We start from the raw sequence: 54,106 nt of genomic DNA, 5'->3' as shown, positions 1-54,106 counted from the left end.
ACCGAGCGCGGCGCGCATCCACTCGGCCCGCTCTCTGTGACCACGAGCGATCCGTTCGGTCTCGCCCGCCGTGCCACGACCGTCGGCGGGCCGACGCGCGTCATCGTCGCCCCCGCCATCGTCGAGCTGCCTCCACTGTGGGATCCGGCGGGCGAGGCCGGAGGGACCACGCTCACGACCACGACCCAGCTCGGCCAGGGCGCCGACAACCTCGTCGCCCGGCCCTATGTCTCGGGCGACTCGATGCGCCGCATCCACTGGCGTGCCACCGCGCACCGCGACACGCTGATGGTCCGCCAGGAGGAGCAGGAGTCGACCCCGCAGGCGACGGTCATCCTCGAACGCGCCGCCGGCGCCTGGGGTCCGGGCGCGCAGCGGCGCCCCGGCGCCGATCCCGCCTTCGAGCTCGCGGTCACGGCCGTCGTCTCGGTCGTCGCACGGCTCGTGCGGGACGGCTATCACGTGGCGATCCGGGATGCCGACGGCACCGAGCTGTGGGATCCGATCGCCGGCGGCGACGGCGACGAGGTCTCGGCTCTCGCGACGCACTTCGCGACCCTGACCGCACGCGTGGACGACGGACGGCGTTCGCCGCTGGAGACCGCCGCCGCGATGGTCACCGGAAGCGGACCGACGGTCCTCGTCACGGGGCCGACGGGACGCGCGACGATGCACGCACCGATCGGAAGCCCCGCGCTGCTCGTGGCCGTGGGGCCGGATGCGGATGGATTCGAGGATGCCGCGGCCACCGGCTGGCGCATCGTGCTGCTGCCGCCGGGCGACGATCTGGTCGAGTCGTGGATCGCCGCGTACCGGAGGGTGGGCCGTGTCCACGCCTGAGCCGACCCGCGTCCGCGGCATCTCCCAGTGGCGCCCGCGCCCGGGAGACCTCGCCCTTGCGGGCGGCACGCTCGCCGCGCTCTTCGCCGCGATGGTCCCCCTCGCCCGGGTCATCACCCTGTCGTGGTGGGTGCTGGCAGCGCTGGTGGTGGCGACTCTCGTCTTCGCGACAGGCGTCCTGATGCGCGGGCTCCGCGTGCCGGCGGTCGGCGTGACCGTGGCGGAGGCGGTGGTCTGGGTCGCCGCGGTCACCGCGCAGTTCTTCGCGGGAACGGCGATCCTGTTCATCATTCCGACGCGCACCACCGTCGACGCCGCCTTCACGGCCGTGCAGTCGGCGCTGGACGACGTCCAGTACGGGAGCGCGCCGCTCGAACCGCGCATGGGTCTCTCCGTCGTGATCGCTGCTCTCGCCGGGCTGCTCGCGATCGTCTTCGACCACGTCGTGCTCACGGCGCGGATGCCGCTGCTGGCCTCCGTGGGCCTCATCGCGCTGTCGCTCGCGCCGGCGATCGCCGTCCCGGGCGACTTCGACCCGGCGGCTTTCGTGCTGCTGGCGATCTGCATCCTGTTCCTCATCCGCACGGACACGCAGTTGCGACGAGAACAGACGGATGCCGGCATCCCCAAGCGCGCCCTGCCTGTCACGCCCGCCCGCGCCGACCCCCGCGGCGGGCCCCCGCCGGCAAGGTCGAGCACGACGGCGATGGCCGCCAGCATCGGGGCGATCGCGCTGGTGGTCGCGCTCATCGTCACGCCGCTGCTGCCGCAACCTGCCGCCCGGGCGGGGCTCGGCGGTGCCTCGGTCTCGATCGATCCGTCACTGCGGCTCGGAAACGATCTGCGCCGCCCCATCGACACCGAGGTGCTGCAGGTCCACACATCCGGTGGATCTGCCCCCTATCTGCGAGTGGCGACCCTCTCCGACTTCTCCGGCGCCGACTGGCAGCCCGACAAGGGGCAGGCATCGCCGGTGATCCGCACGTCGAGCTTCCCGAAGGTTGACGTCGACCGCGGTGTCGCCCTCACGAAGACGACGACGCGCGTCGACATCATCAACCTGACGTCACGGTGGCTCCCGGTGCCCTACCCCGTCACAGGCGTCGCGAACCTCGGAGCCGAGTGGGCGGTGATACGCGACAACCGCACGATCGTGGGGACCGTCGACACGTCGGCAGGGCAGACGTACGGGATCACCACCCAGGTGCCGTCGCCGACGTCGGAGCAGATCCGTGCCTCCTCCGCGACGATCGTGAACGCCTCCGCGGCCGGTTCGCCCTTGACCGCCTCCGTGCCCCGCGCGGTGCCCGCGGACATCGCGAAGCTCGCCCATGACGTCACGTCGGGTGCCGCGACGGACTACGACGCCCTCCTCGATCTGCAGAACTGGTTCCGGGGTCCCGACTTCACGTACTCGCTGCTCGCGCCGCGCGCCGGCGGGTTCGACGACTCCGGGGTGAAGTCGATCGAGGCGTTCCTCCAGAAGAAGGAGGGCTACTGCATCCACTTCGCGTCGGCCTTCGCCCTGATGGCGCGCCTGCTCGGCATGCACTCCCGTGTGGTCGTCGGATACCTGCCCGGCACCGCCTCATCGCAGGTGGGTGCCGACCCCAACCTGTACACGGTCATGAGCTCGGAGCTGCACGCGTGGCCCGAGGTCTTCTTCCAGGGCATCGGCTGGGTGCAATTCGATCCGACCAAGGGTCTCGGTGTGCCGACGGCGTTCGCGGCGGCCGCCGCGCCGGGCTCCCCGGTGACGAGCACGAGCGCGCCGACCACGAACGCTCGCACGCCTACGCCGGCGCGCAATGAGGCCGGAAACAAGCTGGATGTGACGAACGGCAACTCCGCCGCCGCCGCCGCAGCTGCCGCCGTCGCCAACCCCGTGCCGTGGATCGCCGCCCTGGTCGGGCTGATGATGGCTGCAGCGATTCCGAGCGTGATCGGCGTCCTCCGGCGCCGCCGCCTGCTCACCGCCGCGCGCGAGGAGAACGCGGCCGCGGCCTGGACCTATGTGCAGGAGGCAGCGATCGACATCGGGCTCTCCGTGCCCGCGGCGGAGTCGCCCCGGTCCTTCGCCGGAAGGCTGGCGGCGCAGCATCCGGTGCCGCTCGATTCAGTCGGATTGCTGTTGGCCGCGATCGAGCGCGCCTCGTACGGACGCGGCGGTCTGCGCGGGTACTGGCAGGGCGACTCGCTGCCGGATGCGGCGGCATCCGTCCGCGTCGCACTGCTGGCCTCCGTGCCTGCGCGCACCCGCTGGCGGGCCGTGCTCCTCCCCCGGTCGCTGTTCATCCGGCCCGGCTCGGTGTACGCCGGAGCCTCCGGTTCGTCGGGTGCGCTCGCCGCAAGGTAGGATGGTCGGCGGCCCTCCGGGGCTCCCAGGAGGATTCGCCTAGTGGCCTATGGCGCACGCTTGGAAAGCGTGTTGGGTGCAAGCCCTCGGGGGTTCGAATCCCCCATCCTCCGCTCTTGTTCTGCCTAGAAAACACTGGGATCGCGACCCCTGTGAAAGTCGCGTGGCACACGTACTGGCACAGTATGGATCGCATTGCGTGCGGCGCCGCCCCAGTCCGACCGCCTGAGCCCGAGGCTACTCTGCGACAGCGAGCGCTGGAACAGGTCGCGCGGAGGTCACGGCGGTCATCGGGCGTGGGGTTGCAGCTTGGGAACGTGCGAGTCGCGATGTCCTGTTGTGGCGGGTCAAGACCGCGAGCGGCTTCAACGTGGACAGTGGGCCTGTCACGCCTGGACAGACGCTGGTCATCACCGCACGAGTCCTCGGCATCCGAATCAGCGAACCAGTGCAGGTTGTCGCCGTCGTCGCTAAGGAAGACCGGGTCGGCTTCGCTTACCAGACGCGGCTGGGCCACCCGGTCGACGGTGAGGAAGCTTTCATCGTGCATCGTGACGGCGACATCGTTTCCCTCACCGTGCGATCACTGACTAGACCGGCACTCCAGCAACCCTGGCGACTGCTCTATCCAGCACTCCGCGTCGCACAGACGATTGCAAAGAAGCGCTACCTCCGCGCCCTCCAATAAACCGGAACCAGCCACCCGCCGGCCGATCCGCTCCCGGGCATTGCTTGGTGGAGGCGCTCCCGTACGGATCCTGGCGCGCTCGTTCGCCGTCCATTACCGAGCACCGTTGGCCCCTCCATCGGCGGGCGCCTGTCGTCAGAAATCGCTGGGCGCGGGCAGGCCTTTCGATACTCGCCCCGTGACTGCGCCGCCGTCCGGGGACGGTGACTGTTGCCGCGGCGCTGTGAGCGACGGTTTGATACCGTCATGACGACCGCAGCAGAATCGCATTCCGGAGGTGCCACCTCCCTCCCCTCTCTCGCTGTCACCGGGGTGACCGGAACGGTTGGCCGGCTCACTGCGGAGGCATTGGCCGACGCGGGAGTCCCCTTCCGGATGCTTGCCCGAGACCCGGTCCGAGCACCGCGACTGCCGGGCAGCGCCGTGCTTCAGGCCGCATACGCCGACGCCGATGCGGCGCGCTCGGGCCTCGAGGGCGTAGCGGTGCTCTTCATGGTCTCAGCCGCCGAGAACGAGAATCGGCTGGCTGAGCAGGTGACGTTCGTCGACGCCGCCGCAGCGGCAGGCGTCAGGCACATCGTCTACACATCGTTCTTCCGCGCGGCACCGGATGCCACCTTCATCATGGCTCGAGACGATTACGCGACCGAGCAGAGAATCCGAGAGACGGGGATGACGTTCACGTTCCTCCGCGACAACCTCTACCTCGACTTCGTGGACGGGATGGTCGGTCAGGATGACGTCATCCGCGGTCCTGCGGGCGAAGGCCGCGCCGCGATGGTCGCGCGAGCCGATGTCGCCCGCGTCGCCGCGCGAGTGCTGCAGGACACGGACTCTCACGCCGATGTCACCTACGATCTGACAGGTCCGGAGGAATTGACGATGGCGGAAGTCGCAGAGGTGCTCTCCAGCCGGCTCGGCCGCGCCATCTCATTCCACGATGAGACCCTCCCCGAAGCTTACGAGTCACGCAAGCACTGGAAGGCGCAGCAGTGGCAGTACGACGCCTGGATCTCCAACTACGCGGCCATCGCGGCAGGCGAGCTCGCCGGAGTGACCGACGACGTCCAGCGCGTGACCGGGCGACAGCCTCTGTCGCTCTCCCAGTTCCTGGAGTCGCGTTAACGATATTGGGAGTCTCGCAGGCGACGGTTGACTGGACACCGCCAACTTCGTCAGACCCGCTCGGCTCATTTGACGCCGCCGGGTGGGGGTCGGTTTACGCGACGCCGTTCCTGTCTAGCCACAGTTCAAGGTCGGTCAGTTCGTCCCTGATCTTCAGTCGCTCGTGTGGCGTGAAGCGTCTCACCTGGAGGGAAAGGACGGCGTCAGCTGCGATCGGGCTGAGCTCGAGCGCCCTCTGCACCGCACGTCGAAGCTCCTGAGTGTCGCCTTCGACTTCCGAGCAAACCTGGACAAGCTCTCCGAGGCCATCCAGCACCTTGACGTAAGCCGCGAGGATCTCGCGGCGAGCGAGCGTTCCGGATCGCGACCTGTTCCGCAACGGCCCTCACGCTGGGGATGAATGTCCGCACAGCAGATGAACGACCATCGATGCGCGGTGCCCCAGCGATGCTCCCCGTTCAGCGATCGGCGCGGTGCTTCGTCAGCGCGACATTCCAACCCGCGGTACTGAGGGCATCGGCGACGCTGCCTCCCGCGAGAAAGCCGGCGGCGAGACCGCTGAACTGTGCCGAGCAGTCATCGCACAGAACACGCGTGGATGTCTTGTGTCCCGCTCCGCGCAGCCGTGCGCGGCATTGATCGCAACGACCGTTCATGCTCGCAGTCTCGCGGCCCCGGCCCACCGCGTCAATATGCTTCAGTCCGTGCGTTGAGTCCTCGGCGACCGGACATCGGCGGGTTCACGGGCTGTCCTCGCCGAGCCGTCGGTCAATGTCGGCCAGCGCGTCCCGGATCTTCTGTCGCTCGCCTGGCGTGAACCGTCTCACCTGGAGGGACAGGACCGCATCGGCCGCGAACGGGCTCAGCCCGAACTTCTCCTGCACTGCCTGTCGCAGCTGCGCACCGTCACCCTCGACCGCGGCGCACACCTCGACGAGCTCACCGAGTCGGTCCAGCACCTCGAGATACGCAGTGTGAATCTCGCGATTCATCAGCTCGTTCTCACGATCGGCAGCCATCCTCTCACGCTACCGGTACCCTTCGACCGCAGATGGAACTCGCTTGCCGATGCAGTCTCGGCTCCTCAGGCGCCGATGGTGGTGACGGTGCTGTAACGGTCGGGGCAGTCCCGGACAATACAGGTTGTGAACGATCCGGACCGGTCGGAGCGGGCGCGGTGGGAGCGCGCGCGTGCGGAAGATGGCGACTCGTTTGGTCGTATCTTCGATCTGCAGTTGCGGCGCCCGCGACCGCTTGATGCGCGCGTATCGGAGAACAGCCGCAGAGCGTCGGCTGGAGGATCGCCTATTCGGCAGCATCCAGACTTTCCCGCGGAGAGGACGAGGCCTCGGTGAGGGCAGCCAGCCGGATCTGCCCGACGGGATCCTCGGGCTGCATCGGCACGATCGCCAGACGCGATGCGTGGGAGCCCACTCGGGCGATGGGGTCCAGCTCGTTCCGCGCGCGCGTCCGCAGAAACGGCGAGCGCGGCTTAGCGGCGGCAAGGGAGTTGTTGACGACCCACGCCCACGGCTGGATGCCGGCGCGGCGAAGGTCGTCCGCGAGCTCTTCGGCTTCCAGCACCGGCGTGGTCTCCGCGTTGGTGATGAGGATCACCTTCGTGAGGCTCTGATCGCGCAGCCGCATGAGCGGTGTGATGAGGGACATCCCGTCGCCCATCTGCCGGGTGATCTCCTGGTGGTAGGAGCCCGTGGCATCCAGAAGCAGGAGCGTGTGCCCTGTGGGCGCGGTGTCGAGGACGACGAAGGTGCGCCGGGCCTGCGAGATCGCGCGCGAGAACTCGTGGAACACGGCGATCTCGTCATTGCACGGTGACATGAGGTCCTCTGCCAGCGCGGCTCGCGCATCCTCGTCGAGGTCTTTTCCTTTGGACGCCATCACCCGGGACCGATAGGCCTGGATCGCTGCTTCCGGATCGATCCGCGAGACGGTCAGGTTGTCGACAGCGGAGTTGTCCAAGGTCTGCGCGAGATGCGCAGCCGGGTCGGTGGTGGTCAGCAGCACCGGATGCCCTCGTTCGGCGAGGCGGACGGCGATGGCCGATGCGATGGTCGTCTTGCCGACGCCGCCCTTCCCCATGCACATCACCAGCCCATGGCCGTCCCGGTCGATCTCGTCGACCAGCGCCGACAGAGGTGCTTCCGGGATCAGCAGGTCGGGCCCGGCATCCGCTGTCGGTGAGAGCGGCGGCGCGGGGCTGAAGAGGGCGCGTACGCGTCCACCCCGATCACGTTGTCGGGCTTGAGATCGATCACGTCCCTGGGGAGCGCGGCGACGCGCGCCGGCATATCGGCGAGTGCGGCGGACTCGCGCTGATGAACCGCGAGGGTCAGAGCATCGTCATCCGCCGTCTTCGGCATGACGCCGTTGACGACGACATGACCGCCGAGAATGCCGATCTCGTGGAGTTCCCGGAACGTGCGATCGAGCTCGGACAAGGCAGAACGCTGCGCACGCGTAACGAGCACGAGCCGGGTGCGCTGCGCATCGGCCAGCACTCGGACCGCGTTGGCATACGCCGACTTGTGCCGCTCGAGTCCGGACAGCGGTCCGAGGCAGGTCGCCTCGCCTCCGGCGGTGAGGAACTCGCTCCAGGAGCCCGGGAGCTGGAGCAGCCGGATGGTGTGGCCGGTCGGGGCGGTATCGAAGATCACGTGATCGTAGGAGGCGGATTCCTCGTTCTCGGAGAGCAGGTCGGTGAACTCGTCGAACGAGGCGATCTCGGTGGTGCACGATCCCGACAGGCTCTCGCGCACGCCGTCCAGTTCGGCATCCGGGAGACTGCCGCGCAGGGGGCCGATGATCCGCTCCCGGTAGGCCTCCGCCGCGGCCGCCGGATCGATCTCCAGCGCCGACAGCCCCGGAACGGCCGTGACCGGGGTGATGCTGTTGCCGATAGTCAGGCCGAAGACCTGGCCGATGTTGGAGGCCGGATCGGTGCTGACCAGGAGCACCGCTTTGCCCCGATCCGCCAGTGTGACGGCGCTCGCGCAGGCCACCGACGTCTTGCCCACGCCCCCCTTGCCAGTGAAGAACAGGAATCGCGGCACATCTTCGAGGAACTTCATGGCACTCCCATCCTCAGCGGTGCTCCCCGCATTCTCCCCGGACGAAAGTGTGCTGTCAGCCCTCGGCGTGTACAGCCAGTTCATCGCGCAAGTCGCGACGCATCGTTCAGATGATCACTTGCCTGATTTCTCGCTGATGTGGTGCGGTGGGTCCGGCGTCTCCGGCGAAATCCCGCCGAACTGCTGATCGCGGCGATCGCAGGCGTGGTCACGCTCATGATTCTTGGCTGCAGACCCACGCGCACGCGAGGTCCCACCGGTTAGCCGACTCTGGACTCAAGCCCGGGGTACGCTCGCGGCATGAGCGTCCGCACGATTCTCGCGAGCCTTCGCCTGGAGTCTGGCGGGGAACCAGGCTGTAGTGGTTGCCGTGATTGGCAAGGCGTGGCGGTGGTGGGCGACCCTCGTGCGCTGATCGGACCGACTCGCGAGGTGAGTGCGTGAACGCGATCGGTCAGCGCTCGCGAGCGTGGTGGATGTTCTTAGTGGTCTGCTGTGTCGGAATCGTTCTCTACCAGGTGGCGGCGAGCGGTGTGGTGGGCGATCTGGTCTACGTCGGTGTGGGGCTGGCCAGTGCAGGCGCGATCGTGGCCGGTGTGCATCGGAACCATCCGTCTGTGCCTTCGGCGTGGTACCTGATGGCGGGGGGTCTCTTCTTATCCTCGGTGGCCGACGGGATATTCAGCTGGATCGCCCGCGTGCAGGGCCAGGACCCTTTTCCGAGTGTCGCTGACGTCTTCTATTTGGCGGCATACCCGTTCTTTGCCGCGGGCTTGGTTCTCTTGATCCGCGCTCGTCGGCCTCTCCGTGATCTTGCAGGGTTCCTCGACAGCGCGATCCTCACGGTCGGGTTGGGGCTGCTGGTGTGGGTGCTGCTGGCGGCGCCGACGATCGCGATCCACCAGGAGTCGTGGCTGGCTGCCGCGGTATCGGCGGCCTACCCGATTGCAGACATCGTTCTCCTCGGGATGCTGATCGGTCTGATCACGGTTCCCGGTAGCCGGAGTGCCTCGCTGACGCTCTTGGTGCTTGCCGTCGTCATGCTTATCGTGGTGGACCTTGCCGCTGTGCGGTTGAATCTGCTGAGCGCGCCCCGCACCAGCCTCGACGCCTTGTGGCTCGCATCCTACGCGCTGTGGGGCGCGGCAGCGCTGCATCCCTCGATGCGTACCCTGTCGGAGCGGGCCGTTGAGGTGGGCATCGAGTTCACCGGTGGGCGATTGGCGGCGCTCGCACTTGCGACTTTCGTCGCGCCCGTGGTTCTCATCATTGAGCACCTGTCCGGCGTGCCCATTGACGGCTGGCCGATCGGCATTGCAGCGCTGGTCATGTTCGCCCTGCTGATCGCGCGCATGAAGGTTGCGATCGATCAGATCGCGGACGCAAATCGGGAACGAATCAAGGCGCAGGGCGCGCTGGCCTATCAAGCGGCCCATGATGCGCTCACCGGCCTGCCGAACCGTGCGCAGGCGTTGCAGTTGATCACCGCAGCCCTGAGCGGGGCGTCGCGTGCGGGCGACAGGGTCGCGCTGCTGTTCCTCGACCTGGACGGTTTCAAGCGGGTCAACGACACGTTGGGCCACGGGGCCGGCGACGAATTGCTCCGGCTGGTGGCCAGGCGCCTGCGCGGGAACATCCGCGCCGGCGATGTCGCCTGCCGGCTGGGCGGGGACGAGTTCGTGATTCTGCTGGCTCCGTTGACCCAAGAGGCGGACGCCGTCGCCGTCGCGGACCGGCTTGTACCGATCCTGTCCGCACCCGTTACGGTCGCGGACGGGGAGACGGTCGCCATCGGTGCCTGTATCGGCGTGGCGTTCAGCCAAGGCCACGACACGGATGCTGATGCGCTGTTGAAGGAGGCGGACGCGGCGCTGTATCGGGCGAAGCGATCCGGGCGTGGCCGGGTCGCGGTCTTCGACGCCGAGATGCGGCGGGAGTCGCACGCCCGGACGGCGATGGAGCGTGATCTGTCACGCGCCATCGAGGCGGATCAGCTGGTCGTGCAGTACCAACCGATCATCCACTTGGCCTCGGGGGGTGTGCAGGGTTTCGAGGCGCTTGTCCGCTGGCCTCGGGACGGGAGGCTGCTGCCGCCGTCAGAGTTCATACCGATCGCCGAGCAGTCCGAGCTCGTCTGCGATCTGGGGGCGTGGGTGCTTCGCCGAGCCACGCGACAGCTCGCCCAGTGGAACGAGCACTCGGACTCGCCTTGGCTCGCGGTAGCGGTAAACATCTCCGGGCGTCACATCTCCAGGCCACGGGTGTTGGCGGAGGTGCGTGAGGCGGTGGGCGCCGCCGGGATTGAGCCGGCTCAACTCATCCTGGAGATCACTGAGACCGTGTTGATCGACGATTCCATCGCCGTGAAGCACCTCGATGAGTTACGCCGGGACGGAATCGCGATCGGCATCGACGACTTCGGCACCGGATACAGCTCGATTGCACGGCTCGAGGAGTTCCCGATAGACATCCTGAAGGTCGACCGGCGCTTCACGGACACCACCACGTCTGCGCAAAGGCTGCTACGGATGATCGTCGAGACGGGGGACGCATTGGGTCTTCGCGTGGTAGCCGAAGGGGTCGAAACGGAGGATCAGGTGGCGCTGCTGCGGTCGGTCGGCTGTGAGTCGGCGCAGGGCTTTCTGCTGGGCCGTCCGCTGGATCCTGACGGGATCGCTGTGCCCGAGCAGCGAAATGCGCCCCGTCTTGCGAGGGCTGGCAGACAGTAGGAGCTACCCCGTGCTGCCCGATATATTTTGCTCACAGCATCCTGCGACGGCCAGGAGAGACGGAAAATGAGAAGGTTCGAGCATTTCGTCGGCGTTGCTCTCATCGGTCTTGCGCTCCTCGGTGCAGCGCTGGTCGGCCTGGCCGCCTTCGCCACCATGCAGAATCCCGCGGGGTGGGACACGCCGACGACGGTGTACATCTTGGGCATGTGGGAGGTGATGTACTCCCCCTCGCGACCGCCAACCAGTGTGATCGTGGCGGGAGCCGGTTTTGCGCTGCTCGTCGCCGCTGTCGTCGCGTTGATCGAGCGCCGGGTCACCACACGCGCCCGCACGAGTGACGACTGGGAGGGGATGCCGCTCGCGCCCAAGCGGGTGATGGCGGAGACCCGCGGAATCTACGCCGGCCCGGTGACAGTGACGGTGCTGATCCCGGCCCACAACGAAGCCGGCTGCATTGCGGACACCATCGCCTCGTTGTACACACAGTCTCACCCGCCCGCGCGCATCATCGTCGTCGCCGACAACTGCACCGATGACACCGTCTCGCTCGCCCGGGCAGCGGGAGTCGAGGTGTTCGAGACCATCGCGAACACAAAGAAGAAGGCCGGGGCGCTCAACCAGGCGTTGCCGGCCGTGCTAGCCGGCCTCGGCGCCAACGACACGGTCATGGTGATGGACGCGGACACGACCCTGGACCAGGGGTTCCTGGCCGCAGCCATCCAGCGGCTCACCGATGATCGGGCACTGATGGCTGTCGGTGGATTGTTCTACGGCGAAGAGGGCGCAGGCCTCCTCGGCCAGTTCCAGCGCAACGAGTACACCCGCTACGCCCGCGAGATTCGCCGCAGGCGGGGACGGGTCTTCGTGCTCACAGGCACCGCGTCGATCTTCCGCCCCCGGGCGCTGCAAGCGGTTGCCGACGCACGTGGCACTTCTATCCCCGGAGTGCGGGGAGATGTGTACGACACCCTCGTTCTCACCGAGGACAACGAGATCACCCTGGCCATCAAGTCGCTGGGTGGGCTGATGATCTCACCCGCACATTGCACGGTCGTCACCGAGGTGATGCCGACCTGGCGTGCGCTGTGGGTGCAACGGCTGCGCTGGCAGCGCGGAGCAGTCGAGAACCTCGGCAGCTACGGATATCGTCCCCCCGTGGTTCGCTACTGGGCCCAGCAGCTCGGCATCGGCTACGGAGTTGTCGCAATCGCGGGCTACCTGCTGCTTCTACTGCTCATGATCCTCGCGCTGGACAACTGGATCTGGTTCCCGTTCTGGATCATCGTCGGACTGATCTTCGTCCTGGAACGGCTCGTCACTGTATGGCGGGGAGGCTGGCGTGCCCGACTCCTCGCCGCGACCCTCTTTCCCGAGCTGACCTACGCGATCTTCCTCAACCTCGTCTACGTCAAGGGCATCCTCGACATCGCCATAGGCCGAAAAGCGAGTTGGGGAAACGTCGCACAGCAGCCACTGGCCAAGGCAGAGGACGACCGATGATCGCAACGATTGGCGCAGTTCCGGGAGGTGTGCTGCTGCCCGTGGAGCTGCTCACGACTCCCGCCTTCCAGTTTCTCGCCGCGTTCGTCGCAATCAACACGATCATGTACGCAGCACTCGCCGTGGCGAAGATGCTGCCCAAGCTGTATCTCAGCGACCTCGTACCCCGACGCGGTCGTCGCCGAGAGTCCCGGAGTATCAACCCGAATGAGCCGCTTGAGCCATGAGCAAAGGAAGCGTGCACGCTGGCACTTTCGCGGGCGCGCACAGCTGGCTGTGCGCGGCCGAACTCTCGTGAAGGGCGCCATATCGGCGGCCGCCCGGCGTACGCTGAGGCTGCCGGTGTGGCCGGCTTACGGGAGGGATGGGGACGATGGACATCACTGACAACGGCCCTGAGCCGAACATCTTCGACATCGATCTGGCAACACGCGAGAACGGCAACTACCGCACTGTGGCGTGGAGTGGGAAGTACCTGCAGGTGACACTCATGTCGATTCCGGTTGGCGAGTCGATCGGCCTCGAGGCGCATCCCGAGACCGACCAGTTCCTGCGGATCGAAGCGGGGAGGGGCCGGGTCCTGATGGGGTCGGCCGCCGAGAATCTGGCCGTTCGGAAGGACGTGTCGGAGGGCTGGAGCATCCAGGTCCCCGCAGGCACATGGCATGACGTCCTCAACACGGGCGATGAGCCGCTGCGTCTCTACACGGTGTATGCGCCCGTGCACCATGCTGCCGGCGTCGTTCAGGCGACCAGCGCAGATGCGGAACGCGACGAGGAGTCGGGCGCCGACAAGCCCCCGGTGTGGAGTGCCGAGCCCGACACCACCGCGGCTGACAAGCACGCCTGAGGCGACCCGGCACACCACTGCGCCTCGGTGTCGCACGTGGGTCGCGCTCGGGGCGGGAGCAACTCTCCTGGCGGTGGTGCTAACCGGATGCGCGGCGCCGGGCGTCTGGTTTCATCCGTCGAAGCCACGATCTCGATCGCCGCATCGCGCACGTGTCCGCCTCGCTCGTGGCGCATTCCAAGCCACGAACCTCTCGTTCTTCAACCGGTTCCAGAACACCTTCACACGCGTGGCACCGTCGGCCTCGAGCGGGCTCGATGCGATGCCTCGTCCGGTTCCGCCGGATCCGCGAAGCAGTCTCGCTCCGGCGACATATACTTCAGCGCGTGAACCGGGTGACGATGCGACTCCTCGGCAACCTGAGTCGATTCAACGCGGCCCACCCCTGGTCACACAACGAGGCGTATTCAGCGTGGATAATCCGCCATGGAAAGGCAGTGCATCGACAAGGTGGTCATCGGGCGCTTGACGTCGGTTGCGGAACAGGGCGTTTGCTCAAGCAGCTCGCCGAGGTCCTGCCCGACGTCGTCGGGTTAGAGCCCGACGACGCGACCGCCGCCCGTGCGCGCACCACAGTCGCGGAGGTGAACAACGCCACTGTGCTCAACGCACCGTTCGATCCTTCTGTGTTCGACCGAGGGAGCTTCGACCTCGTGACATTCGTGGCCGTGCTTCACCATCTGCCGCTCGCTCGGACGCTGGAGGCAGCGCGAAACCTGCTGAAGCCCGGTGGTCGTCTGGTCATTGTCGGGCTTGCTCGCGATGCCCCGCCCGATCTTCCCTGGGCTGTGACATCAACGCTTCTCAACCCGGTGGTGGGGCTGATCCGTCACCCGCATCGCGCGATCACTGTCCCGGAGAGCATGACAGCGCCCACCTCGGAACCGGCGGAGACGTTCGATCAGATCGCAACCATCGCCCGCGAGGCCCTCCCAGGAGTCGAGATGCGTCGAGGCATGTTCTGGCGTTACACAGCTGTCTGGGTCAACGGAGTCGACTGACGGAAGCGGCGGAAGTTCGGACGGGATCACGCCCTCTCGCCGCACGATTGGTGTCGCGCCGTTGCGGGTGCTCCGAGGGGTGGCCAGCCGCTCGAGCACGTCGACGTGGGAGAACATCGAGAACGCCATCCCTTTCATCGAATCGCTCGACAGGATCAAGGTCGTGTCCACCTCTCTCCACGCAAAGAAGGGGCGCGCGTCCCTCTGGAAGCTCTGGCCAGACATCGCCCGGGGGCTGGTCAAGGACTCACCCGATCGAACGCACGCAGGAGGATGCTGGTCCCGTCGGGGGGTCTGTCGAGATACTTGCGTGTGGGGGTCGGCGTCATCGGCACAGCGTGAGCTGAGCAGGAAGACGAGTCGCGATTCTCGGCGTGCGGAAACACCGCGTGTAACCGAATGGCCTCTTGGGCTGCGGCGCAATAGCGTGGTGCAACCCAGATGAACTCACGAAGGCGGCGACGTGACGAGAGCGTTCATCACAGATCCTGCATTGCTCGATTCGCTCGACGGCCAGCAGTACCTCGTTCTTCGGCCGCAGAGTGAAGTCGAGTCATTCTGGGACGCCAGAACCGTCGAGTTGCGGGAATCGATCCCGCACGCGGTCGGCCACCCCAACGCGGGACATGTCACGTTGCGTGGCTTCTTCGAGCCCGACCGTGTTGAGGAACTCAAGGAGACACTCGCGGCGTGGGCTCGCAGCCAGCCTCCGATCGAACTGCAGGTGGATGCTGTCGACGGGTTCCCTTCTCCATTCCAGATCGTCATCGCGCGGCTGAGCCGGACCCCATCACTCGTCAACGCATACGAGAGCCTGACATCGCTGCTGGATTCGACAACGTTTCAGCGCATTGGTGAACTGCCGCTCGACGAGTGGGTCTTCCATATGTCGCTCATCTATGCCGGTGGTCTCGACGAGGAAAGCTGGACCGATCTCCACGACCGCAACCGGTACGCCGTCGCACCGCAGCCGACAGAGGCCATCAACAGCGCCGACTTCGTCTGGTACGCAGACGGAATCGAGCATGTCGAGACACTCACGTTCGCCGTCGATTGAACGAGCGATCCTCGACCGGTCGATCGTCGTCGACCTGCTAGTGATCGCTCGCGGAGGCCGGACCGCCGACAGCGGTCTGCACGCGGAGTCCGTCCCGTGCGGCTGACCGGCGCTCCGCCATCGCCAGCCACACCCAGGCGACTGCGATGGCAGCGACCCACGCGATCACGACCCAGATGCGGGTGACCCATTCCGAGCGAGCTGTTCTGAACCTCCGCGCGAGGATCTCCCTGCTCCAGCCATCCAGGATGTAGAGCGGCATACGGTCATGGTACCGCCGCGATCGAACAGATCTCTTGCCGATGTCGAGGTATTATCTGCGTATGACTGCAGATAAGCAGGGATGCGGATACTCCACCGACAGCCCGTATGTCGAACTGGCCGTGGAGGTCTTCGCGATGCTCGCCGACGCCACTCGCGTACGCATCATCCTGGCGCTCACGGACTCCGGTGAGCTCTCGGTGAACCACCTCGCCGACATGGTCGACAAGTCGCCCGCCGCCGTGTCCCAGCATCTCGCGAAGCTCCGCCTCGCTCGCATCGTCTCCACACGTCAGGAAGGCCAACGGGTCTTCTACCGGCTCGAGAACGAGCACGCCTCGCGCCTGGTCGCCGATGCGATCTACCAGGCCGAGCACTCGCTCGGCGGAACCCCGCGCCACCACCATGCGAATCGGGAGACCGTATGAGCCGCATCCACGAACACGGCGTTGACCATGACGACGACCACTCGCACGACCACGCCCACTCGGACAGCGGGCACTCGCACAGCGCGCACTCGGACAGCGGGCACTCGCACAGCGCGCACTCGCACGGCGACCACGACCACGAGCACGAGCACGAGCACGAGCATCCGAGCGGGTTCACGGGATTCCTGTACGGCCTGTTCGTGCCGCACACGCATGACGCGGCGGACTCGATCGATGACGCGATGGAGGCGAGCCGGGCCGGCATCCGCGCCCTGATTGTCAGCTTCGCCGTCCTGCTCGTCACGACCATGCTGCAGGCGGCCGTGTTCTTCCTCAGTGGATCGGTCGCGCTCTTGGCCGATACGATCCACAACTTCTCCGACGCGCTGACGGCCGTGCCCTTGTGGGTCGCGTTCGTCCTCGGCCGCCGGGCGGCGACCCGTCGCTACACCTACGGATACGGTCGGGCGGAGGACCTCGCGGGCCTGTTCATCGTCGCGGTCGTCGCGCTCTCGGCCATCCTGGCGGCCTGGCAGTCCATCGATCGCCTCCTGCATCCGCAGCAGTTGCACAACGTCGGCTGGGTCATCGTGGCGGGCTTCATCGGCTTCGCAGGCAACGAGGCGGTTGCGATCTACCGCGTCCGCGTCGGCCGCCGCATCGGCTCCGCTGCCCTCGTCGCCGACGGCGTGCACGCGCGCACCGACGGATTCACCTCGCTCGCAGTCGTCATCGGCGGGGTCGGGGTGCTGCTCGGCTTCCCCCTCGCCGACCCGATCGCCGGCCTCGTCATCTCGGCGACGATCTTCGTACTGCTGATCGGCACCGTTCGCTCGATCGGCCGCCGGCTCATGGACGGCATCGAGCCCGACCTCCTCCGCCGCGTCGAGCACGCGCTGGCGCACGTCGACGGCATCCACCGCGTCGGGCGCGTGCGGCTGCGCTGGGTCGGCCACTGTCTCGAGGGCGACGCCCTGGTCTTCTCGACAGAGGACGCGACGCGCATCGCCGTCCGAGCCGACCAGAGCGTGCGCGCGCACGTCAAGAACATCGACGAGTTCCTCGTCGGCGTGCGGCGCGACCCGGACTCGCCCGCATCCTGATGATGACGATGGATGCGGCGCGCCTGCGCCGTGCGGGCATCGGCCTCGAGATCGCCACGCTGGCGTGGAACGTGGTGGGCGTCGCGCTGCTCGCGATCCTCGCGTGGCGCTCCGCATCCGTCGCCCTGCTCGGCTTCGGCCTGGACAGCTTGATCGAGATCGGGGCGAGCACCGTCGTCATCTGGGAGCTCACCGGAACCGACGAGCGGCGTCAGCACCGCGCCTTGCGCCTCATCGGATGGGCGTTCGCGCTTCTCGCGGTGTATCTGCTCTTCCAGTCCACGATCGCCCTTCTGACGGCGCACCACCCCACCCCGATGATCGGCGGCATCGTGTGGACGGCGCTCACCGCGCTCGCCATGTTCGCACTCGCGTGGGGCAAACGGGCGGTCGGACGTCGGCTCGGGAATCCGGTCCTCCTCACGGAGGCTCGGGTCACCATCATCGACGGGATCCTTGCGACGAGCGTGCTCGTCGGGATCGTTCTCGACTACGCGCTCGACTGGTGGTGGGCCGACTCCGCCGTCGGACTGATCATCGTGTTCTACGCCGCTCGCGAGGCGATCCAGATCTTCCGCGACTGAGGGCGCAGGAGGGGATGCCCGGCCTGCCTGGTGCGTCGCACGGGCATACAGCATCCATGTCGAGGAGTCAACCCTCCGAGCCGAATCCGGCTCCACCCATACGCTTATGAAGCAACAACAATCGACACGGTGGAGCCGGCGTTCGGGTCGCCGATAACGTTCCCGTGTCGACGAGATGACCTCGGCGAGGTGGGCCTCGCCGGGGTCATCCATCTCGTCGCCTGACGCCCCCGCCCGCGAAGACTGGGGATTTCCTCAGGCTGGCGAGAGGGCTCGTGGCGTCGACTGTCGGCCAGACGTGATAGATATCTCCTGAGACTTTACGAAGGAGACGGATGCCACCTGCGGCACAGCACGGGTCGATCCCCACGCCCGGGCGCACGAGCGGACGGGGGCCGCGATGACGACCGACCTCCAGCAGCCCGACGAGTTCTCGGATCTCATGGAGCTGATGCGCAACGAGCGGGAGTACTCCGATCGCCGCGAGGCACGGGATCCGCACGATCACCGCAGCGCCCGGCGGGCCCTGCTCATCACCGCCATCGTGATCGTTGCCCTGCTCCTCGCGAGCGGCGGCTACGTCACGTGGGCGCTCAACGCCCCCCTGCACCCACCGACCGGCACAGCCGCAGAACCCGATGTGGCACTGCCCGCAGCGGCGACCCTCGCCTTGCCGCCGGAAGGCGCAGCGGCGATCTCGATGACGGGGGCCGACCAGTACGTCGGCGCGGCCGCGAGCGGCGTCTGGGCGAAGAGCGGCGGCGATGCGCCGCGGCCCATCGCCAGCATCAGCAAGCTGATCACCGCACTGGTCGTCCTCCACGCGAAGCCGCTGAAGAGCGCGACCGATGCCGGGCCGACGCTCACGTTCACCAAGGCCGACCATGCGCTGTACGACAAGTACTACGTGATGGGCGCAGCGATCGCGGCCATGCCCACGGGCAGCACGATGTCCGAGCACGACGCACTCGCGATGCTGCTGCTGCCCTCCGCGGCGAACTACGCGGAGGCGGTGGCGAACTGGGCGTTCGGCTCGCCGGGCGGCTACGTGAGCGCGACGAAGAAGTGGCTCGCCGCGAACGGGCTCACGAGTACCACCATCGTGGAGCCGACCGGCATGAGCGCGCGCAACACGAGCACGACGACCGACCTCATCACGCTCGGCAAGCTCGCCGCCGCGAACCCGGCCGTCGCGGCGATCGCATCGACGAAGTCGATCTCGCTTCCCGGACCCGGCTCGCAGTCCAACACCAATGACCTGCTCGGCACGGAGGGGATCACAGGACTCAAGACGGGAAACCTCGGCGACGGCACCTACAACCTGCTGTACACCGCATCCTTCGTCGTCGGCGACACGCATCCCGTCAACGTCACCGGGGTGGTGCTCGGCGGCGCGACGCATCAGTCCGTGGATGACGACGTCACGCACCTGCTCGCGAGCATCCGGCAAGGATTCCACGATGTCGAGGTCGCCTCATCCGGCCAACGCATCGGCACGTACTCGACCGCGTGGGGGTCGACCGCCCAGATCGTCGTGGCGAAGAATGCGTCGATCTTCACGTGGTCGAACACCCCCATCACGACGACGTTGAAGATGACGACGCCATCCTCCTACGCGGACGGCGCGTTGGTCGGAAGCGTGACCTTCACGGCGGGCACGAACACCACGACCGTGCCGGTGACGGTATCAGGCGACATCCGCCCACCGACCGCGTGGTGGCGGCTCACGCATCCGCAGGAGCTCGGCGGTCTGTGACCGCGGGGTGAGCACGCCCGCGGGCGTGCGCCTCGCGCTTAGGCCCGCGACGGAAGCAGCTCCTCGACCAGAGCCTCGACGCGCGCCCGGATCTCGTCGCGGATCGGTCGCACGACCTCGATCGGCTGACCTGCCGGGTCGTCGAGATCCCAATCCTCGTAGCGCTTACCCGGGAAGATCGGGCAGGCGTCGCCGCATCCCATCGTGATGACCACGTCCGACTCCCTGACGGCATCCACCGTCAGGATCTTGGGCGCGTTCCCCGCGATGTCGATCCCCTCCTCAGCCATGGCCTGGATGGCGATCGGGTTGATCGCGTCCTTGGGCTCGGAGCCGGCCGAGAGCACCTCGACACGGTCGCCCGCGAGCCGGCGCAGGAATCCGGCGGCCATCTGCGAGCGCCCGGCGTTGTGCACGCAGACGAACAGGACAGTGGGCTTCTCACGCATTCCGTTTCCTTCCGCCGCCCTGACAGGCGATCCGAGTCTATGCACGTCCTCCGGCACGAGGCCGCTCTGGGGGCTGCGTCGCTCGATGAGCACGGTGTCGCGCCACTGGCCGGCGCGAGGCCCACGGTCGGAGCGGGCGATCCGCTCGCGTCGGCCGACCACGCGGAATCCAGCCGACTCGTGAAGGCGCAGGCTCGCCTCGTTCTCCGGGAAGATGCTCGACTGGATCGTCCAGACGCCGGCGTCGTCGGCGGCCGCGATGAACGCCTCGAGGAGGCGTCGGCCGATCGCCCGCCCACGGGCAGCGCGCTCGACGTAGACCGAATGCTCGATGACCCCGCTGTATGCGGGTCTGCTCGAGACGAGGGATGCCGCGGCCCACCCCACGACGGCACCCCCCTCGTCGACGGCGACGAGTCGGAGACCTCGGATCTTGCCGGCATCGAAGTCCGGCCACGTGGGAGTGGCGACCTCGAACGTGGCCTCCCCGTCCTCGATGCCCTGAGCGTAGATGCGCTCCACGGTCGGCCAGTCGGCCGCGGCCATCGCTCGAACCGTGATCATGCGCAGCATCCCGAACCGGCGTCCGTCGAGCAGACGCCCGTCGCCGGGAGCTCGAGCTCGACGTTCGATGCCGACGACAGGTCGCCCGCGAGCCACGCCGTCACCGATCGCACCTGCTCATATCCGGTCGCCAGCAGGAAGGTCGGCGCCCGGCCGTACGACTTCATCCCGACGATGAAGAATCCCTGCTCGGGGTGGGCGAGCTCGCGGAAGCCGTGCGGCTCGACGGTGCCGCACGAGTGGACGTTCGGGTCGATGAGCGGCGCCAGGCGCTTCGGGGCTTCCACGGTGTCGTCGAGTTCGAGGCGGATCTCGCGGAGCATGTCGAGGTCCGGGCGGAATCCCGTCGCGTTCACGACGACATCGGTCGTGTGTGTGGCCATCGCGCCGCCGCGATGGCCGATGAGCTCGACATGCCCGTCGACGCGGCGCGCGCGCATGATCTCGAAGCCGTCGACGACGTGGATGCGACCATCCTGCACCGCCTGCTCGACACGGGTCCCGAGCCGGGCCCGGTCGGCCAACTCGTCGTCGGCCGACAACGAGACCCGCACCGCCTTCGCATTGCGGATCAGCCAGGTGACCGCGGTACCCGGCTCCTGCCGTGCCAGCTCGGCGAGGGCCAGGAGCGTATTGGCGGCGGAGTGTCCCGCGCCGACGACGGTGGCCTGTCGTCCCGCGAACGTCGCGCGGTCGCGGCCGAGGACGTCCGGAAGCGCCGGCACCACCGCATCCGCGATCTCGTCGAACCCGAGCAGACCGAGACCGTTGGAGGACAGCGGGTTCGGGGACAGGTAGGTGCCCGATGCGTCAATCACCGCGCGGGCGGTGATCTCGTCGACGCGGCCGGCGGTGCGGCTCCGCAGGACGAACGGCGCCGTTGCCCGACCACGCGTGCGGGTTCGATCCATGCCCTCCCGCGCGACGCCGGTGACCTCGGCCCCGAGCCGGATCCGAGATGCGATCGGCTCGAGCCGCGACAGCGGCAGCAGGTAGTCGTCCACGAGCTCCGTGCCGGTGGGCGCCCGATCGGGATCCGGGAGCTGCCACCCCGTCGTCTCCAGCAACCGGCGCGACGCCGGGTCGACGAGGTGCTTCCACGGCGAGAAGAGGCGTGTGTGACCCCACGCGCGCACGCTCGCCGCGATGGATCCGCCCGCCTCGAGCACGATGAAGTCGATGCCCCGCTCCGCGAGATTGGCGGCGGCGGCGAGTCCGATGGGCCCAGCACCGATGATCGCGACGGGCAGCGTGTCCAGTTCGTCGCCGGCGGGAACGCGAGGCGTGAGGTCGAGCAGCGTCATGACGTCCTCCATATATCGATGATCTTCGATGAGTGAGTCTGGTCGCTCTATCGATGATTGTCAATATCGACTATGATCGATGGATGAGCGAGCTCGAGATCACCGACATCAGCGCGACGTGCTGCACGCCGCTCGTCCGCGACACGCTCTCCGCGGAGGACGCCGAGCAGCTCGCACACACGATGAAGGCGCTCGCCGATCCGGCCCGCCTTCGCCTGCTCTCGATCGTCGCCGCCTCCGCGGACGCAGAGGCCTGCGTATGCGACCTCATCGAGCCGGTGGGCCTCAGCCAGCCGACGGTCTCGCATCACCTCAAGGTGCTCACGGAGGCGGGCTTCCTCACCCGGAGCAAGCGAGGCACGTGGGCGTACTACGCCCTCGTGCCGGGTGCTCTGGACCGCGTCTCGCAGCTGTTCGTGAGCGCCTAGGAGCCTCAGTCGGTGCGTCCGGCGACACCGAGGAAGCGGACGAACACCGCGATCCAGCCGAAGATCAGCGCGAAGACGAGGATCTCGAACGCGGTCAGCGAGAAGTACCCGATCGCGGGAATGAAGAGGATGACGGAGGCGACCGTGGCGGCGAGGAACGCCCACGACGCGACGAAGTAGGTGCGCGGCATCCCTCGGAAGAATCTCGGCCCGCCGATCAGCATGATGAGATACATGACCGCCATGCCGGTGGCCGAGAGGTTGTGCACCGCGAGGTTGACATCGACCGGGAAGATGCCGACGAACGCGAGCATGATCCCCATGATGACGAAGAGCACCGGGATGACGCGCGGCCCGCGTGGATTCTCGAGGACGCCGGCGGCGGCAAGCTCGCGCATGTCGTTGGCGATGTAGACCGCGAAGGTCGTCACGAGGAGTCCACCGGCGATCAACGTGCCGTTGAACACCCAGCTCGAGAGTTCGTCGAAGGTGCCGAGTTGGCTGAAGTGCACCTTCCACCAGTCCGGGTCCGGAGTCGTCAGCATCGCGGTGAGCGTTCCGACCGCGATGAAGGCGAGGAGCAGAGTCGCCATGCGCTGAGTCGTCATGGCCGAGACGGACAGGAAGACGATCCACGTCGTGAGGCCGAGCGTGACCGCCATGAGGACGACCGCCCAGAACGTCACGATCGGCAAGCCGATGAATCCGGCGGCAAGCAGCCGGAACAGCGCGTACACGATCACGAACGAGAGAGCGGCGTGCACGATGACCACCGACGCCGTGTTGACGACGAACTTCCACGACGGCAACGACCGCCGCCACTCCTGACCCGGGCGATCGCGCGCACGCCAGTACTCGATCGTCGCGATGACGGCGGCCACGACCCCGGCTCCGCACGCCGCCCACACGGCGAACGAATCCGCATTGCCGCCCAGCTGGAGCTTCGGTGCGAAGATGCCGACGAGGAGGCCGTAGACAGCGCCGAGGGCGCCTGCGGCGAGGGCGGCGTAGACCGCCTCGGACTCGGCCCGACGGCCCGGTGTGGGACTGGCTGTCTCAGGTGTCGGCTGCATCTTCGCGGAGCTCACACAGTGAGGGTACGGCCTGCGCGCCATCCGGGGCATCATTCAGTCGGAGTCGTCGACCTCCGTGGCGCTGAGCCGGTCCAGGAAGCCGATGACCGTCTCGCGCTCGCGCGGCGACATCTCGGCCGCCACCTTCCACCGGTGCGCGTGGAGGCGGCCGACGCTGTCGCGTACCTGCTCGTGCGTCTGCTGCGTGATGTTGATCATCAGCGCGCGCCGATCCGTGGGGTGCGGGGAGCGCTCGATGTGGCCCGCGAGCGTCAGGCGATCGAGAAGCTTCGTCGTGGATGCCGTGGAGATGCCGAGGTGGTCGGCCAGCATCTTCGGCGTCGCGATCGTGTCCTGGTTCTTGAGCGCCACGAGGTAGCGCAGGGCAGCCATGTCGGTCTCGCCGAGCTTCATGTCTGTGCGCGACCGGAATCGGACCTGCTGCTCGGCCTCGCGCCAGCGACGCACGGCGATCAGAACGCGCACGATCTGAGCGATCTCCTCCTCGCTCAGATCGCCATAGTCGACCAGTTCCTGACGCGGGTCGATCACGCGGGGATCCAGCATGGCGTTCGCGACACGCGAGTCCGGCCTGTGGAACGTCCCCATGCGGATATCATACGACGAAGAGTTGATTACATGTCTATCTAGCTACTTGCTTGGCATGTAACCACCTGCAATGCTTGCTCTATGAACAGGGACAGAATCGGACACGTCGTGCTCGTGGACGAGGCGGGCAACCCGATCGGCATCACGTCCAAGGCCAGTGTGCACGGCCCGGACACCCCGTTGCACCTCGCCTTCTCGTGCCACGTTCGCAATCCCGACGGGCAGGTGCTGATCACCCGGCGCTCGCTCGACAAGGCCACCTGGCCGGGCGTCTGGTCCAACTCCTTCTGCGGCCATCCGCGGCCCGCCGAGCCCGTGCGCAACGCCGTCGCGCGCCATGCCGAGCATGAGCTCGGTCTGCAGCTGACGGATGTCGAGCTCTCACTCCCGCTCTTCCGCTACCGCGCCGTGGATGCCTCCGGCATGGTCGAGAACGAGATCTGCCCGGTGTTCGTCGCCGAGACGACCGATGAGGTCAATCCTCGCCCCGACGAGGTGATGGAGTACGCGTGGGTCGACCCGATCGACCTCGGCCGGTCGATCCGACTCACTCCCTCGGTCTTCAGCCCGTGGCTCGTCCTGCAGGCCCAGCTCCTCCCGCTCCTCGGCGGGGTCGCACCCGTCGCCGCCGCATCCCAACGCGAGTTGGCGGGATGACTCTCGCACTTCAATCCGACCAGGCGGTGGACGCGCTCACCGCGGTCGACGCACGTCTCGCGGACTTCTTCGCGGATGCGAGCGCCCTCGTCGCGCGGCACGGACCCCTGTTCCTGCGCCTGTGGGACGAGGTGGAGGCCTCCACGGTCGGCGGGAAGCGATTCCGTCCCGCGCTCGTCATCGACACCCATCGAGCCCTCGGCGGGAAGTCCGACGCCGTGGCGATCGCGACCGGCACGGCCGTCGAGCTCCTCCACACGTCGTTCCTCCTCCATGACGACGTGATCGACGGCGACACCGTGCGGCGGGGACGGCCGAACCTCATCGGCTCTCTGGCTCGCGACGCACAGCGCGCCGGGCTCGAGCAGAGCGACGCGCTCACGTGGGGCCGTTCGGCCGCGATCCTCGCGGGAGACCTGCTCCTCCATTCGGCGCAGGCGATGGTCGCCCGGCTGGATCTGGATGCACCCCGCAGGCACAGGCTCCTCGACCTCTTCGAGGAATCGGTCTTCGTCACGGCCGCGGGCGAACTGCTCGACGTGGCATTCGCCGCCGGCGTGAACCAGCCGACGTCGGCCGAGGTGCTCGCGATGACCGAGTGGAAGACGGCGCACTACTCGTTCGAGGCGCCTCTCGCCGCGGGCGCGATCCTCGCCGGCGCATCCGATGCGACGATCGAGACTCTCACCCGCTACGGTCGGCGCATCGGCCTCGCCTTCCAGCTGCGCGACGACCTGCTCGGCATCTTCGGCTCCGAACGCCTCACGGGCAAGTCCACCCTGAGCGATCTGCGCGGCACGAAGATGACCGCCCTGGCGGCGTTCGCGCGCGACTCGCCGTTCGGCGCCGAGTTCCAGGAGGCGATCGCCGAGAGCGATCCGGCCGAGGCTCTCGCGCGCGCCCGGGCTGTGCTCGTATCGTGCGGCGGACAGGTGTACATCGAGGAGCTCATCGAGGCCCACGTGCGCACCGCCATCGACGTGATCGACGGCGGCGGGTTGCCGGACGAGCTTCACGAGTACCTCGTCGAGGTGGCCGATCGAGCGACGAGGCGCGTGTCATGACCGGATCCGATGCCGTGCCGGTCACGGATCTCGCCCGCTACTCCCAGTGCGCGCAGGACAGCGCAGCCCGCGTGATCTCGGCGTACTCGACATCGTTCGGCATGGCGGCGCGGCTGCTGGATCGGCGCATCCGTCCCCACGTGCGCAACGTGTACGGACTCGTGCGGGTGGCCGACGAGATCGTGGACGGCGCCGCCGCCGAGGCGGGGCTGGGTGCGGAGGACCTCCGCACCCTGCTCGACGGGCTGGAAGCCGAGACGCTGCGGGCGATCGACCTCGGCTACAGCGCGAACCTCGTGGTCCACGCGTTCGCCTGCTCTGCCCGCTATGCGGGGATCGGGAGCGACCTCGTCACACCCTTCTTCGACTCGATGCGCCGCGACCTCGACCCGCGCGCCTACCAGGCAGGCGAGATCGGCGCCTACATCTACGGCTCGGCGGAGGTCGTGGGCCTCATGTGCCTGCGGATCTTCCTCGCCGATCGCGTCGTCCCCGACGATGAGCGCAGCCGTCTCGAGGAGGGCGCGCGTCGGCTCGGCGCCGCGTTCCAGAAGGTGAACTTCCTGCGCGACCTCGCCGCGGACTGGGAGCTGCTCGGGCGCAACTACTTCCCCGACATCGATCCGAGAGGCTTGACCGAGGCGCAGAAGCTCCAGTTGGTGCAGGACATCGACGCCGACCTCGCGGCGGCGCGGGCCGTCATCCCCGAGCTTCCCCGCGGAGCGCGGGGTGCCGTAACGGCAGCGCATGGGTTGTTCGCGGCGCTCAACGAGCGCATCCGGGTGACACCGGCCGAGCAGCTGATGCGCTCGCGGGTGCGGGTGACCGGCGGTGCGAAGCTGCGCATCCTCGCCGAGGCGTCCCTCGGCAGCGTCACCCTTCCGGCGAGGGGTGTCGCATGAGCGGACGGACGCCGACGGCCATCGTCGTCGGAGCCGGAATCGCCGGGCTCGCGACGGCCGCGCTGCTGCAGTCCGACGGGTACCGCGTGACGGTGCTCGAGTCGCGCCATGACGTCGGCGGACGCGCAGGGACATGGGAGCGGGACGGCTTCCGCTTCGACACCGGCCCCTCGTGGTATCTCATGCCCGAGGTCTTCGACCACTTCTTCCGCCTCCTGGGCACGAGCGCCGCCGAGCAGCTCGACCTGGTGCGTCTCGACCCGGGCTATCGCGTGTTCTTCGAGGGACATGCCGAGCCGATGGAGATCAGAGCCGATCGGTCCTCGAACATCGCCCTGTTCGAGTCGACGGATGCCGGGGCCGGCCTCGCCCTGTCGGCATATCTCGACTCGGCCGGCGACGCCTACCGTCTCGCGGTGTCACGCTTCCTCTACAGCACCTACGAGTCGATGCGACCCTTTGCGAAGCCCGACGCCCTGCGTCTGCTCCCCCGGCTCGCGCCGCTTCTCATGCAGTCGCTCGAGCGCTTCGTCGCCAAGCGCTTCCGCGACCCGCGGCTCCGGCAGGTCCTCGGCTATCCGGCCGTCTTCCTCGGGTCCGCGCCGTCGATGACCCCGAGTCTGTACCACCTCATGAGCCACCTCGACCTCGAGGACGGGGTCTGGTATCCGCTCGGCGGCTTCGGCGCGCTCATCTCCGCGGTCCGCCGGCTGGCGGAGCAGCGCGGGGTCGAGATCCTCACGGAGTCGCCGGTCGTCTCCATCCTCACGGCGGCCGACGCCAGGGGACGGGACTGGACCACCGGCGTCGCCTACGAGCACCGCGGGGAGCGTCGCATCCTCCATGCCGACGTCGTGGTGTCGACTGCGGACCTGCACCACACCGAGACCGCGCTGCTCCCCGAGCGGGTGCGCAGCTACCCGGAATCCTGGTGGACCCGTCGCAATCCCGGGCCGAGCGCCGTGCTCGTGCTGCTCGGGGTCCGCGGGCAGCTGCCCTCGCTCGCACACCACAGCCTGTTGTTCACCGAGGACTGGGACGACGGCTTCGCCCGCATCTTCGGGAGCCGAGGACCGATCGGGTCGCCCACGTCGCTCTATGTGAGCCGCACCAGCGCGACCGATCCGACCGCGGCGCCGGCCGGATACGAGAACCTCTTCGTCCTCGTGCCCGTCCCCGCGGACCCGGGTCTCGGCGGCGGCGGCCTGGACGGCCACGGCGATCCGGGAGTGGAGGCGATCGCGGACGCGGCGATCCACCAGATCTCGGAGTGGGCGGGCATTCCCGATCTCGCCGAGCGCATCGTGGTCCGCCGCACGATCGGGCCGGCGGACTTCGCGAACGACCTCCACGCGTGGCGCGGCGGAGCGTTGGGGCCGGCGCACACGCTCCGGCAGAGCGCGTTCCTTCGCGGCTCCAATGCGTCGGCGAAGGTCGACGGCCTCTACTACGCGGGCGGAACGACGGTGCCCGGCATCGGACTGCCGATGTGCCTCATCAGCGCCGAGCTCGTGCTCAAGCGCCTGCGCGGCGACACCACCACGACTCCCCTGGCCGAGCCCATCCGCGAGCCGATGCCGGAGCGCCGGTGAGAGTCGTCTACCTGCTCTTCCTCCTCGCGGCGATCGCCTGCATGGTTCTCCTCGACCGCCGGTTCCGGCTTGTGCTCTGGCGCGCTCCTCGCCGGGCGACGGCCGTGCTGCTCATCGGCCTCGGCTTCTTCCTCGTGTGGGATCTGCTCGGCATCGCGCTCGGCATCTTCGCACGCGGCACGGCCTCGATCTCGACAGGCATCCTGCTGGCGCCGGAACTCCCCCTCGAAGAGTTCTTCTTCCTCGCCTTCCTCTGCTACCTGACGATGGTGCTCGTGACGGGCTTCCGGCACGTCCTCGCCCGGCGGAAGGCGAAGGTGCCGCGATGACGTACGTCCTGCTCAGCGCGGTCTTCCTCGGTGCCGCGATCGTCGTGTGGGTGTCGGCGGCGGTGGCGGATGCCGGGTTCATCCGGCGCTGGTGGCTGCCGTCGGTCCTCGCCGCGGTCGTGCTCGTCATCCTCACGGCCGTGTTCGACAACCTCATGATCGCCGTCGGCCTCATGACGTACGCGCCCGACCGCGTCTGGGGCGTCAGCATCGGGGCCGCGCCCCTCGAGGACTTCGCGTACCCGATCGCCGCGGTCATCCTGCTGCCCGCCCTGTGGTCCCTCTTCTCGCGAAGGAGCAGCGATGACGCTTGAGCGGACGTACTCCCCGCTGCGCCAGCTGTTCGTCGCATCCCGCCCGATCAGCTGGATCAACACCGCGTACCCGTTCGCGGCCGCGTACTACCTGACGACGGGGAGGGTGGATGCAGCTCTCGTGATCGGCACCCTCTTCTTCCTCGTGCCGTACAACCTGGCGATGTACGGCATCAACGACGTCTTCGACTACGAGTCGGACCTCGCCAACCCGCGCAAGGGCGGCCTCGAAGGAGCCGTGCTCGACCGCACGGCGCATCGCCGCACGCTCCTGACCGCCGTTCTGCTCTGCGTCCCCTTCGTGATCGCCCTGGTGGCCCTCGGCGACCCGCTGTCGTGGCTCGTTCTGGCGATCAGCCTCTTCGCGGTGGCCGCCTACTCGGTGCCGGGCCTGCGGTTCAAGGAGCGTCCGTTCCTCGACTCGATCACCTCCAGCACGCACTTCGTGAGTCCCGCGCTGTACGGGTTGGTCCTCGCGGGCGCGGTCTTCACGCCGCAGCTCGTCCTGATCCTCGTGGCGTTCTTCCTGTGGGGCATCGCGAGCCACGCGTTCGGCGCCGTGCAAGACGTCCTCCCCGACCGAGAAGGCGGCATCCACTCGGTCGCGACCGTCATGGGCGCGCGCTGGACCGTGCGGTTCGCGATCGCCTGCTGGGCGGCCGCGGGCGTCCTGATGCTGCTCACCGGATGGCCCGGAGCCCTGGCTGCGGTGCTCGCGATTCCGTACATCGTGATGGCCGCGCCCTTCTGGTCGGTGACGGATGCCGACTCCGCCGCCGCGAACCGCGGGTGGCGTCGCTTCATCTGGATCAACTACGCCGTGGGGTTCCTCGTCACGCTCCTGCTGATCGCCTACGCCCTCCTCCGCTGAGGCCGGCGCCTCAGTCGAGCATCGGCAACGGCAGCTCGCGCCCGGCATCCCATGGCTCTGTCCACCCGAGCAAGTCGAACAGTCCGTTCAGGAGCATGCCGGTGAAGCCCCAGACGAGGTGCTCGCCGGTCGTGTGATGCACGAGGAAGCCGGGGCCCCGCCACTCGGCGCCGTCGCGGCGGATGACGGTGCTGCCGCGGTTCCCCGGGTCGAGGAGATCGGCGACCGGGGCGCGGAACACGGCCGACGACTCCGCCTCGTCGACCACCCGGATCGGTGACGGCGTGCTCCACCACCCGAGCACGGGTGTCACCAGGTGCATCGAGTACTCCAGCAGCACGTCCGGCAGGGCGCCCAGCACGTCGACCCCCGACGGGTCGAGCCCCGTCTCCTCCTGCGCCTCCCGCAGTGCGGCGCCGACCGCGCCGTCGTCGCCCGGGTCGAGCCGGCCTCCGGGGAACGCGACCTGTCCCGGGTGCGACCGCAGCGTGGCCGCGCGCGCCAGCAGCAGCACGTCGAGCTCGCGCGATACGGCCCGCGCCTCGTAGCGGCTCGGCAGCGAGTCGAGCTCGCCGAAGAGCATCAGCACGGCGGCCGGACGGCCGCCGGTCGCCTCACGCGGCGGCACGCCCCCACCGGTGGCAAGCGCTTCGAGCTGCGCCCGCGCGGTCAAGGGCTCTGATTCGGCGGGCACCCGTTCAGGCTACGCCGCCGAGACGACCCGCGGCTCGTCCCGTCACGCTCCCCGTCCGGCGCGTCCCCGTGCGAACTCACGGCTGGCTCCCAGCCTCGCGGGACCAAATCCGCGGCACCATCCGTTGGATCAGGTGACGCCGCAGCCAGCGACGGAAATCCAGGAGGAATCGTGTCGCACGACTACCGCAAGACTCCGGAGGCGCTCGCCCGCCTCACCGACACCCAGTACCGCGTGACGCAGGAGGAGGGCACCGAGCCCGCCTTCCGCAACGAGTACTGGAACAACCACGACCCCGGCATCTACGTCGACGTCGTGTCCGGCCAGCCGCTCTTCTCATCCGCCGACAAGTACGACAGCGGAACGGGATGGCCGAGCTTCACCCGGCCGATCGACCCGGATGCCGTGGTCACGAAGACCGACCGGCACCTGTGGATGACGCGCACCGAGGTGCGCTCCACCGCGGCCGACAGCCACCTCGGGCACGTCTTCGACGACGGCCCGCGGGATGCCGGCGGCCTGAGATACTGCATGAACTCGGCCGCGCTGCGGTTCGTGCCCGCGGCGGAGCTCGCCGCGGAGGGATACGGCGAGTACAGCGCACAGTTCACGAACGACGAGGAGACCCCGAATGTCCGATGACGGAACCATCACCCGCACCCCCGGCACCGAGACGGCCGTCCTGGCCGGCGGCTGCTTCTGGGGCATGGAGGACCTGATCCGCCGTCAGCGCGGCGTGATCGACACGCGCGTGGGCTATACCGGCGGGCAGAACGACCACGCCACGTACCGGTACCACCCGGGTCACGCCGAGGCCGTCGAGATCGTCTACGACCCGACCCAGACGTCCTACCGCGACATCCTGGCGTTCTTCTTCCAGATCCACGACCCGTCGACCCTGAACCGTCAGGGCAACGACATCGGCTCGAGCTATCGCTCGGCGATATTCCCGCTCACCCCCGAGCAGGAGCAGGTCGCCCGCGACACGATCGCCGACGTGGATGCCTCCGGCCTGTGGCCGGGCGCAGCGGTGACCACGATCGAGCCCGCGGGCCCGTTCTGGGAGGCCGAGCCCGAGCACCAGGACTACCTGATCAAGTACCCCAACGGGTACACGTGCCACTTCCCGCGCGCGGGCTGGGTGCTTCCCAAGCGCACCGAGGCCACGGCGTAGGGGCGACGCCGGAGGGCTCAGCCTCTGAAGTACGTCTCGGCGACGCGGGTCAGGTCCCACAGGTCGCTCACGCCCGCCAGTTCGCGGGCGGAGTGCATCGACAGGATCGGGATCCCGACATCCACGGTCCGGATGCCGATCCGCGTCGCCGTGATCGGTCCGATCGTGGATCCGCACGGCACCGCGTTGTTCGAGACGAACTCCTGCCCCGACACCCCGGCGTCGGCGCACCAGCCGTTCCAGGCTGCGGCGCCGACGCCGTCGGTCGCATAGCGCTGGTTGGCGTTGATCTTGAGGATCGGCCCCGAGCCGAGCACCGGCCGCACGACCGGGTCGTGCTTCTCGGCATAGTTCGGATGCACGGAGTGGCCGACATCGCTGGAGACGCACCAGGATGCGGCGAGCGCCCGCAGCTGCTCCTCCCGATCGGCGCCGAGCGAGAGCTGCACCCGCTCGATGACATCGGCGAGGAACGGCCCCGCCGCGCCCGAGCGCGTCTCGGATCCGATCTCCTCATGGTCGAAGACCGCCAGCATCGCGATGTCGCCCTCGACGCCGTCGGCCGCTCGGGTCAGGCCGACGGTGCCGGCGTGCACGGAGGCGAGGTCGTCGAGGCGCCCAGCGGCGAAGAACACGTCGTCCTGGCCGAAGACCGCGCCCCGCGCGGCATCCGCCGTGACGATGTCGTAGCCGCGGATGCGCCCGGCATCCACCCCCGCCGCCGCAGCGAGCACACCGAGGATGTCGGCGGAGTCCGGCTGCCCGAGCCCCCACACCGGCTGGGTGTGCATCTGCTTGTCGAGCGCGAACCCGTCGTTCGCCGACCGGTCGAGGTGGATCGCCAGCTGCGGCAGCCGCAGAAGCGGCCCCGTCGCAGCGAGAACCGTGGTGCCGTCGTCGAGCACGAGCCGGCCCGCGAGGCGCAGCTCACGGTCGAGCCACGAGTTCAGCAGCGGGCCGCCGTAGACCTCGACCCCCGCCTGCAGCCAGCCGAGGCGTCCCGTCGTCGGCTTCGGCTTGAGCTTGAACCCCGGCGAGTCGCTGTGCGCGCCGAAGACCCGCACCGCCGTGGCCGCCGAGGCGCCGGACGGCACGACCCAGGCGATGACCGCGCCATCGCGCACGACGAGGAACCTGCCGCCCGCGGGCGTCGGCCACGCCTCATCCTCGCCCAGCTCGCGGAAGCCCGCATCCTGAAGCCGGCGCGCCACTTCGGCGGCCGCGTGATAGCTCGACGGCGATGCCGCGACGAAGTCGGCCAGGTCGTCGGCATGGGCTCGAGCGGCGTCGGAAACGGGCACGGCGGACCTCCTCGGAGACACGGACGGTCCTCCGATGCTACGCGGGCTACTTCTTCTTCTTGAGCTGCAGGCGGATGCCGCCCGGCTTCGGCTCCATCGTGAACAGTCCGATCGCCTTGACCAGGTCGGAGAGCTTCGCGTAGCCCCAGTTGCGCGAGTCGAAGTCGGGCTGCTGCTTGCGCATGAGCTGGCCGACCGCTCCGAGATTCGCCCATCCGTCGTCGTCCGAGGCCGAGTCGACCGCCTTGCGCAGCGCCGACGCCAGCTTCGCGTCACCACGCAGCTTCGCGGGCGGCACGCGCGTCGAGGGAGCCGTCGCGGTGTCCTCGACCTCCGGCTCCTCGACCTCGAGCACCTCGAGGAACGTGAACTTGTCGCACGCGTTGCGGAACGCATCCGGCGTCTTGCGCTCGCCGAACCCGTACACGGTCACGCCGTCCTCCCGGATGCGCGAGGCCAGCCGCGTGAAGTCGCTGTCCGAGGAGACGATGCAGAAGCCTTGGAACCGACCTGTGTACAGCAGGTCCATCGCATCGATGATGAGCGCACTGTCGGTGGCGTTCTTGCCCGTCGTGTTGTCGAACTGCTGGATCGGCTGGATGACGTGCTCGGCCGCGGCATCCTTCCATCCGCGCAGCTGCGTCTTCGTCCAGTCGCCGTACACGCGTTTGACGGATGCCGTGCCGTACTGCGCGAGCTCGGCCAGCACGGCACCGATCCGGGCGGGCGACACGTTGTCGGCGTCGATCAGGACGGCCAGGAGGTCGTTGGGCTGCGCCATGCGCCACACACTAACGTGAAGCGGTGACTTCCGTGTCGGGTGAGTGGGACGTGATCGTGGTCGGCGGCGGACCCGCCGGCTCCACGGCCGCCCGTATCGCGGCGGCCGAGGGTGCGCGGACGCTCATCATCGACCGGGCGACCTTCCCGCGTTACAAGACCTGCGGCGGGGGCTCATCGGCGCGAGCCTCGCGCTCCTGCCGCCCGCGGCGACCGAGACGATCGAGCAGCGGGTGAACGAGGTCGTGCTCACCCTCCGGGGCTCGAACCCGGTGCGCGTGGCGCGGGATGCGCCGTTCCTCGCGATGACCCGCCGCGAGACGTTCGACGCCGCGCTCCTCGCGGAGGCGCAGACCGCGGGAGCCGTCTTCGTCGGCGGGGTCGCGCTTCGCGAGCTCATCGCAGAGGATGCCGGCATCCGGCTCGTCACGACGGACGGCGAGGCCATCGCGACCTGCGTCATCGGAGCCGACGGGGCCGGTGGCAGAGTCGGGCGCTACATCGGGGTGGTCCCGGAGCGCATCGACCTGGGTCTCGAGGACGAGGTCGCCGCCTCCGGCGAGAGGGCGACGCTCCTCGACTGGGGGCCCGGAGCGGGCAGCTACGCCTGGACCTTTCCGAAGACCGGGATCGACACGGTCGGAGTCATCGAGGCGAAGGGCCATGCCGACCGCACCCGCGCGTACCTCGCCCGATGGCGGGCGCAGCAGGCGGATCCGGATGCGGCGCTCGTGCACTCCAGCGGTCACCTGACCCAATGGCGCCGGCCCGATTCGCCGCTGCGACGGGGGCCTGTGCTCGTCGCCGGCGACGCCGCGGGGCTACTGGAGCCGTGGACGCGCGAGGGAATCTCGTTCGCGCTGCGCTCGGGCAATCTTGCAGGGCGCGCGGCCGCGGCGTTCGTCGCGTCGGGCGACGAACGCTATCTCGATTCCTATGCGGCGGGCGTCGAGGAGACGCTGGTTCCGGATATGAGAGTCGGGGCACTGCTGCTCGCCGTGTTCGAGAAGCATCCGCGGCTCATCCACCGTGCCTTCCGGCATTCGCGGGCGGCGCGCCGGTTCTTCGTCGACTTCTGCGACGGGACGCGCAGTCTCGCCGACCTCGGCGAGAGGCGGTGGCTCATGCGCGGCCTCCGCCTCCTCGCCTGAGTCGGACCCGGTTCAGGCCTCCACGAGCACCTTCTCCGCAGCGGGGCGCCAGCAGCGAGCCGCGACCCCGATGGCGTTCCAGGCGTTGATGCTCACGAGCAGCGTGAGGATCGCGGCGGCCTCGCCCTCCGTCCAGACCTCCCGCAGCTCGGAGACGACGGCATCCGGCACGTGCGTCTCGGCCAACCGGGCGACGGAGTCGGCGAGCGCGAAGGCGGTGCGCTCTTTCGCCGTGAAGAAGGTCGCCTCCTCCCAGACGGCGACGGCGGCGATGCGCTGGAACGACTCCGCCGCGTCACGTGCGGCCCGTGAGTGCAGGTCGACGCAGTACGAGCAGCCGTTCAGCTGCGATGTGCGCAGGCGCAGCAGTTCCACGAGACCGGTCGGGATGCCGGCAGCCTCCACTTCGGCCATGGCGGCGTCGTCGAGCGCGCTCACGGCGCGCGAGAAGGCGGGGACGAGGCCGTCGACGTCGAGGCGGCGGGCGGGGCGGATGACGGTGTCTGTCGTGTTCATGACACCCACACTACGAACCGATTGTCCTGGGTTGCAGTCCAATAGTGTGGCTGTCATGTGGGCCAATTCAGGTCTCGATCTGCACGTCGACCTCGACCCGGTGCGGAAGACGGACTCGCTGGAGCGCGCGCTCCGCGACGCCATCCGCGACGGACTCCTCACGCCCGGAATGCGGATGCCGCCCAGCCGCAGTCTCGCGGGAGACCTCGGGATCTCGCGCAACAGCGTCGCCGAAGTGTACGGTCGGCTGACCAGCGAGGGGTGGCTGGAGGCGCGAATCGGGGCGGGCACGTGGGTCGGTTCCGTGCCCACCCCGTCCCCAGCGGCCGCGGCGTCTGCGCATGCCGCCCCGCCCCGGGCGGCCATGCGACTCGACCTTCGCCCCGGCATTCCGGATGCGACGGCGTTCCCCCTGGTGGCGTGGGCCGCCGCATCCCGTCGCGCACTCGCGGCCACCCCGTCCTCCGGTTTCGGCTATGGCGATCCGGCGGGCGCTGCGCCGCTGCGTGAGGCCCTGGCATCGTACGTGTCGCGGGCCCGCGGAGTCACGGCGACAGCGGGCGCTGTGCACGTGGCGCACGGATTCGGGCACCTGCTGTCGCTCGTCGCGGGCGCACTCGTCGACCGCGGCGCGCGGACCATCGGGGTCGAGGAGTACGGCCACGCTCTGCACCGTGAGATCCTCCGTTCCACCGGGCTCGAGATCGTTCCGATCCCGGTCGACGGAGAGGGCGCCGATCCTTCGGCGCTCGATGGGTGGGCTGTGGATGCCGTGCTCCTCACCCCGGCGCACCAGTTCCCGACCGGTGCGGTGCTGTCCCCTGCGCGGCGGACGGTGTTCGCGGAGTGGGCGCGCGCGACGGGCGGCGTGATCATCGAGGACGACTACGACGGCGAGTTCCGCTACGACCGTCGAGCGGTCGGCGCGCTGCAAGCCCTCGCGCCCGAGCGGATCGTCTACGCGGGCACCGCGAGCAAGGCGCTCACACCGGCTCTCGGTCTCGCGTGGGGTGTCCTGCCCCCGGATCTCGTCGAGGCCGTGGCCGCCCGCGCGCGCCTCTCCGGCGCGGCGGCCGACGTTCTGTCACAGCTCACGCTCGCCGAGTTCCTGCGGAGAGGCGACTACGACCGGGCCGTCCGCTCATCGCGGGCACGCTATCGTGCTCGCCGCGAGCGGCTCGGCGAACTCGTCTCCGACCGGCTGCCCGGCGCCCGCCTGGGCGATGCCCAGGCGGGCCTGCAGTGCGTGGTGGAGCTTCCGTCCGGCGTGTCGGAGCAGGCGGTGACGGATGCCGCGGCATCCCGCTCTCTCGCTCTCGAGGGTCTCGACTCCTACGGAGTCGGCGACTCCCCCGGCCGAGCGCCGACGATGGTCATCGGGTTCGGGGCGCCGCCGCCGCACCTGTTCGAGGATGCGGCGGCGGCCGCCGTCTGGGCCGTGCTGGAGGCCGGACGCGGCGCGTCAGGCCCCCTGACCTGAGGGCGTCCGGCGCTCCGCCGGAGGCGATCTCTGCCGTGCCCATGCGGGCACGCCGGTGCTGTCGGCGCGGCTCACTCTGGACGGCGTCCGACCCCACGTCTGCAGGTCGGTCGGCGATCTGAACAGCTCGCCCCCGCAGGGCCGGGTCTGCCGAGCCGGACGCCAGCCGGCGGACACGATCGCTTCGAACTCCGTCGCCAGCAGCTCTTCGTCATCGCAGATGACGTCGTAGAACCGCGCCTCGAGAGCCTCGTGTTCGAGTGGAGCGGCAGGTGTGGCACTCATGGGTGCTCCTCCCGCTCTCAGGCGTTGATCGCCTGCTGCGGCGACTCGTTGTTCGTGATGGCGATCTTCCGCGGCTTGGCCCTCTCGGCCACGGGGATCTGGAGGGCGAGCACACCGGCCTCGTAGGTGGCGCTGATGTGATCGGTGTCCAGATTGTCGCCCAGAACCAGCTGGCGGCTGAACACACCGCGGGGCCGTTCGGCCGCGATCAGCTCGACGTCGCTCGCCCGGTGGGAGCGCTCCGCCTTGACCGTGATCACGTTCCGTTCGACGTCCAGGTCGATCGAGCCCGGATCAACGCCGGGAAGGTCGAATTCGACATGGAATGTGTCATGCTCTCGCCACGCGTCCATCGGCATCGCCGCCGGGCGGGCCATCGTGCCATCGGCACCGAAGACCTGCTGGGTGAGCCGGTCCAGCTCTCGGAACGGGTCAGTGCGCATCAACATCGTTCCACCTCCGTCTTGTCTGTTCTGTTGATGCTGGAGTGACGATCATCGGGATCTGTATCACTCGCTATAGATTTCTTTTACCACTTGTGAGATGGTGATGCAAGAGGATCGTGAGGATTCCTGGAGGACACTCCGTGAGCGATGCACAGCCGGATCCCGACAGGGGCGTGTACGGCATCTCAGTCGCTGCCGAGCTCGCCGGCACCGGCGTCCAGAACCTGCGCGCCTACGAGGCGCGCGGGCTCCTTCTGCCCGCGCGCTCCGAGGGCGGCACGCGCCGATACAGCGCGAACGATCTGATCACGCTGCGACGCATCGGCGACCTGCTGGCCGCCGGCCTCAACCTCGCCGGCATCGCCATGGTCCTTCCGCTGCAGGACGAGAACGCGCGCCTGCGCGCCAAGAGGGATGAGGCGAGGTAGCCGTCCCCTCACTCGGAGGCGTCCCGGCGCATCGGCGGACACACTCCACCCGGCGTCGTCGCTCGCTCGAAGTGCCAGCGCTCGTTGGCGTACGTCTCACAGAGCCCGTACGCCGCCCCATGGGCGTGCAGCCACAGCTGCGCAGAGACCGGGGCGACATCGACGGCCCTCCCTGTGACGTGCGCGGAGTTGTCGGGCGACGCGACGTAGCGACCGGCGATCTCGGCGCTGCCGTAGGTCCGCATCGCCTGCTCGAAGAGCCAGCGCTGGTATGGGATGCTGCGCCACCCGCTCGCGATGCGGATCTCGATGCCGTCCTTGCGTGCAGCGGCGTCCGCGGCTCTCAGCGCCGACAGCAGCGCCGGGTCCAGCCGCGTGATCGCCGGCAGCGACACATCGTCGGGCGACGCGGGCGCATCCTCGGGGATCACCCCGTCCGAGGTCCGCGGTTCCGCCAGGTGCGAGGGCGCACGCGGCGATGCGGGCGCAGGCGGCGATGCGGCGCCGACGACGGGCGCGGCGGACGACGAGGAAGGCACCGCGAAAGCCGCGACACCGATGATGAGAACCGCGAGCGCGGCCACGACGACACCGACCCCGGCGAGGCGACGGGACCGGACATCGTCGGGCGGGGCGGCAGGGGAGTTCGGAGCTGGCATGCCCTCAGTCCAGTGGGGCGCCTGTTGCCCCACCGTATGCCGAGGCGCATACGTCGGCGATATGCGGCCCCGCCTACCATGAGGGCATGCGTGTGCTGATCGTCGAGGACGAGCTCTACCTCGCCGAAGCGATCCGCGACGGGCTGCGTCTGGAGGCGATCGCCGCCGACACGGCCGGAGAGGGCGACACCGCGCTGGAGCTCCTCGCGATCAACGACTACGACGTGGTCGTGCTCGACCGCGACATCCCCGGCCCGAACGGCGACGAGATCGCGCTGCAGCTGTCCGCGCGTCCGGAGGGCCCCCGCATCCTGATGCTCACGGCGGCCGACCGGCTTGACGACAAGGCATCCGGATTCGAGAGCGGCGCCGACGACTACCTGACGAAGCCGTTCGCGCTCCGCGAGCTCGTCATGAGGTTGCGGGCGCTCGCGCGCCGGCCCGCGGCCGGTGCCCCGCCGACGGTGGAGTCCGCCGGCATCCGTCTCGATCCCTTCCGACGGGAGGTGTACCGCGACGGGCGATACGTGCCACTCACCCGCAAGCAGTTCGCGGTGCTGGAGGTGCTGATCGCCGCCGACGGCGGCGTGGTGAGCGCGGAGCAGCTCCTCGCCCGGGCATGGGACGAGAACGCGGACCCCTTCACGAACGCCGTGCGCATCACGATCTCCACCCTGCGCAAGCGGCTCGGCGAGCCGTGGGTGATCCAGACGGTTCCGGGCGTCGGCTATCGCATCGGCGAGGCGGGGATGCCGTGACGAGCGCGCCGCGGCGGCCCGGCGCATCCGTCCGCGTCAAACTCGCCCTCAGCTACGCGGCGATCGTCCTCGTCGCCGGCGTCGCGATGTTCGCGGTCGGATTCCTGCTGCTGCGCTACGTCCCGCCGGGAAACCTCACCATCCCGAGCGGGTACGTCCCGAACCGCAACGACCTCATGGCGGTGTACGTCAAGTACGTCTGGTGGGCCCTGACGCTGCTCGGAGTGCTCGGCGTCGTGGGTGGCTGGCTTCTCGCTGGGCGGATGCTGCGCCCCCTCGACCGCATCGCCGACGCCGCCCGTCGGGTGCGCGACGGCGACCTCGGCCACCGCATCGCGCTGCCCGGTCGCCGCGACGAGCTGACGGATCTCGCCGACGCCTTCGACGACATGGTCGCCCGCGTCCAGCACACCGTCGACGAACAGCGTCGGTTCGCCGCCAACGCCTCACACGAGCTGCGCACGCCCCTGGCGGTCATCCGCACGATGCTCGAGGTGGCCCAGGCGGCGCCCGAGCAGCAGGACATGGATGCGCTGCTGCGCCGCATCGACGAGATGAACGAGCGCTCCATCACGCTGACGGAGGCGCTGCTCACCCTGGCGAACGTCGAGCAGCGGCCCCTCGAGCGACGCGAGGTCGACCTCGCCGACATCGCAGCCGATGCCATCGACACCGTGCGCACCGACGGCACGCGCATCCGTGTCGATGCGGAGCTCGCGCCCGCGACGACGACCGGGGATGCGGCGCTCCTCACGCAGCTCGCAGTGAACCTGCTCGGCAATGCGATCGTCCACAACGACCGGGACGGCGGCTTCGTGCGCGTCACTACCGCACCCACCCGGGACGGCGCCGAGCTCGTCGTCCTCAACAGCGGCGCGCGGCTCGACCCCGCCACGGTGGCGACGTTCACCGAGCCGTTCGTCCGGGGCGCCGGGCGCACCCGCAGCAGCCCCGGGGGCGTCGGGCTCGGGCTCGCCATCGTGGCATCGATCGTCCGGGCGCACGGCGGCCGGCTCGAGCTGGCGGCGCGGGATGAGGGCGGACTGCGCGTGCGCGTCGTGATCCCCGCCCGGTCAGGTCAGACCGTCGTCACCTCCTGAAGGACGATGGCTCCCGGCATCCGCTTCACGACCGGCCGGAACGGAGCCTTCGCAAGCGCCGTCGCCTCGACCGCATCGATGATGCGCGGCTTCGTCGTGTGCACCGTCCGCCCCTTCCACGTGAGGTCGACTCCGCCTGCGGCGACGACGTTGCGCGCCCAGTTGGTCCCGCGTCCCCACGGCAGCCCGATGAGGATGCGGCCGCGGCTCCGCGAGGGCACGACGGCGATCGGCGTCCGGTACGCCGTGCCGCTGCTCCGGCCACGATGATTCACGACCGCGTAGAGGGGGAACCACCGCTTCCCGCTCATCGCGAGCGCGACCGGCTCGAACGACTTCTGGAGCTTGCGGGAGAACGAGGATTTCGCCATGTCTCCAGCATGCGCGCTTTGCAGACGGCGCGGGGGTCAGGCCATGCCAGTCACGGGAAGGCCGAGCCACTCTCCCAGGTCCGCGATCTCGGCGCGCACCATGTCGTGCTCTTCGGGCTCCCACGGCAGGAACTCGTGCACCGCGTTGACCCGGAACACCTCCTGCTTGCGGTCGACCTCGGCGTCCAGCATCCCGATGAATCGGTCGCCGAGCAGGATCGGGTGCGCGAAGAAGCCGTACCGGCGCTGCGGCTTCGGCTTGAACTGCTCGAGCACGTAGGTGAACTCGAAGAGCTCCTCGAGCCGTCGCCGGTCGAACAGCAGGCTGTCGTACGGATTGAGGAAGGCGACGCGCCCGCCGGAGTCCGCGTCGAGCGCGGCGAGCGCCTCCGGATCCACGCGCCACTTCACGCTGCTGCCCTCGACGACGACGGCTTCGCCCGTCGTCTTGCCGACGCCGGTCCAGTACCAGTGCGGCCGCCCGACGCCCGCGGCCTGCAGGCTCCGCTCCTCGAGCAGCCGGGTCGCCTCCTCCGCGCTGTACTCGGGCAGGTCCGTCGGATACACGCGCTCGGCGAGGTCCCACCTCTTGTGGCGTCCCTCGCGGCCGACGACGGCGACCTCGCCGCGCCGCGAGAGGAAGTCGAGCATCGTCGGCACCTGGTTCGAGCCCGACCACCCGTCGGGCGCCCGGCTCACCTGCGCGGTGTCGGGGATGTCGCTCGCCAGCAGCGGGCCGTCGGCGCGGAGCCTCGCGATCACGTCCTTCCGGAAGCGGTCGTTCGCCTCGAGCCATTGCTTCGTGCTCTCGCGCTTCGGCCACGCACGCATCCCCGGGAGCATGAAGGGAAGGAGGCTGATCGGGCGAAACGCGCCGTCCAGCTCGAACAGCTGGCGGTCGATCTCGGCAGCCTTCTGCAACTGACCCGCCTCATACGACCACCCGATGCGCGACCACAGCACGGTGTGCTCGCAGGGCGCGATCGTCGCAGTCGGATCGATCTTCACGTAGCCGAGCTGCTCGGCCACCTCGACGACGTCGCCGGGCCGATCGGCGTCGAGCAGCTGGGCGCGGACGGTGATGCGGCGGGCGTCATCGCGGGTGAGCCGGTGGGTCACGAATCGAGCGTATGACGGATGCGGCGGCCTGAGGCTCTGGCTCTGCATCCGATCCGGCACATCGGCAGGAGCACGACGAGCAATCCACCAGCGTCCATTCACCGGAATACACCTCCGGCGGATAGGGTTGGACCCGTCATGCAGCGCTTCGGAACCCTCTCGTTCGGCCACTACGGTCCCCTCGGCGGAGGCCGCGAGCTCACCGCGCGCGACTCGCTCCACCAGGCGATCGACCTCGCGCAGGGCATGGACGATCTCGGGGTCAACGGCGTCTACTTCCGCGTGCACCACTTCGCCCGCCAGCAGTCCTCCCCCATGACGCTGCTCGCCGCCATCGCGGCCCGCACCGAGCGCATCGAGATGGGCACCGGCGTCATCGACATGCGCTACGAGAACCCGCTGTACCTCGCCGAGGAGGCGGCATCTGTCGACCTCATCAGCGACGGCCGGCTCGCCCTCGGCGTCAGCCGCGGCTCACCCGAAACCGTCATCCGCGGCTACGAGGCCTTCGGCTACACCGGATCGCAGGATCCGCGCGGTGCCGACATCGCCCGCGAGCACTTCGCGACCTTCCTCGACGCGATCGACGGCAAGGGGCTCGCCGAGCGCGACTCCACGAGCGCGTTCGGCGCGGGTGCGCGCGGGATGCAGCGCATCGAGCCGCACTCCCCCGGCCTGCGCTCGCGCATCTGGTGGGGCGCGGGCAACCGCGACAGCGCCGAGTGGGCCGGCCGCGTCGGCGTGAACCTCATGTCGTCAACACTCCTGACCGAGGATCGCGGCATCCCCTTCGACGAGCTCCAGGCGCAGCAGATCGACGCGTTCCGAGCGGCGTGGAAGGATGCCGGACACCCCGGCGAGCCGCGCACGTCGGTGAGCCGCAGCGTCTTCCCGATCACGACAGCGCAGGATGCGATGTACTTCGGACGCGCCGACAGCGAGGGCGTGGGCTACATCGACGGGATGCGGTCGACCTTCGGCAAGACGTACGCTGCGGAACCCGACGTCCTCGTGGAGCAGCTTCTGGATGACGCGGCGATCCGCTCCGCGGATACGCTCATGCTGACCATCCCGAGCCAGCTCGGCGTCGAGTACAACCTCCACATCGTCGAGTCGTTCGCTACGCACGTGGCTCCGGCGCTCGGGTGGCGGAGCACCAAGGTCTGATCAGGCGGCCGGGGAGTCGTCCCACCTGCGCAGGGCACGCATCGCCGAGAAGGTGACCCACTTCGACGGCTCGCCCGGCGGAACATCGACGGCGAACCACTCCCTTCCCGGATAGTGGGTGTCCTGCAGCCAGGTGCCGTCCGGCTGCCGCTTCGCGCGCACGGCCTCGACAGCGGCGGCCATCCGCGGGTCGGGCGCGACGGCGTCGAACTCGTCCGCCTCCTGGAAGTAGTCGATCGCACGCAGGGCGGTGTAGCGCCAGCGGGTGGGGTACGCGTACGCGGTCACCCACCGCCCGACGATCGCACCGGTCGACAGCCTGTTCAGGAGCCGCCGCCGCAGCAGGTACTCCTGCGCTGCGAGCCGCGCCTCGCGCAGCTGCGGTGAGCCCCCGGTCGCCTTCTCGTAGGCGAGGATGCCGATGAGGGCATTGAGCGTCGAGTGGAACGACGAGACGGTCGACCCGTCGACCCAGTCGCAGTTCCATCCCCCGTCATCCATCCGGTGCTCGAGGAACCACGCGGCGATCCCCGAGACGTCCGCTCCGAGCCACGCGCCGTTCGCGATCGTCCACCCGTTGATGCAGCAGTCGACCTCACCGCCCCAGTACGGCAGGTCCTCGTACTCCCACCGACTGTTGCGGTCGAGGCGCTCCGCGGTGTCGCCGAGGTCTGCGGCATCCACTCCCCACTCGCGCAGAGACTTGAGGCTCCAGGTCGTGGCCGTCCAGGGCTGGCCTTCCTCGCCGTCGCGGAAGTCCGCCGGGAAGAAGGCACCTCCCGCCCATTGGCCGTCCGGGTCCTGCAGTGCGAGCAGTCGCGCCCCGAGACCCTCCGTCGCCACCCGCGCCCGGGTCGCCTGCCACACCTCCTCGGGCTCATCGGCCAGGTCGCGCTCGACCTGCCACCGCAGGGCCGCGTCGGAGTCCCGCATCCATTCGATGACGTCCATGCAGGCAACGGTACGCGCGAGCGGCGACACTCACCGGGCCGGTACGAAGCGCCCGTCCTCGAGGCGCACGGTTCGATCGACGAGGCGCGCGGGAACCTCGACGTGCGACACGAGCACCACGGTGCGACCCGACGCCGCCGAGAGCAGATCCGTGAGGAGGGCATCGGATGCGGCGGGGTCGACGCCCGCCGTCGGCTCGTCGAACACGACGACGGGGAAGTCTGCGAGCAGGGCCCGGGCGAGCGCGATCCGCTGCGCCTGGCCACCGGAGACGGCGACACCGCGGTCGCCGACGAGAGCGTCGAGCCCGCCGCGATCCTGTGCCCAGGCGTCGAGGCCGACGCGCGAGAGCACGGCCCACAGGTCGTCGTCGGTCGAGGCGTCGCGGGCGAACAGCAGGTTCTGCCGGATCGACTCGTCGAAGAGGTACGGCGTCTGCTCGCACAGTCCGATCGCGAGCCGCACGTCCTCGCCCGCGAGCGTGCGCGCCTCGACCCCGCCGATCGTGTACGAGCCGGCGTAGTCGAGGAAGCGCACGAGCACGTGGGCCAGCGTCGTCTTGCCCGCTCCGCTCGGACCGGTCACGAGCAGGCGCTCGCCGGCCCGCACCTCGAGGTCGACTCGGCGAAGGGGCGGCGCCTCATCCATGCGCGGCCATCGGGCGCTGACGTCCCGGAGCACCAGAGCCGAACCGATCGCCGGCGGGATGCCGGTCGCCGCAGGCTCGTCGTGCGGAAGCTCGACGGGAACCTCCGCCGGGACGTCGTCGGCGATGCGCTCCGCGGCTGCGCGCACCTCCCGCCACGAGGCGAGCGCCAGCGGCAGCGGCCCGAACACCTCGAAGACCGCCAACGGCAGCAGCACGACGACGGCGAGTGCGGGCCCCGTGAATCCGCCCTCTCCGACGTGCGGCGCGGCGACAACGAGCGCGAGCAGAGACGCGAGCCCCGCCATCGCGGAGACGGCTCCGGCGGTGAGGCCCTGTGCCGTCGCGCGGCGGACCGTCGCCGCGCGCAGGGCGGTGTCGGCATCCCGGATGCGTCGGGCCGCCGCATCCGTCGCACCATACGCGAGGAGCACGTCGAGGGAGGTGAGCTCGTCCATCAGGGCGCCCGCGAGCCGCGAGCGCAGGGGCGCCAGCGTGCGCTCGGCGCGGGCGCCCGCTGCCCAGCCGACCCAGACGGCGAGGGCGAACGCCGCGGCCAGGCATGCCGCGAGCGCGAAGGCCGCGGGCGGCGACAGGAACGCGACGAACACCACACTGGCGGCGCTCGCGAGCCCCGCGACGGCGACCGGCTGCACGACCCGCAGGGGGAGGTTCTGCAGCGCATCGACATCGTCGACGAGGTTCGACTGCAGTGCGCCCTGGCCTGCCCTGACCCCGTCGGGGGCGAGGGGGATCAGCTGGCGCACGAGCCCCGCGCGCACCTCCGCGAGCTGGTTGAGCGTCGCGTCATGCCCGGTGAGCCGCTCGAGATAGCGGAAGGTCCCCCGCGACAGCGCGAATGCGCGGACGGCGACGATCACGGCGGAGACGAACACGAGTCCGGGCTGCTCCGCGGCGCGGGCGATGAGCCACGCACTGGCCGCGAGCAGCGCGATCGAGCTCGCCGCGGTGCCGAAGCCGGTGAGCAGCGCGGGCCAGAAGCGGCGGAGGGGCGGCTGCGCCGAGCGCAGCACCTCCCGCGTGCGCGGGTCGATCGGGACCATGCGGCGCGAGGCTCCGGTTCGAGCGTCGGCGGATGGAGAAGACGTGGGAGGACTCACGAGGCCACCCCCACGCGTGTCGGCGGCATCCGCACGACGTCGTCGGCGATGGCTCTCGCAGACGTGCGATGCGAGACGAGCAGTACGCCCGCCCCCTCGTCGGCGACGGCGCGGAGCGTCTGCCACAGTCGCGCCTCCGTCTCGGCGTCAAGCGCGCTTGACGGTTCGTCGAGCACGAGCACACGGGCTGACGTCGAACGCAGCCGGTACAGCGCCCGCGCGACGGCGACGCGCTGCGCCTGTCCGCCGGAGAGACCGGCGCCGCCGACACCCAGCTGTCGGGCGAGAGGGATGCCGTCTGCCTGCGCATCACGCAGGCACTGCTCTGCGCGCCCCTCGTCCGGCCGCTCCGCGCCGAGAGCGACGTTCTCCAGCACGGTGCCCTCGATGAGGCCGGGCCGCTGCCCGCTCCACGCGATCGCATCGCGTGCCGTGCGGCCGCTCGCGGCCTCGATCGTGCCGGTGTGCTCGACGAAGCCGAGCAGCGCCGCGAGCACCGACGACTTGCCCGCGCCGCTCGGTCCCTCGAGCAGGACGATCCGCCCCGGGGTCACGGTCAGAGCGACGGGGCCGATGGCATGCGGCCCACGCTGCACCTCGAGGTCCCGCACCGCGAGCAGCACGCCCTCGGCGGCCTGCTGGAGCGCCGTCGGGGCGGTGCGAGGCGCCTCCGCCCCGAGCACATCGAAGATCGCATCCGTCGCGGCGACCCCCTCCGACGCCGCATGGAACTGCACGCCGACCTGACGCAGCGGCAGATAGGCCTCGGGCGCGAGCAGCAGCACGAAGAGCCCGATCGTGAGGTCGAGCTGGCCGTCGAGCAGCCGAAGGCCGATGGCGACCGCCACGATCGCGACCGAGATGCTCCCGAGGAACTCCAGCGCGAAGCCCGACAGGAACGACACCCGCAGGACGCCCATCGTGTCGCGCGCGTACCGCCGCGTGACCTCCTCGATGGATGCCGCGGCCCTCCGCTCCCGGCCGAAGACCTTGAGCGTGCCAAGCCCGCGGACGGTGTCCGCGAACCGGACGGCCAGGTGCTGGAGCGACGCGAACTGCCGGCGCTGCACCCCGCGGGTCGCGAGTCCGATCAGCACCATGAAGATCGGGATGAGAGGGAGCGTCAGCACGACGATGAGCCCGGAGACGGGATCCGTGACGGCGATCGCGACGACGATGACCGGCATCGCGATCACGGTCGCCACGAGTTGCGGCAGGTACCGGCCGAAGTAGGCGTCGAGCGCCTCCAGGCCGTGTCCGGCCGTGACGGCGAGGGCCGCTGCGTTGCGCTGGGCGAGCCAGCCCGGGCCGAGCCGGCGCACGGCATCCATGAGCGCCGCGCGCAGCTGCAGCGAGGCCTGCGCCGCGCCGCGCGCTCCGACGCGCTCGGCGACTGCGACGAGCGCGCCGCGCAGCACGACGAGCACGAGCGCGCCGCCGACGAGCGGCCACAGCGAGTCCACCGCCGCGCCGTGGATCGCGCCCACGAGGGCCTGCGTGAGCAGCCACGCGAACCCGATGATGATCGCGGTCTGGCAGACGGTGATCGCGCCGGATGCGACGAGGAACCACCGCGCTGCCGAGGCCTGCTTCAGCAGCCGCGGATCGACGGGACCCCGGATCCGTCCTGGAGGGGTGACCGCCGCGCTCAGTGCGCCTCCGCGGCCGCGGCCTTCTCGATGCGCGTGCGCGACACCCGGCGCCGGAACACCCAGTAGGTCCAGCCCTGATAGGCCAGAGCGAGCGGCAGGAAGACGAGCGCCGCCCACGACATGATCGTCAGCGTGTACGGCGTGCTCGACGCGTTGGCGATCGTCAGGCTGTGGCCGATCTCCGTCGATGACGGCATGACGTACGGGAAGAGCGCCGTCCACAGCGTCAGCACGGCGAAGACGACCGTGACCGCTCCCCCGCCGAACGCCGCACCCTCGCGGCCGCGCAGATTCGCCAGCACCGAGACGATGAGCGCGACCGCGGCGATCGCGGCGCACGCGACCGTGAGTCCGATGAGCGGAGCGCCCTTGCCCGCCGCCATGACGGTGGTCCACAGCAGGAACAGCGCCGCGACGACGACCGTGATGATCCCGGAGCGCGTCGCGAGCCGGCGCGCCTTCTCACGGACCTCGCCGTCCGTCTTCAGAGCGACGAAGTACACGCCGTGCGTGAAGAACAGGAGCAGCGTCGTCAGCCCCCCGAGCAGCGCATAGGGGTTCAGAAGCGTCAGCAGCGAGCCGGTGAAATTGTGCCCGGCATCCATCGGCACCCCCTGCACGATGTTCGCGAAGGCGACACCCCACAGCAGGGCCGGAACGGCCGAGCCGACGACGATCATCGTGTCGAACCCCGCCTTCCAGCGCAACGAGTCGCGCTGATGCCGGTACTCGAACGAGACGCCGCGCAGGATGAGCGCCAGCAGGATGAGCAGCAGTGCGAGGTAGAACCCGCTGAACAGCGTCGCGTACCACTCCGGGAAAGCCGCGAACAGGCACGCGCCCGCGACGATGACCCAGGTTTCGTTGAGGTCCCACACGGGACCGATGGTGTTGATGATCTGCCGCCGGCCGATGTCGTCCTTCGCGAGGAAGGGCAGCGACATCCCGACGCCGAAGTCGAACCCGTCGAGCACGAAGTATCCGACGAACAGCACGCCGACGATCCAGAACCAGAGGTGAGCGAGGTCCATGGCGTTCTCCTAGTACACCGTCGTGGGCGTGTCTTCGAGGGCGGGCTCGGAGGGATGCCGATCCCCTGCCGCCGGCACGGGGGCCGGCCCCTTGCGCACCGTGCGGAAGATGAGGCCGAACTCGACCACGGCGAGCGCGGCGTAGATGGCAGTGAACGCGAGCAGTGAGACCAGCACCTGCCACCCCGGCACGTTCGGCGAGACCCCGTGCTGCGTGAGCATGAGGCTGAACACGATCCACGGCTGGCGACCCATCTCGGTGAAGATCCAGCCGACGAGGCAGGCGAGCAGCGGCAGCAGCGCCGACCAGATGGCGATGGTCCACGCCCAGCGCGGCACCGGGCGCTTCGCGCTCTTGCGCGTGAGCCACAGTCCCACGACCGAGATCAGCGCGGCGAGGGCGCCGAGGCCGATCATCCACCGGAACGCCCAGTAGGTGATCCAGATGATCGGCGTGAAGTCGTCGATCCCGAAGCTCGCGAACTTCGTCTGGTACAGCGCGTTGAGGTCGTTGATGCCCTCGACGCAGCCGTTGAAGGAGTGCGTGGACAGCAGCGACAGCAGATAAGGAACGCGGATCGAGAAGATCTCGCTGGTGCCGTCCGGCGTGCCCAGGGAGAAGACCGAGAAGGATGCATTGGCCCCGCACGCCGAGTTGTACAGCGCCTCGGCGGCCGCCATCTTCATGGGCTGTGTCGCGACCATCTGCAGGCCGAGTTGATCGCCGGCGATGAAGACGCCGACGAACGCGACGATCATGCCCCACAGGCCGAAGCGCAGCGCCGGCCGCATGATGTCGAGGTGCTGGCCGCGCTTGAGGTGCCACGCCGCCGCCGCGATGACGACGGCGGCCGCGAACATGAAGGCCGCGAACATCGTGTGCGGGAAGGTCGCGAGCGCGACGCGGTTCGTCAGCACGGCCCAGAAGTCGACGAGCTCGGCGCGCGCCCCGTCGGGCGCCATCCTGTAGCCGACGGGATTCTGCATCCACGCGTTCGCAGCCAGGATGAAGTACGCCGAGAGGGTCGCACCGATCCACGCGATCCAGATCGTCGCGAGGTGCGCGAGGCGCGGCAGCTTGTCCCAGCCGAAGATCCACAGGCCGAGGAAGGTCGCCTCGATGAAGAAGGCGAGCAGGCCCTCGAACGCCAGCGGCGCGCCGAAGACGTCGCCGACGAAGCGCGAGTAGTCCGACCAGTTCATGCCGAACTGGAACTCCTGCACGATGCCGGTGACGACGCCCATGGCGAAGTTGATGAGGAAGATCTGCCCGAAGAATCGCGTCAGCTGGAGCCAGCGGACGTGTCCTGTTCGGTACCACGCCGTCTGGAAGAGGGCGACCACGAGCCCCATGCCGATGGTGAGCGGCACGAAGATGAAGTGGTACAGCGTCGTCAGCCCGAACTGCCACCGCGCGAGGATGAGCGGGTCGAGAAGGTCCATGGACAGCGCCTCCGTTCGCGAAGGTCCTCTCGTCACTCACGGTACACAGGGCCGCGGACGTCGGCGGGACCAAGGACCGTGAATAAACGTCAACGGCGCATGGCGAGCTGCACGATGCACTCGGACGGGTCGCAGGCGGGCAGCATCCCGTCGACCACGAGCGGCCCGCCGGCCTCCGTGAGCACGCCCTGCATGAGCCCGAGGTGCACGGAGCACAGCCGCTCGCGCCGGTCTGGCTGGATCGACACGTACGTGCACGGCGTGAGGTCGACCGTCAGCGCGTCCTCGTCGACGAGCGGGTCGAAGCCCCCGGCGTCGAGGTCGGCCACGAGGGCGTCGAGCTGGTGGAGCACGACGTCCGGCAGCGCGCCGGCATCGGAGTCCGGGATGACCCGGCGCATGAGGTCGCCCCTCGCGGCCGCCGCGCGAACCCGGTCGCGAGCGACGGCGCTGGATGCGGCGTCCTCCCCGGTCGCCGCGCTGTACAGCACGCGCGGGCGCCCGCGGGTGGTGCGGTGCTCGGTCGCCGCGACGACGTACCCGGCGTCGGCGAGGCGCTGCAAGTGCTCGCGGACCGTGTTGGCGTGCAGACCGGTCTCGTCGCACAGCTCCGCGATGGTCCTCTCGGGACGGTCCTGCAGAGCGTGCAGGATCGTCACCCGCGAAGAGCTGGAGATCGCGCTGAAGCCGGGCCGCGCCATGCATCCATCCTCGCAGACGGCACCCGCGCGCCCGACGCGCGTATCAGGACGTGAGGAAGGGGTCTGCGTAGAGCCGCTCCGGCACGCGGAACCCGAAGATCGCGCGGCCGGAGTTCCAGATCGCGGCGGCCCCCGCACGCACGAGGTCGATCGGGTCGTCCCCCTCGGCGTCGATCACGAGGTCGGCGCCGTCGATACGGACGCTCGCTCGACCGACGGTGACCGTGTCGCCTTTGATGCGCGTTGCCGGATACGGCTCGTCGAGGCCACGGAGGTCGCGGAGGATGTACGTCGGCCGTGAGTCGGGCGGCGCCGCAAGGAGATGCTTGGGCCGGTCGATCCCGGTCAGCACGAACGCTGACGGGATGCCGGCTCGCTGCGAGCCCAGGATGTCCGTGTCGAGGCGGTCACCGATGAAGAGTGGATGCTGCGCCCCGAACCGCGCGACCGCCTCCTCGAAGATCGGCGTCTCGGGCTTGCCGGCGACAGTCGCCAGTCGGCCGACGGCGGTGTGCACGGCGGACACGAGCGTCCCGTTGCCGGGAGCGATGCCGCGCTCCTGGGGGATCGTCCAGTCGGTGTTCGTGGCGATCCACGGAATGCCGCCCTCGTCCATCGGGGTGTTCAGGGCGAAGGCCGCCTCGGCCAGCTGGGTCCAGCCGACCTCCGGAGCGAAGCCCTGCACGACGGCGGCGGGAGAATCCTCGGCTGATCGCGTGACCGTGAACCCCGCCTTCTGGAGTTCGTCGACGAGTCCCGCTCCGCCGACGACGAGCACGGTGGATGCGGCGGGGACCATTCCCGACAGGAGCCGCACCGCGGCCTGGGGACTCGTGACGATGTCGGTCGGCTGCGTGCTCTCGAGACCGAGGTCGCGCAGGTGCGCCGCGACCGACGCATCCGTGCGCGACGCATTGTTGGTGATGAAGCCGAGTCGGCGGGTCCGGGCAGCGGCGTTGAGACTCTCGACCGCGTGCGGGAGAGCACCCGGTCCTGCATAGACCACGCCGTCGAGGTCGGCGAGCACGGTGTCGACACCGTCGAGTGGGGTCCGCTCCTTCTCGCGACCGAACAGACCCATCAGTGGGCGTCCTCCTCGGCCCGCTCCTCCGGCTCGTCCGCGCTCTCGAGCTCGTCGCCCGTCGGCGGGAACTCGGCCTCGTCCACACCATCCGCCCCGGCGTCATCATCCGGCTCGCTGTCGTCGAAGTCGTCGAGCACGTCCCCGTCGTCCGCGGCCTCGGCGTCGACCTCCGCGGCATCGATCTCCGCGGCATCGTCGTCGACGTCGTCCTCTTCGAGCTCCTCGACGTCGTCCTCTTCGAGCTCCTCGACGTAGACGACCTCGTCCATGCCCTCCTCGAAACCGGCTGCGTCGTCGAGCGCTTCGGCGGCGATCATCGCGCGGCGCTGCCACTCTGCGGCTTCTTCGGTGCGGCCCAGTTCCTCGAGCACTCCGGCGCGAGCGGCGAACAGAGCCGGGCTCCACTCGTGCGCATGGTTCGGGTCGAGCTCGGGGATGTCGAGCTCGATGAGCGCGCGCTCGATCTCGCCGAGGTCGAGGCGTGCACCCGAGAGCGCGATCGCAAGTTCGACTCGGACAGGGGCGGGCAGTGCGGAGCGGTCGACAGTGCGCCCCTCCTCGAGGGCACGATCAGGTCGACCGATGCCCCGCTCGCTGTCGACGATCAGTGCGATCTGATCGTCGCTGCCGGAGATCCGGCGGTACGTGCGCAGCTCACGAAGCGCGAGTGCGTAGTCGCCGAGCGCGTACGCCGTGATCGCCACCGTCTCACGTACGACCGCGACGCGGCCGGCGCGCCGGCTGGCGGCGAGTGCGTGCTCGTGTGCTTGAGCGGGGTCCTCGTCGATCAGACGTGCGGCCATCGCGAGGTGGCGAGCAGTCGCCTCGGCGTTCTCCTTGCTCAGAGTCTTCAGCTCGTTGCGCGCCGCGGGATTCAGATCGCGTGCGGTGATCTCCTCGGGTAGCTCGGGGTCCGGGATGCGACGCTCCGAATCCTGCGGCGGACGCGATTGCCGATCCGACCGTCCGTCATACGACCGATTCTCTCGGTGCGCGGGACGGTCACCGTATGGCTTCCGGTCGTGCTGCGGACGATCCCCGTACGGCTTGCGGTCCTGCTGCGGGCGGTCACCATAGGAACGACGCTCACCCTGCGGGCGATCACCGTACGGCTTGCGGTCCTGCTGCGGACGGTCACCATACGGCTTGCGGTCCTGCTGCGGACGGTCACCATACGGACGACGCTCACCCTGCGGGCGATCACCGTACGGCTTGCGGTCCTGCTGCGGACGATCCCCATACGAACGACGCTCACCGTGCGGGCGATCCCCGTACGGCTTGCGGTCCTGCTGCGGACGGTCACCGTACGGACGACGCTCACCCTGCGGACGACGCTCACCCTGCGGACGATCCCCGTACGGACGACGCTCACCCTGCGGACGATCCCCATACGAACGACGCTCACCCTGCGGGCGATCCCCGTACGGCTTGCGGTCCTGCTGCGGGCGGTCACCATAGGAACGACGCTCACCGTGCGGGCGATCCCCGTACGGCTTGCGGTCCTGCTGCGGACGGTCACCATACGGCTTGCGGTCCTGCTGCGGGCGGTCCCCGTACGGACGACGCTCGTCCTGCGGACGATCCCCGTACGGACGACGCTCACCCTGCGGACGATCCCCATACGAACGACGCTCGCCCTGCGGACGATCACCGTACGGCTTGCGGTCCTGCTGCGGACGATCCCCATACGAACGACGCTCGCCCTGCGGACGATCACCGTACGGCTTGCGGTCCTGCTGCGGACGATCCCCATAGGAACGACGCTCGCCCTGCGGGCGATCACCGTACGGCTTGCGGTCCTGCTGCGGACGATCCCCATACGGACGACGCTCGCCCTGCGGACGATCACCGTACGGCTTGTGGTCCTGCTGCGGGCCGTCACCATACGGACGACGGTCACCACGATCATCAGCGGGACGGCGGTCGTAGCCTCCGCGATCGCCAGAACGATCGCTCCGCTGGGCGGAGTCCCCGCGGTCGCGGCTCGAACTGTAGCCCCGGTCGCTGTCACGCTTCGCGCGGCGGTCGCCTGAGTCAGCAGAGGAGTAGCGCGGCTTCCTCGGGCGCTCCGTCGCGTCGCGTCCCTCGTTCTGGTCAGCCATGCCGGCCCCTCTCATTGACTCGTAAACGAAAAATGGCCACCCATCGATGGGTGGCCATTTTTCGGAAGAAGTCCGGCGGTGTCCTACTCTCCCACAGGGTCCCCCCTGCAGTACCATCGGCGCTGAGAGGCTTAGCTTCCGGGTTCGGAATGTGACCGGGCGTTTCCCTCTCGCTATGGCCGCCGAAACACTATTGATGTTTCACACATTCACAACATAGAAAGTTTTGTGTTGTGTTCTCGGTGTTCGTACATCGAGAACCACTCAGTGGACGCGAGCATCAAGCTCAAAAAGGGTGTTATCAAGTCATCGGCTTATTAGTACCGGTCAGCTGCACGCATTGCTGCGCTTCCACATCCGGCCTATCAACCCAGTAGTCTGGCTGGGAGCCTCTCACCCGAAGGTATGGAAGTCTCATCT

57 protein-coding genes, 1 tRNA gene, 2 rRNA genes and 2 pseudogenes (1 of these 62 cut by a window edge) are annotated in these 54,106 nt (G+C 69.1%); 34 read left to right on the top strand and 28 right to left on the bottom strand.

What is annotated here, in order from left to right:
* The 5 genes and pseudogenes from AC0NZN_RS03105 to AC0NZN_RS03085 all read left to right on the top strand — a co-directional run.
* Positions 1-840: the 3' portion of a DUF58 domain-containing protein gene (locus AC0NZN_RS03105; RefSeq protein WP_474590809.1), read on the top strand. The gene continues 396 nt to the left of window position 1, outside the view; 840 of the gene's 1,236 nt are visible here — the last part of the coding sequence; its start codon lies off the left edge, out of view; the stop codon is at positions 838-840.
* Positions 827-3,196 (top strand): transglutaminase TgpA family protein, encoded by a 2,370-nt coding sequence (locus AC0NZN_RS03100; RefSeq protein WP_474590808.1) that lies wholly within the window; start codon positions 827-829, stop codon positions 3,194-3,196. The genes AC0NZN_RS03105 and AC0NZN_RS03100 overlap by 14 nt, the downstream gene beginning before the upstream one ends.
* A gap of 28 nt (positions 3,197-3,224) precedes the next feature.
* Positions 3,225-3,309: transfer RNA gene (locus AC0NZN_RS03095), tRNA-Ser, on the top strand.
* A gap of 155 nt (positions 3,310-3,464) precedes the next feature.
* A pseudogene (locus AC0NZN_RS03090) lies at positions 3,465-3,884 on the top strand (DUF1990 family protein); the annotation flags it as partial.
* Between the two features lie 246 nt (positions 3,885-4,130).
* Positions 4,131-5,009, top strand: coding sequence for an NmrA family NAD(P)-binding protein (locus AC0NZN_RS03085; RefSeq protein ID WP_474590807.1), 879 nt, complete (start codon positions 4,131-4,133; stop codon positions 5,007-5,009).
* A gap of 740 nt (positions 5,010-5,749) precedes the next feature.
* Here the strand turns inward: AC0NZN_RS03085 and AC0NZN_RS03080 are convergent.
* From AC0NZN_RS03080 to AC0NZN_RS03070, 3 genes are all read right to left on the bottom strand, one after another.
* A complete protein-coding gene (locus tag AC0NZN_RS03080) occupies positions 5,750-6,028 on the bottom strand; it encodes a hypothetical protein (RefSeq protein WP_474590806.1) in 279 nt (92 codons plus the stop codon).
* A gap of 286 nt (positions 6,029-6,314) precedes the next feature.
* Positions 6,315-7,109 (bottom strand): ArsA-related P-loop ATPase, encoded by a 795-nt coding sequence (locus tag AC0NZN_RS03075; RefSeq protein ID WP_474590805.1) that lies wholly within the window; start codon positions 7,107-7,109, stop codon positions 6,315-6,317.
* Positions 7,110-7,177: 68 nt separating this feature from the next.
* Positions 7,178-8,098 (bottom strand): TRC40/GET3/ArsA family transport-energizing ATPase, encoded by a 921-nt coding sequence (locus AC0NZN_RS03070; protein ID WP_474590804.1) that lies wholly within the window; start codon positions 8,096-8,098, stop codon positions 7,178-7,180.
* On the opposite strand from AC0NZN_RS03070, the gene AC0NZN_RS03065 reads away from it, so the two are divergent.
* From AC0NZN_RS03065 to AC0NZN_RS03035, 7 genes are all read left to right on the top strand, one after another.
* Positions 8,097-8,285: a hypothetical protein gene (locus AC0NZN_RS03065; RefSeq protein WP_474590803.1), complete on the top strand. Its 189-nt coding sequence runs from the start codon at positions 8,097-8,099 to the stop codon at positions 8,283-8,285. The genes AC0NZN_RS03070 and AC0NZN_RS03065 overlap by 2 nt on opposite strands.
* A gap of 253 nt (positions 8,286-8,538) precedes the next feature.
* The gene (locus AC0NZN_RS03060) at positions 8,539-10,827 is read left to right on the top strand and encodes a putative bifunctional diguanylate cyclase/phosphodiesterase (RefSeq protein WP_474590802.1); all 2,289 of its coding nucleotides are present in this window, start codon (positions 8,539-8,541) and stop codon (positions 10,825-10,827) included.
* A 27-nt stretch (positions 10,828-10,854) separates the two neighbouring features.
* On the top strand, positions 10,855-12,330 hold the full coding sequence (locus AC0NZN_RS03055) for a glycosyltransferase family 2 protein (RefSeq protein ID WP_474590801.1): 1,476 nt from the start codon (positions 10,855-10,857) through the stop codon (positions 12,328-12,330).
* Complete coding sequence (locus AC0NZN_RS03050) at positions 12,327-12,557, top strand: hypothetical protein (protein ID WP_474590800.1); 231 nt, start codon at positions 12,327-12,329, stop codon at positions 12,555-12,557. The genes AC0NZN_RS03055 and AC0NZN_RS03050 overlap by 4 nt, the downstream gene beginning before the upstream one ends.
* Positions 12,558-12,703: 146 nt before the next feature.
* Positions 12,704-13,180, top strand: a complete 477-nt coding sequence (locus AC0NZN_RS03045; RefSeq protein ID WP_474590799.1) for a cupin domain-containing protein — start codon at positions 12,704-12,706, stop codon at positions 13,178-13,180.
* A gap of 326 nt (positions 13,181-13,506) precedes the next feature.
* Positions 13,507-14,181 (top strand): class I SAM-dependent methyltransferase, encoded by a 675-nt coding sequence (locus tag AC0NZN_RS03040; RefSeq protein ID WP_474590798.1) that lies wholly within the window; start codon positions 13,507-13,509, stop codon positions 14,179-14,181.
* 463 nt (positions 14,182-14,644) lie between these two features.
* On the top strand, positions 14,645-15,238 hold the full coding sequence (locus AC0NZN_RS03035; protein WP_474590797.1) for a 2'-5' RNA ligase family protein: 594 nt from the start codon (positions 14,645-14,647) through the stop codon (positions 15,236-15,238).
* A 37-nt stretch (positions 15,239-15,275) separates the two neighbouring features.
* On the opposite strand, the gene AC0NZN_RS03030 is transcribed toward AC0NZN_RS03035, so the two are convergent.
* Entirely contained in the window at positions 15,276-15,500 is a 225-nt protein-coding gene (locus tag AC0NZN_RS03030; RefSeq protein WP_474590796.1) for a hypothetical protein, read from the bottom strand.
* 61 nt (positions 15,501-15,561) lie between these two features.
* Here AC0NZN_RS03030 and AC0NZN_RS03025 point away from each other — a divergent pair, with 61 nt between their 5' ends.
* From AC0NZN_RS03025 to AC0NZN_RS03010, 4 genes are all read left to right on the top strand, one after another.
* Entirely contained in the window at positions 15,562-15,927 is a 366-nt protein-coding gene (locus AC0NZN_RS03025; protein WP_474590795.1) for an ArsR/SmtB family transcription factor, read from the top strand.
* Entirely contained in the window at positions 15,924-17,030 is a 1,107-nt protein-coding gene (locus AC0NZN_RS03020; RefSeq protein WP_474590794.1) for a cation diffusion facilitator family transporter, read from the top strand. Before AC0NZN_RS03025 ends, AC0NZN_RS03020 begins: the two co-directional genes overlap by 4 nt.
* Positions 17,031-17,038: 8 nt before the next feature.
* Positions 17,039-17,614 (top strand): cation efflux transmembrane domain-containing protein, encoded by a 576-nt coding sequence (locus tag AC0NZN_RS03015; RefSeq protein WP_474590793.1) that lies wholly within the window; start codon positions 17,039-17,041, stop codon positions 17,612-17,614.
* 400 nt (positions 17,615-18,014) lie between these two features.
* On the top strand, positions 18,015-19,370 hold the full coding sequence (locus tag AC0NZN_RS03010; RefSeq protein WP_474590792.1) for a D-alanyl-D-alanine carboxypeptidase family protein: 1,356 nt from the start codon (positions 18,015-18,017) through the stop codon (positions 19,368-19,370).
* Positions 19,371-19,408: 38 nt separating this feature from the next.
* On the opposite strand, the gene AC0NZN_RS03005 is transcribed toward AC0NZN_RS03010, so the two are convergent.
* From AC0NZN_RS03005 to AC0NZN_RS02995, 3 genes and pseudogenes are all read right to left on the bottom strand, one after another.
* Complete coding sequence (locus AC0NZN_RS03005) at positions 19,409-19,819, bottom strand: arsenate reductase ArsC (RefSeq protein ID WP_474591254.1); 411 nt, start codon at positions 19,817-19,819, stop codon at positions 19,409-19,411.
* A gap of 69 nt (positions 19,820-19,888) precedes the next feature.
* Positions 19,889-20,383, bottom strand: a pseudogene (locus AC0NZN_RS03000) (N-acetyltransferase family protein); the annotation flags it as partial.
* Positions 20,380-21,699, bottom strand: a complete 1,320-nt coding sequence (locus tag AC0NZN_RS02995) for an FAD-dependent oxidoreductase (RefSeq protein WP_474590791.1) — start codon at positions 21,697-21,699, stop codon at positions 20,380-20,382. The pseudogene AC0NZN_RS03000 and the gene AC0NZN_RS02995, both read right to left, overlap by 4 nt.
* Before the next feature lie 71 nt (positions 21,700-21,770).
* On the opposite strand from AC0NZN_RS02995, the gene AC0NZN_RS02990 reads away from it, so the two are divergent.
* Positions 21,771-22,115: a metalloregulator ArsR/SmtB family transcription factor gene (locus tag AC0NZN_RS02990; protein ID WP_474590790.1), complete on the top strand. Its 345-nt coding sequence runs from the start codon at positions 21,771-21,773 to the stop codon at positions 22,113-22,115.
* 5 nt (positions 22,116-22,120) lie between these two features.
* On the opposite strand, the gene AC0NZN_RS02985 is transcribed toward AC0NZN_RS02990, so the two are convergent.
* Both AC0NZN_RS02985 and AC0NZN_RS02980 read right to left on the bottom strand, forming a co-directional pair.
* Positions 22,121-23,203: a DUF998 domain-containing protein gene (locus tag AC0NZN_RS02985; protein WP_474590789.1), complete on the bottom strand. Its 1,083-nt coding sequence runs from the start codon at positions 23,201-23,203 to the stop codon at positions 22,121-22,123.
* A 39-nt stretch (positions 23,204-23,242) separates the two neighbouring features.
* Positions 23,243-23,797 carry a MarR family winged helix-turn-helix transcriptional regulator gene (locus AC0NZN_RS02980; protein WP_474590788.1) on the bottom strand — a complete coding sequence of 185 codons (555 nt, stop codon included), beginning with the start codon at positions 23,795-23,797 and terminating at the stop codon, positions 23,243-23,245.
* An 81-nt stretch (positions 23,798-23,878) separates the two neighbouring features.
* Here AC0NZN_RS02980 and idi point away from each other — a divergent pair, with 81 nt between their 5' ends.
* From idi to AC0NZN_RS02945, 7 genes are read left to right on the top strand one after another with little or no spacing between them, the layout of a single operon-like run.
* The gene (gene idi / locus AC0NZN_RS02975; RefSeq protein ID WP_474590787.1) at positions 23,879-24,454 is read left to right on the top strand and encodes an isopentenyl-diphosphate Delta-isomerase; all 576 of its coding nucleotides are present in this window, start codon (positions 23,879-23,881) and stop codon (positions 24,452-24,454) included.
* A complete protein-coding gene (locus AC0NZN_RS02970; RefSeq protein WP_474590786.1) occupies positions 24,451-25,518 on the top strand; it encodes a polyprenyl synthetase family protein in 1,068 nt (355 codons plus the stop codon). The genes idi and AC0NZN_RS02970 overlap by 4 nt, the downstream gene beginning before the upstream one ends.
* Positions 25,515-26,420, top strand: a complete 906-nt coding sequence (locus tag AC0NZN_RS02965; protein WP_474590785.1) for a phytoene/squalene synthase family protein — start codon at positions 25,515-25,517, stop codon at positions 26,418-26,420. Before AC0NZN_RS02970 ends, AC0NZN_RS02965 begins: the two co-directional genes overlap by 4 nt.
* Positions 26,417-28,012: a phytoene desaturase family protein gene (crtI, locus tag AC0NZN_RS02960; RefSeq protein ID WP_474590784.1), complete on the top strand. Its 1,596-nt coding sequence runs from the start codon at positions 26,417-26,419 to the stop codon at positions 28,010-28,012. Before AC0NZN_RS02965 ends, crtI begins: the two co-directional genes overlap by 4 nt.
* Entirely contained in the window at positions 28,009-28,341 is a 333-nt protein-coding gene (locus tag AC0NZN_RS02955; RefSeq protein WP_474590783.1) for a lycopene cyclase domain-containing protein, read from the top strand. The genes crtI and AC0NZN_RS02955 overlap by 4 nt, the downstream gene beginning before the upstream one ends.
* Complete coding sequence (locus AC0NZN_RS02950; protein ID WP_474590782.1) at positions 28,338-28,655, top strand: lycopene cyclase domain-containing protein; 318 nt, start codon at positions 28,338-28,340, stop codon at positions 28,653-28,655. Before AC0NZN_RS02955 ends, AC0NZN_RS02950 begins: the two co-directional genes overlap by 4 nt.
* Entirely contained in the window at positions 28,645-29,526 is an 882-nt protein-coding gene (locus AC0NZN_RS02945; protein ID WP_474590781.1) for a prenyltransferase, read from the top strand. Before AC0NZN_RS02950 ends, AC0NZN_RS02945 begins: the two co-directional genes overlap by 11 nt.
* Positions 29,527-29,536: 10 nt before the next feature.
* Here the strand turns inward: AC0NZN_RS02945 and AC0NZN_RS02940 are convergent, their stop codons facing one another.
* Positions 29,537-30,220 (bottom strand): NUDIX hydrolase, encoded by a 684-nt coding sequence (locus tag AC0NZN_RS02940; RefSeq protein WP_474590780.1) that lies wholly within the window; start codon positions 30,218-30,220, stop codon positions 29,537-29,539.
* Between the two features lie 171 nt (positions 30,221-30,391).
* On the opposite strand from AC0NZN_RS02940, the gene msrB reads away from it, so the two are divergent.
* The gene (gene msrB, locus AC0NZN_RS02935; protein ID WP_474590779.1) at positions 30,392-30,862 is read left to right on the top strand and encodes a peptide-methionine (R)-S-oxide reductase MsrB; all 471 of its coding nucleotides are present in this window, start codon (positions 30,392-30,394) and stop codon (positions 30,860-30,862) included.
* The gene (gene msrA / locus AC0NZN_RS02930; protein WP_474590778.1) at positions 30,852-31,394 is read left to right on the top strand and encodes a peptide-methionine (S)-S-oxide reductase MsrA; all 543 of its coding nucleotides are present in this window, start codon (positions 30,852-30,854) and stop codon (positions 31,392-31,394) included. The genes msrB and msrA overlap by 11 nt, the downstream gene beginning before the upstream one ends.
* A gap of 17 nt (positions 31,395-31,411) precedes the next feature.
* Here msrA and AC0NZN_RS02925 read toward each other — a convergent pair whose 3' ends face one another.
* Together AC0NZN_RS02925 and AC0NZN_RS02920 are read right to left on the bottom strand one after the other, a co-directional pair.
* A complete protein-coding gene (locus AC0NZN_RS02925) occupies positions 31,412-32,695 on the bottom strand; it encodes a M18 family aminopeptidase (RefSeq protein WP_474590777.1) in 1,284 nt (427 codons plus the stop codon).
* 46 nt (positions 32,696-32,741) lie between these two features.
* On the bottom strand, positions 32,742-33,476 hold the full coding sequence (locus AC0NZN_RS02920) for an NYN domain-containing protein (RefSeq protein ID WP_474590776.1): 735 nt from the start codon (positions 33,474-33,476) through the stop codon (positions 32,742-32,744).
* Positions 33,477-33,499: 23 nt separating this feature from the next.
* Between AC0NZN_RS02920 and AC0NZN_RS02915 the strand changes: the two genes are divergently transcribed.
* Together AC0NZN_RS02915 and AC0NZN_RS02910 are read left to right on the top strand one after the other, a co-directional pair.
* Positions 33,500-33,712: an FAD-dependent oxidoreductase gene (locus tag AC0NZN_RS02915; RefSeq protein WP_474590775.1), complete on the top strand. Its 213-nt coding sequence runs from the start codon at positions 33,500-33,502 to the stop codon at positions 33,710-33,712.
* A complete protein-coding gene (locus tag AC0NZN_RS02910; RefSeq protein WP_474590774.1) occupies positions 33,709-34,626 on the top strand; it encodes a geranylgeranyl reductase family protein in 918 nt (305 codons plus the stop codon). The genes AC0NZN_RS02915 and AC0NZN_RS02910 overlap by 4 nt, the downstream gene beginning before the upstream one ends.
* Before the next feature lie 12 nt (positions 34,627-34,638).
* On the opposite strand, the gene AC0NZN_RS02905 is transcribed toward AC0NZN_RS02910, so the two are convergent.
* Complete coding sequence (locus AC0NZN_RS02905) at positions 34,639-35,142, bottom strand: carboxymuconolactone decarboxylase family protein (protein ID WP_474590773.1); 504 nt, start codon at positions 35,140-35,142, stop codon at positions 34,639-34,641.
* A 55-nt stretch (positions 35,143-35,197) separates the two neighbouring features.
* Here AC0NZN_RS02905 and pdxR point away from each other — a divergent pair, with 55 nt between their 5' ends.
* Positions 35,198-36,622 (top strand): MocR-like pyridoxine biosynthesis transcription factor PdxR, encoded by a 1,425-nt coding sequence (gene pdxR, locus AC0NZN_RS02900; protein WP_474590772.1) that lies wholly within the window; start codon positions 35,198-35,200, stop codon positions 36,620-36,622.
* On the opposite strand, the gene AC0NZN_RS02895 is transcribed toward pdxR, so the two are convergent.
* Together AC0NZN_RS02895 and AC0NZN_RS02890 are read right to left on the bottom strand one after the other, a co-directional pair.
* Positions 36,605-36,907 carry a hypothetical protein gene (locus tag AC0NZN_RS02895; protein ID WP_474590771.1) on the bottom strand — a complete coding sequence of 101 codons (303 nt, stop codon included), beginning with the start codon at positions 36,905-36,907 and terminating at the stop codon, positions 36,605-36,607. The genes pdxR and AC0NZN_RS02895 overlap by 18 nt on opposite strands.
* A 17-nt stretch (positions 36,908-36,924) precedes the next feature.
* Entirely contained in the window at positions 36,925-37,356 is a 432-nt protein-coding gene (locus AC0NZN_RS02890) for an Hsp20/alpha crystallin family protein (protein WP_474590770.1), read from the bottom strand.
* Positions 37,357-37,493: 137 nt separating this feature from the next.
* Here AC0NZN_RS02890 and AC0NZN_RS02885 point away from each other — a divergent pair, with 137 nt between their 5' ends.
* Positions 37,494-37,781, top strand: a complete 288-nt coding sequence (locus AC0NZN_RS02885) for a MerR family transcriptional regulator (protein ID WP_474590769.1) — start codon at positions 37,494-37,496, stop codon at positions 37,779-37,781.
* An 8-nt stretch (positions 37,782-37,789) separates the two neighbouring features.
* Here AC0NZN_RS02885 and AC0NZN_RS02880 read toward each other — a convergent pair whose 3' ends face one another.
* Positions 37,790-38,440, bottom strand: a complete 651-nt coding sequence (locus AC0NZN_RS02880) for a M15 family metallopeptidase (protein ID WP_474590768.1) — start codon at positions 38,438-38,440, stop codon at positions 37,790-37,792.
* Between the two features lie 86 nt (positions 38,441-38,526).
* Between AC0NZN_RS02880 and AC0NZN_RS02875 the strand changes: the two genes are divergently transcribed.
* A complete protein-coding gene (locus AC0NZN_RS02875; RefSeq protein ID WP_474590767.1) occupies positions 38,527-39,198 on the top strand; it encodes a response regulator transcription factor in 672 nt (223 codons plus the stop codon).
* On the top strand, positions 39,195-40,298 hold the full coding sequence (locus tag AC0NZN_RS02870; protein ID WP_474590766.1) for a sensor histidine kinase: 1,104 nt from the start codon (positions 39,195-39,197) through the stop codon (positions 40,296-40,298). The genes AC0NZN_RS02875 and AC0NZN_RS02870 overlap by 4 nt, the downstream gene beginning before the upstream one ends.
* On the opposite strand, the gene AC0NZN_RS02865 is transcribed toward AC0NZN_RS02870, so the two are convergent.
* Together AC0NZN_RS02865 and AC0NZN_RS02860 are read right to left on the bottom strand one after the other, a co-directional pair.
* Positions 40,277-40,669 carry a nitroreductase family deazaflavin-dependent oxidoreductase gene (locus tag AC0NZN_RS02865; protein ID WP_474590765.1) on the bottom strand — a complete coding sequence of 131 codons (393 nt, stop codon included), beginning with the start codon at positions 40,667-40,669 and terminating at the stop codon, positions 40,277-40,279. The genes AC0NZN_RS02870 and AC0NZN_RS02865 overlap by 22 nt on opposite strands.
* Positions 40,670-40,705: 36 nt before the next feature.
* Complete coding sequence (locus AC0NZN_RS02860; RefSeq protein WP_474590764.1) at positions 40,706-41,788, bottom strand: DNA glycosylase AlkZ-like family protein; 1,083 nt, start codon at positions 41,786-41,788, stop codon at positions 40,706-40,708.
* A 138-nt stretch (positions 41,789-41,926) separates the two neighbouring features.
* Between AC0NZN_RS02860 and AC0NZN_RS02855 the strand changes: the two genes are divergently transcribed.
* A complete protein-coding gene (locus AC0NZN_RS02855) occupies positions 41,927-42,955 on the top strand; it encodes an LLM class flavin-dependent oxidoreductase (RefSeq protein WP_474590763.1) in 1,029 nt (342 codons plus the stop codon).
* Here the strand turns inward: AC0NZN_RS02855 and AC0NZN_RS02850 are convergent, their stop codons facing one another.
* The 8 genes from AC0NZN_RS02850 to AC0NZN_RS02815 form a co-directional block, all read right to left on the bottom strand.
* On the bottom strand, positions 42,956-43,906 hold the full coding sequence (locus AC0NZN_RS02850; protein ID WP_474590762.1) for a squalene cyclase: 951 nt from the start codon (positions 43,904-43,906) through the stop codon (positions 42,956-42,958).
* Positions 43,907-43,936: 30 nt separating this feature from the next.
* Positions 43,937-45,616 carry a thiol reductant ABC exporter subunit CydC gene (cydC, locus tag AC0NZN_RS02845; RefSeq protein ID WP_474590761.1) on the bottom strand — a complete coding sequence of 560 codons (1,680 nt, stop codon included), beginning with the start codon at positions 45,614-45,616 and terminating at the stop codon, positions 43,937-43,939.
* A 53-nt stretch (positions 45,617-45,669) separates the two neighbouring features.
* The gene (cydD, locus tag AC0NZN_RS02840; protein WP_474591253.1) at positions 45,670-47,325 is read right to left on the bottom strand and encodes a thiol reductant ABC exporter subunit CydD; all 1,656 of its coding nucleotides are present in this window, start codon (positions 47,323-47,325) and stop codon (positions 45,670-45,672) included.
* On the bottom strand, positions 47,322-48,356 hold the full coding sequence (cydB, locus tag AC0NZN_RS02835; protein WP_474590760.1) for a cytochrome d ubiquinol oxidase subunit II: 1,035 nt from the start codon (positions 48,354-48,356) through the stop codon (positions 47,322-47,324). Before cydB ends, cydD begins: the two co-directional genes overlap by 4 nt.
* Before the next feature lie 9 nt (positions 48,357-48,365).
* Positions 48,366-49,799, bottom strand: a complete 1,434-nt coding sequence (locus AC0NZN_RS02830) for a cytochrome ubiquinol oxidase subunit I (RefSeq protein ID WP_474590759.1) — start codon at positions 49,797-49,799, stop codon at positions 48,366-48,368.
* A gap of 89 nt (positions 49,800-49,888) precedes the next feature.
* Positions 49,889-50,500 carry an ArsR family transcriptional regulator gene (locus AC0NZN_RS02825; protein ID WP_474590758.1) on the bottom strand — a complete coding sequence of 204 codons (612 nt, stop codon included), beginning with the start codon at positions 50,498-50,500 and terminating at the stop codon, positions 49,889-49,891.
* Positions 50,501-50,543: 43 nt separating this feature from the next.
* The gene (locus AC0NZN_RS02820; protein WP_474590757.1) at positions 50,544-51,581 is read right to left on the bottom strand and encodes an HAD-IIA family hydrolase; all 1,038 of its coding nucleotides are present in this window, start codon (positions 51,579-51,581) and stop codon (positions 50,544-50,546) included.
* Complete coding sequence (locus AC0NZN_RS02815; RefSeq protein ID WP_474590756.1) at positions 51,581-52,387, bottom strand: hypothetical protein; 807 nt, start codon at positions 52,385-52,387, stop codon at positions 51,581-51,583. Before AC0NZN_RS02815 ends, AC0NZN_RS02820 begins: the two co-directional genes overlap by 1 nt.
* Positions 52,388-52,573: 186 nt before the next feature.
* Here AC0NZN_RS02815 and AC0NZN_RS02810 point away from each other — a divergent pair, with 186 nt between their 5' ends.
* Positions 52,574-53,617 (top strand): hypothetical protein, encoded by a 1,044-nt coding sequence (locus AC0NZN_RS02810; protein WP_474590755.1) that lies wholly within the window; start codon positions 52,574-52,576, stop codon positions 53,615-53,617.
* A 139-nt stretch (positions 53,618-53,756) separates the two neighbouring features.
* Here the strand turns inward: AC0NZN_RS02810 and rrf are convergent.
* Positions 53,757-53,873, bottom strand: a 5S ribosomal RNA gene (rrf, locus tag AC0NZN_RS02805).
* Between the two features lie 110 nt (positions 53,874-53,983).
* Positions 53,984-54,106, bottom strand: a 23S ribosomal RNA gene (locus AC0NZN_RS02800); the annotation flags it as partial.

The sequence above is a fragment of the Microbacterium sp. sgz311019 genome (genome assembly GCF_056135325.1).
The sequence above is the reverse complement of the archived record's forward strand: the minus strand, read 5'-3'. Positions and strand labels throughout refer to the sequence as shown.

What these genes read in the sequence shown, in the direction of transcription:
- AC0NZN_RS03085 (WP_474590807.1), top strand. Translation starts at nt 4,131, where the DNA reads ATGACGACCGCAGCAGAATCGCATTCCGGAGGTGCCACCTCCCTCCCC.
- AC0NZN_RS03080 (WP_474590806.1), bottom strand. Translation starts at nt 6,028, where the DNA reads ATGGCTGCCGATCGTGAGAACGAGCTGATGAATCGCGAGATTCACACT.
- AC0NZN_RS03075 (WP_474590805.1), bottom strand. Translation starts at nt 7,109, where the DNA reads ATGGGGAAGGGCGGCGTCGGCAAGACGACCATCGCATCGGCCATCGCC.
- AC0NZN_RS03065 (WP_474590803.1), top strand. Translation starts at nt 8,097, where the DNA reads ATGGCACTCCCATCCTCAGCGGTGCTCCCCGCATTCTCCCCGGACGAA.
- AC0NZN_RS03070 (WP_474590804.1), bottom strand. Translation starts at nt 8,098, where the DNA reads ATGAAGTTCCTCGAAGATGTGCCGCGATTCCTGTTCTTCACTGGCAAG.
- AC0NZN_RS03050 (WP_474590800.1), top strand. Translation starts at nt 12,327, where the DNA reads ATGATCGCAACGATTGGCGCAGTTCCGGGAGGTGTGCTGCTGCCCGTG.
- AC0NZN_RS03045 (WP_474590799.1), top strand. Translation starts at nt 12,704, where the DNA reads ATGGACATCACTGACAACGGCCCTGAGCCGAACATCTTCGACATCGAT.
- AC0NZN_RS03030 (WP_474590796.1), bottom strand. Translation starts at nt 15,500, where the DNA reads ATGCCGCTCTACATCCTGGATGGCTGGAGCAGGGAGATCCTCGCGCGG.
- AC0NZN_RS03025 (WP_474590795.1), top strand. Translation starts at nt 15,562, where the DNA reads ATGACTGCAGATAAGCAGGGATGCGGATACTCCACCGACAGCCCGTAT.
- AC0NZN_RS03020 (WP_474590794.1), top strand. Translation starts at nt 15,924, where the DNA reads ATGAGCCGCATCCACGAACACGGCGTTGACCATGACGACGACCACTCG.
- AC0NZN_RS03015 (WP_474590793.1), top strand. Translation starts at nt 17,039, where the DNA reads ATGGATGCGGCGCGCCTGCGCCGTGCGGGCATCGGCCTCGAGATCGCC.
- AC0NZN_RS03010 (WP_474590792.1), top strand. Translation starts at nt 18,015, where the DNA reads ATGACGACCGACCTCCAGCAGCCCGACGAGTTCTCGGATCTCATGGAG.
- AC0NZN_RS03005 (WP_474591254.1), bottom strand. Translation starts at nt 19,819, where the DNA reads ATGCGTGAGAAGCCCACTGTCCTGTTCGTCTGCGTGCACAACGCCGGG.
- AC0NZN_RS02995 (WP_474590791.1), bottom strand. Translation starts at nt 21,699, where the DNA reads ATGGAGGACGTCATGACGCTGCTCGACCTCACGCCTCGCGTTCCCGCC.
- AC0NZN_RS02990 (WP_474590790.1), top strand. Translation starts at nt 21,771, where the DNA reads ATGAGCGAGCTCGAGATCACCGACATCAGCGCGACGTGCTGCACGCCG.
- AC0NZN_RS02980 (WP_474590788.1), bottom strand. Translation starts at nt 23,797, where the DNA reads ATGGGGACGTTCCACAGGCCGGACTCGCGTGTCGCGAACGCCATGCTG.
- idi (WP_474590787.1), top strand. Translation starts at nt 23,879, where the DNA reads ATGAACAGGGACAGAATCGGACACGTCGTGCTCGTGGACGAGGCGGGC.
- AC0NZN_RS02970 (WP_474590786.1), top strand. Translation starts at nt 24,451, where the DNA reads ATGACTCTCGCACTTCAATCCGACCAGGCGGTGGACGCGCTCACCGCG.
- AC0NZN_RS02965 (WP_474590785.1), top strand. Translation starts at nt 25,515, where the DNA reads ATGACCGGATCCGATGCCGTGCCGGTCACGGATCTCGCCCGCTACTCC.
- crtI (WP_474590784.1), top strand. Translation starts at nt 26,417, where the DNA reads ATGAGCGGACGGACGCCGACGGCCATCGTCGTCGGAGCCGGAATCGCC.
- AC0NZN_RS02950 (WP_474590782.1), top strand. Translation starts at nt 28,338, where the DNA reads ATGACGTACGTCCTGCTCAGCGCGGTCTTCCTCGGTGCCGCGATCGTC.
- AC0NZN_RS02945 (WP_474590781.1), top strand. Translation starts at nt 28,645, where the DNA reads ATGACGCTTGAGCGGACGTACTCCCCGCTGCGCCAGCTGTTCGTCGCA.
- msrA (WP_474590778.1), top strand. Translation starts at nt 30,852, where the DNA reads ATGTCCGATGACGGAACCATCACCCGCACCCCCGGCACCGAGACGGCC.
- AC0NZN_RS02920 (WP_474590776.1), bottom strand. Translation starts at nt 33,476, where the DNA reads ATGGCGCAGCCCAACGACCTCCTGGCCGTCCTGATCGACGCCGACAAC.
- AC0NZN_RS02905 (WP_474590773.1), bottom strand. Translation starts at nt 35,142, where the DNA reads ATGAACACGACAGACACCGTCATCCGCCCCGCCCGCCGCCTCGACGTC.
- pdxR (WP_474590772.1), top strand. Translation starts at nt 35,198, where the DNA reads ATGTGGGCCAATTCAGGTCTCGATCTGCACGTCGACCTCGACCCGGTG.
- AC0NZN_RS02895 (WP_474590771.1), bottom strand. Translation starts at nt 36,907, where the DNA reads ATGAGTGCCACACCTGCCGCTCCACTCGAACACGAGGCTCTCGAGGCG.
- AC0NZN_RS02890 (WP_474590770.1), bottom strand. Translation starts at nt 37,356, where the DNA reads ATGTTGATGCGCACTGACCCGTTCCGAGAGCTGGACCGGCTCACCCAG.
- AC0NZN_RS02880 (WP_474590768.1), bottom strand. Translation starts at nt 38,440, where the DNA reads ATGCCAGCTCCGAACTCCCCTGCCGCCCCGCCCGACGATGTCCGGTCC.
- AC0NZN_RS02875 (WP_474590767.1), top strand. Translation starts at nt 38,527, where the DNA reads ATGCGTGTGCTGATCGTCGAGGACGAGCTCTACCTCGCCGAAGCGATC.
- AC0NZN_RS02865 (WP_474590765.1), bottom strand. Translation starts at nt 40,669, where the DNA reads ATGGCGAAATCCTCGTTCTCCCGCAAGCTCCAGAAGTCGTTCGAGCCG.
- AC0NZN_RS02855 (WP_474590763.1), top strand. Translation starts at nt 41,927, where the DNA reads ATGCAGCGCTTCGGAACCCTCTCGTTCGGCCACTACGGTCCCCTCGGC.
- AC0NZN_RS02850 (WP_474590762.1), bottom strand. Translation starts at nt 43,906, where the DNA reads ATGGACGTCATCGAATGGATGCGGGACTCCGACGCGGCCCTGCGGTGG.
- cydC (WP_474590761.1), bottom strand. Translation starts at nt 45,616, where the DNA reads ATGGTCCCGATCGACCCGCGCACGCGGGAGGTGCTGCGCTCGGCGCAG.
- cydB (WP_474590760.1), bottom strand. Translation starts at nt 48,356, where the DNA reads ATGGACCTCGCTCACCTCTGGTTCTGGATCGTCGGCGTGCTGTTCGTC.
- AC0NZN_RS02830 (WP_474590759.1), bottom strand. Translation starts at nt 49,799, where the DNA reads ATGGACCTTCTCGACCCGCTCATCCTCGCGCGGTGGCAGTTCGGGCTG.
- AC0NZN_RS02825 (WP_474590758.1), bottom strand. Translation starts at nt 50,500, where the DNA reads ATGGCGCGGCCCGGCTTCAGCGCGATCTCCAGCTCTTCGCGGGTGACG.
- AC0NZN_RS02820 (WP_474590757.1), bottom strand. Translation starts at nt 51,581, where the DNA reads ATGGGTCTGTTCGGTCGCGAGAAGGAGCGGACCCCACTCGACGGTGTC.
- AC0NZN_RS02815 (WP_474590756.1), bottom strand. Translation starts at nt 52,387, where the DNA reads ATGGCCGCACGTCTGATCGACGAGGACCCCGCTCAAGCACACGAGCAC.